At 43.9% G+C, this 57,671-nt stretch carries 50 protein-coding genes, 1 tRNA gene and 1 pseudogene (2 of these 52 cut by a window edge); 19 read left to right on the plus strand and 33 right to left on the minus strand.

The genetic code is table 11. The annotated features are described in order from the left end of the window. Positions 1-2,663, plus strand: the 3' portion of a protein-coding gene (locus tag AC04MM_RS02085) for a DNA polymerase III subunit alpha (protein ID WP_475378655.1). The gene continues 526 nt to the left of window position 1, outside the view; the window shows 2,663 of its 3,189 coding nt (coding positions 527-3,189); its start codon lies off the left edge, out of view; it ends in the stop codon at positions 2,661-2,663. A 30-nt stretch (positions 2,664-2,693) separates the two neighbouring features. Here the strand turns inward: AC04MM_RS02085 and AC04MM_RS02090 are convergent, their stop codons facing one another. From AC04MM_RS02090 to cueR, 6 genes are all read right to left on the minus strand, one after another. Further along, complete coding sequence (locus tag AC04MM_RS02090; RefSeq protein ID WP_475378656.1) at positions 2,694-3,941, minus strand: hypothetical protein; 1,248 nt, start codon at positions 3,939-3,941, stop codon at positions 2,694-2,696. A gap of 69 nt (positions 3,942-4,010) precedes the next feature. Beyond that, positions 4,011-4,436 carry a hypothetical protein gene (locus AC04MM_RS02095; protein ID WP_475378657.1) on the minus strand — a complete coding sequence of 142 codons (426 nt, stop codon included), beginning with the start codon at positions 4,434-4,436 and terminating at the stop codon, positions 4,011-4,013. Between the two features lie 8 nt (positions 4,437-4,444). Next, positions 4,445-5,644 carry a TolC family protein gene (locus AC04MM_RS02100; RefSeq protein WP_475378658.1) on the minus strand — a complete coding sequence of 400 codons (1,200 nt, stop codon included), beginning with the start codon at positions 5,642-5,644 and terminating at the stop codon, positions 4,445-4,447. A 44-nt stretch (positions 5,645-5,688) separates the two neighbouring features. Continuing rightward, positions 5,689-6,081, minus strand: a complete 393-nt coding sequence (locus AC04MM_RS02105) for a hypothetical protein (RefSeq protein ID WP_475378659.1) — start codon at positions 6,079-6,081, stop codon at positions 5,689-5,691. 1 nt (position 6,082) lies between these two features. Further along, the gene (locus AC04MM_RS02110; protein WP_475378660.1) at positions 6,083-9,214 is read right to left on the minus strand and encodes an efflux RND transporter permease subunit; all 3,132 of its coding nucleotides are present in this window, start codon (positions 9,212-9,214) and stop codon (positions 6,083-6,085) included. 165 nt (positions 9,215-9,379) lie between these two features. Next, entirely contained in the window at positions 9,380-9,766 is a 387-nt protein-coding gene (gene cueR, locus AC04MM_RS02115; RefSeq protein ID WP_475378661.1) for a Cu(I)-responsive transcriptional regulator, read from the minus strand. 162 nt (positions 9,767-9,928) lie between these two features. Between cueR and AC04MM_RS02120 the strand changes: the two genes are divergently transcribed. Continuing rightward, positions 9,929-12,241, plus strand: a complete 2,313-nt coding sequence (locus AC04MM_RS02120; RefSeq protein WP_475378662.1) for a copper-transporting P-type ATPase — start codon at positions 9,929-9,931, stop codon at positions 12,239-12,241. Here the strand turns inward: AC04MM_RS02120 and AC04MM_RS02125 are convergent. Next, positions 12,176-12,877 (minus strand): glycerophosphodiester phosphodiesterase, encoded by a 702-nt coding sequence (locus AC04MM_RS02125; RefSeq protein WP_475378663.1) that lies wholly within the window; start codon positions 12,875-12,877, stop codon positions 12,176-12,178. The genes AC04MM_RS02120 and AC04MM_RS02125 overlap by 66 nt on opposite strands. Positions 12,878-12,976: 99 nt before the next feature. On the opposite strand from AC04MM_RS02125, the gene AC04MM_RS02130 reads away from it, so the two are divergent. Continuing rightward, positions 12,977-13,801 (plus strand): HAD-IC family P-type ATPase, encoded by an 825-nt coding sequence (locus AC04MM_RS02130; protein ID WP_475378664.1) that lies wholly within the window; start codon positions 12,977-12,979, stop codon positions 13,799-13,801. Positions 13,802-13,856: 55 nt separating this feature from the next. After that, the gene (locus AC04MM_RS02135; protein ID WP_475378665.1) at positions 13,857-14,213 is read left to right on the plus strand and encodes a sensor histidine kinase; all 357 of its coding nucleotides are present in this window, start codon (positions 13,857-13,859) and stop codon (positions 14,211-14,213) included. A gap of 173 nt (positions 14,214-14,386) precedes the next feature. Here the strand turns inward: AC04MM_RS02135 and AC04MM_RS02140 are convergent. The 4 genes from AC04MM_RS02140 to AC04MM_RS02155 form a co-directional block, all read right to left on the minus strand. After that, a tRNA-Met gene (locus tag AC04MM_RS02140) sits at positions 14,387-14,463 on the minus strand. A gap of 108 nt (positions 14,464-14,571) precedes the next feature. Further along, positions 14,572-15,186, minus strand: a complete 615-nt coding sequence (locus AC04MM_RS02145; protein ID WP_475378666.1) for a glutathione S-transferase N-terminal domain-containing protein — start codon at positions 15,184-15,186, stop codon at positions 14,572-14,574. Between the two features lie 52 nt (positions 15,187-15,238). Continuing rightward, positions 15,239-15,385 (minus strand): hypothetical protein, encoded by a 147-nt coding sequence (locus tag AC04MM_RS02150; RefSeq protein ID WP_475378667.1) that lies wholly within the window; start codon positions 15,383-15,385, stop codon positions 15,239-15,241. A gap of 69 nt (positions 15,386-15,454) precedes the next feature. After that, on the minus strand, positions 15,455-16,369 hold the full coding sequence (locus tag AC04MM_RS02155; protein WP_475378668.1) for a hypothetical protein: 915 nt from the start codon (positions 16,367-16,369) through the stop codon (positions 15,455-15,457). A 78-nt stretch (positions 16,370-16,447) separates the two neighbouring features. Here AC04MM_RS02155 and AC04MM_RS02160 point away from each other — a divergent pair, with 78 nt between their 5' ends. Continuing rightward, the gene (locus AC04MM_RS02160) at positions 16,448-17,257 is read left to right on the plus strand and encodes a GmrSD restriction endonuclease domain-containing protein (protein ID WP_475378669.1); all 810 of its coding nucleotides are present in this window, start codon (positions 16,448-16,450) and stop codon (positions 17,255-17,257) included. Continuing rightward, complete coding sequence (locus AC04MM_RS02165) at positions 17,248-18,519, plus strand: putative Na+/H+ antiporter (RefSeq protein WP_475378670.1); 1,272 nt, start codon at positions 17,248-17,250, stop codon at positions 18,517-18,519. Before AC04MM_RS02160 ends, AC04MM_RS02165 begins: the two co-directional genes overlap by 10 nt. 1 nt (position 18,520) lies before the next feature. On the opposite strand, the gene AC04MM_RS02170 is transcribed toward AC04MM_RS02165, so the two are convergent. Genes AC04MM_RS02170 through AC04MM_RS02180 form a run of 3 tightly spaced genes read right to left on the minus strand, consistent with a single transcriptional unit; the run spans position 18,521 to position 21,496 of the window. Then, positions 18,521-19,945, minus strand: a complete 1,425-nt coding sequence (locus AC04MM_RS02170; protein ID WP_475378671.1) for a sensor histidine kinase — start codon at positions 19,943-19,945, stop codon at positions 18,521-18,523. Beyond that, positions 19,932-20,621: a response regulator gene (locus AC04MM_RS02175; protein ID WP_475378672.1), complete on the minus strand. Its 690-nt coding sequence runs from the start codon at positions 20,619-20,621 to the stop codon at positions 19,932-19,934. The genes AC04MM_RS02170 and AC04MM_RS02175 overlap by 14 nt, the downstream gene beginning before the upstream one ends. A 5-nt stretch (positions 20,622-20,626) precedes the next feature. Continuing rightward, a complete protein-coding gene (locus AC04MM_RS02180) occupies positions 20,627-21,496 on the minus strand; it encodes a DMT family transporter (RefSeq protein ID WP_475378673.1) in 870 nt (289 codons plus the stop codon). Positions 21,497-21,625: 129 nt separating this feature from the next. Here AC04MM_RS02180 and AC04MM_RS02185 point away from each other — a divergent pair, with 129 nt between their 5' ends. The 3 genes and pseudogenes from AC04MM_RS02185 to AC04MM_RS02195 all read left to right on the plus strand — a co-directional run bounded on the left by AC04MM_RS02185 (position 21,626) and on the right by AC04MM_RS02195 (position 23,603). Then, positions 21,626-22,333 (plus strand): FKBP-type peptidyl-prolyl cis-trans isomerase, encoded by a 708-nt coding sequence (locus AC04MM_RS02185; RefSeq protein ID WP_475378674.1) that lies wholly within the window; start codon positions 21,626-21,628, stop codon positions 22,331-22,333. Between the two features lie 65 nt (positions 22,334-22,398). Further along, positions 22,399-23,028, plus strand: a pseudogene (pdxH, locus tag AC04MM_RS02190) (pyridoxamine 5'-phosphate oxidase); the annotation flags it as partial. After that, positions 23,025-23,603 (plus strand): pyroglutamyl-peptidase I, encoded by a 579-nt coding sequence (locus AC04MM_RS02195; protein WP_475378675.1) that lies wholly within the window; start codon positions 23,025-23,027, stop codon positions 23,601-23,603. The pseudogene pdxH and the gene AC04MM_RS02195, both read left to right, overlap by 4 nt. Before the next feature lie 231 nt (positions 23,604-23,834). Here the strand turns inward: AC04MM_RS02195 and apaG are convergent, their stop codons facing one another. Continuing rightward, entirely contained in the window at positions 23,835-24,227 is a 393-nt protein-coding gene (gene apaG / locus AC04MM_RS02200; protein ID WP_475378676.1) for a Co2+/Mg2+ efflux protein ApaG, read from the minus strand. 15 nt (positions 24,228-24,242) lie between these two features. Beyond that, the gene (locus AC04MM_RS02205) at positions 24,243-25,253 is read right to left on the minus strand and encodes an endonuclease/exonuclease/phosphatase family protein (RefSeq protein ID WP_475378677.1); all 1,011 of its coding nucleotides are present in this window, start codon (positions 25,251-25,253) and stop codon (positions 24,243-24,245) included. Between the two features lie 54 nt (positions 25,254-25,307). Here AC04MM_RS02205 and AC04MM_RS02210 point away from each other — a divergent pair, with 54 nt between their 5' ends. Then, complete coding sequence (locus tag AC04MM_RS02210; protein WP_475378678.1) at positions 25,308-26,840, plus strand: leucyl aminopeptidase family protein; 1,533 nt, start codon at positions 25,308-25,310, stop codon at positions 26,838-26,840. 27 nt (positions 26,841-26,867) lie between these two features. On the opposite strand, the gene AC04MM_RS02215 is transcribed toward AC04MM_RS02210, so the two are convergent. After that, positions 26,868-28,268: a hypothetical protein gene (locus AC04MM_RS02215; protein ID WP_475378679.1), complete on the minus strand. Its 1,401-nt coding sequence runs from the start codon at positions 28,266-28,268 to the stop codon at positions 26,868-26,870. Between the two features lies 1 nt (position 28,269). Then, positions 28,270-28,887 (minus strand): DUF502 domain-containing protein, encoded by a 618-nt coding sequence (locus tag AC04MM_RS02220; RefSeq protein WP_475378680.1) that lies wholly within the window; start codon positions 28,885-28,887, stop codon positions 28,270-28,272. A 114-nt stretch (positions 28,888-29,001) separates the two neighbouring features. Between AC04MM_RS02220 and AC04MM_RS02225 the strand changes: the two genes are divergently transcribed. Continuing rightward, complete coding sequence (locus tag AC04MM_RS02225) at positions 29,002-30,936, plus strand: S8 family serine peptidase (RefSeq protein ID WP_475378681.1); 1,935 nt, start codon at positions 29,002-29,004, stop codon at positions 30,934-30,936. A gap of 18 nt (positions 30,937-30,954) precedes the next feature. Here AC04MM_RS02225 and AC04MM_RS02230 read toward each other — a convergent pair whose 3' ends face one another. The 6 genes from AC04MM_RS02230 to AC04MM_RS02255 form a co-directional block, all read right to left on the minus strand. Continuing rightward, a complete protein-coding gene (locus AC04MM_RS02230; RefSeq protein WP_475378682.1) occupies positions 30,955-31,794 on the minus strand; it encodes a transglycosylase SLT domain-containing protein in 840 nt (279 codons plus the stop codon). Between the two features lie 131 nt (positions 31,795-31,925). Further along, positions 31,926-32,633, minus strand: coding sequence for a transglycosylase SLT domain-containing protein (locus tag AC04MM_RS02235; RefSeq protein ID WP_475378683.1), 708 nt, complete (start codon positions 32,631-32,633; stop codon positions 31,926-31,928). A 70-nt stretch (positions 32,634-32,703) separates the two neighbouring features. After that, positions 32,704-34,080, minus strand: coding sequence for a magnesium transporter (gene mgtE / locus AC04MM_RS02240; protein ID WP_475378684.1), 1,377 nt, complete (start codon positions 34,078-34,080; stop codon positions 32,704-32,706). 51 nt (positions 34,081-34,131) lie between these two features. Then, positions 34,132-35,892, minus strand: a complete 1,761-nt coding sequence (locus tag AC04MM_RS02245; protein WP_475378685.1) for an ABC transporter ATP-binding protein — start codon at positions 35,890-35,892, stop codon at positions 34,132-34,134. Further along, complete coding sequence (locus AC04MM_RS02250) at positions 35,889-37,568, minus strand: ATP-binding cassette domain-containing protein (protein WP_475378686.1); 1,680 nt, start codon at positions 37,566-37,568, stop codon at positions 35,889-35,891. The genes AC04MM_RS02245 and AC04MM_RS02250 overlap by 4 nt, the downstream gene beginning before the upstream one ends. Then, entirely contained in the window at positions 37,565-38,146 is a 582-nt protein-coding gene (locus AC04MM_RS02255) for a 2OG-Fe(II) oxygenase (RefSeq protein ID WP_475378687.1), read from the minus strand. Before AC04MM_RS02255 ends, AC04MM_RS02250 begins: the two co-directional genes overlap by 4 nt. Before the next feature lie 22 nt (positions 38,147-38,168). Here AC04MM_RS02255 and AC04MM_RS02260 point away from each other — a divergent pair, with 22 nt between their 5' ends. From AC04MM_RS02260 to AC04MM_RS02270, 3 genes are all read left to right on the plus strand, one after another. Next, the gene (locus tag AC04MM_RS02260) at positions 38,169-39,317 is read left to right on the plus strand and encodes an FAD-dependent oxidoreductase (RefSeq protein WP_475378688.1); all 1,149 of its coding nucleotides are present in this window, start codon (positions 38,169-38,171) and stop codon (positions 39,315-39,317) included. Positions 39,318-39,341: 24 nt separating this feature from the next. Further along, positions 39,342-40,025: a GTP cyclohydrolase I FolE gene (gene folE, locus AC04MM_RS02265; RefSeq protein ID WP_475378689.1), complete on the plus strand. Its 684-nt coding sequence runs from the start codon at positions 39,342-39,344 to the stop codon at positions 40,023-40,025. An 81-nt stretch (positions 40,026-40,106) separates the two neighbouring features. Then, the gene (locus AC04MM_RS02270; protein WP_475378690.1) at positions 40,107-40,589 is read left to right on the plus strand and encodes a VOC family protein; all 483 of its coding nucleotides are present in this window, start codon (positions 40,107-40,109) and stop codon (positions 40,587-40,589) included. Between the two features lie 84 nt (positions 40,590-40,673). Here the strand turns inward: AC04MM_RS02270 and pepN are convergent, their stop codons facing one another. Then, on the minus strand, positions 40,674-43,277 hold the full coding sequence (pepN, locus tag AC04MM_RS02275; protein WP_475378691.1) for an aminopeptidase N: 2,604 nt from the start codon (positions 43,275-43,277) through the stop codon (positions 40,674-40,676). A gap of 75 nt (positions 43,278-43,352) precedes the next feature. On the opposite strand from pepN, the gene AC04MM_RS02280 reads away from it, so the two are divergent. After that, on the plus strand, positions 43,353-44,318 hold the full coding sequence (locus AC04MM_RS02280) for a CorA family divalent cation transporter (protein ID WP_475378692.1): 966 nt from the start codon (positions 43,353-43,355) through the stop codon (positions 44,316-44,318). Here the strand turns inward: AC04MM_RS02280 and AC04MM_RS02285 are convergent, their stop codons facing one another. Then, positions 44,319-45,458 carry an alkaline phosphatase D family protein gene (locus tag AC04MM_RS02285; protein WP_475378693.1) on the minus strand — a complete coding sequence of 380 codons (1,140 nt, stop codon included), beginning with the start codon at positions 45,456-45,458 and terminating at the stop codon, positions 44,319-44,321. Between the two features lie 104 nt (positions 45,459-45,562). On the opposite strand from AC04MM_RS02285, the gene AC04MM_RS02290 reads away from it, so the two are divergent. Then, positions 45,563-45,934, plus strand: a complete 372-nt coding sequence (locus AC04MM_RS02290; RefSeq protein ID WP_475378694.1) for a PilZ domain-containing protein — start codon at positions 45,563-45,565, stop codon at positions 45,932-45,934. A gap of 53 nt (positions 45,935-45,987) precedes the next feature. Here the strand turns inward: AC04MM_RS02290 and rpsT are convergent, their stop codons facing one another. Beyond that, positions 45,988-46,257, minus strand: coding sequence for a 30S ribosomal protein S20 (rpsT, locus tag AC04MM_RS02295; protein ID WP_475379030.1), 270 nt, complete (start codon positions 46,255-46,257; stop codon positions 45,988-45,990). A gap of 19 nt (positions 46,258-46,276) precedes the next feature. Here rpsT and murJ point away from each other — a divergent pair, with 19 nt between their 5' ends. The 3 genes from murJ to AC04MM_RS02310 are packed head-to-tail and all read left to right on the plus strand — an operon-like array spanning position 46,277 to position 48,922. Further along, entirely contained in the window at positions 46,277-47,881 is a 1,605-nt protein-coding gene (murJ, locus tag AC04MM_RS02300) for a murein biosynthesis integral membrane protein MurJ (RefSeq protein WP_475378695.1), read from the plus strand. Between the two features lie 40 nt (positions 47,882-47,921). Continuing rightward, on the plus strand, positions 47,922-48,419 hold the full coding sequence (locus tag AC04MM_RS02305) for a C40 family peptidase (protein ID WP_475378696.1): 498 nt from the start codon (positions 47,922-47,924) through the stop codon (positions 48,417-48,419). A gap of 41 nt (positions 48,420-48,460) precedes the next feature. After that, positions 48,461-48,922, plus strand: a complete 462-nt coding sequence (locus AC04MM_RS02310; protein ID WP_475378697.1) for a thermonuclease family protein — start codon at positions 48,461-48,463, stop codon at positions 48,920-48,922. 48 nt (positions 48,923-48,970) lie between these two features. On the opposite strand, the gene AC04MM_RS02315 is transcribed toward AC04MM_RS02310, so the two are convergent. The 6 genes from AC04MM_RS02315 to AC04MM_RS02340 form a co-directional block, all read right to left on the minus strand. Next, positions 48,971-49,621, minus strand: a complete 651-nt coding sequence (locus AC04MM_RS02315; RefSeq protein WP_475378698.1) for a hypothetical protein — start codon at positions 49,619-49,621, stop codon at positions 48,971-48,973. Positions 49,622-49,652: 31 nt separating this feature from the next. After that, entirely contained in the window at positions 49,653-51,716 is a 2,064-nt protein-coding gene (locus AC04MM_RS02320) for a tetratricopeptide repeat protein (RefSeq protein ID WP_475378699.1), read from the minus strand. A 60-nt stretch (positions 51,717-51,776) separates the two neighbouring features. Next, positions 51,777-52,547 carry an outer membrane beta-barrel domain-containing protein gene (locus AC04MM_RS02325; protein ID WP_475378700.1) on the minus strand — a complete coding sequence of 257 codons (771 nt, stop codon included), beginning with the start codon at positions 52,545-52,547 and terminating at the stop codon, positions 51,777-51,779. A gap of 75 nt (positions 52,548-52,622) precedes the next feature. Next, a complete protein-coding gene (locus AC04MM_RS02330) occupies positions 52,623-54,071 on the minus strand; it encodes an AgmX/PglI C-terminal domain-containing protein (RefSeq protein WP_475378701.1) in 1,449 nt (482 codons plus the stop codon). Positions 54,072-54,079: 8 nt separating this feature from the next. Beyond that, on the minus strand, positions 54,080-54,373 hold the full coding sequence (locus AC04MM_RS02335; protein WP_475378702.1) for a hypothetical protein: 294 nt from the start codon (positions 54,371-54,373) through the stop codon (positions 54,080-54,082). After that, positions 54,373-57,671, minus strand: partial view of a tetratricopeptide repeat protein gene (locus tag AC04MM_RS02340; RefSeq protein WP_475378703.1) — the 3' portion only. It continues 352 nt past the right edge of the window; 3,299 of the gene's 3,651 nt are visible here — the last part of the coding sequence; the start codon falls outside the window, past its right edge; the stop codon is at positions 54,373-54,375. Before AC04MM_RS02340 ends, AC04MM_RS02335 begins: the two co-directional genes overlap by 1 nt.

Here is a 57,671-nt window from a genome sequence, read left to right on the forward strand (position 1 = left end):
ATACCTATGTGGCGGTCTGCCGTTATTTAGATGGTAACGATCACAGGCGTTCTGCCCAGGCACTGACAATCAGTGAACAGTTTGCTTTAAAGCTGGTGGCCACCAATGATGTGCATTACCACGATCCAGAGCGCCGCTTTTTGCAGGATTGCCTGGTCGCCATCCGCGAAGGCAAAACCTTAGATACGGCGGGCTTTAAGTTATTTCGCAATGAAGAACGGTATTTAAAATCAGCTTTTCAGATGAAGGCGCTGTTTTCGGATTTACCCGAGGCCCTGATCAACACCCTGCGGATTGCTGAAAGCTGCACATTTTCATTGGCCGAACTTAAATACACTTACCCCGAAGAAGCCGTACCGGCAGGGCACACTAAAAGTTCGTATTTAGAAGAATTGGTGTTTGCGGGGGCGCAAAAAAAATATAAAGGTTTAATTACCCAGCAGATCGATACACAGATCAGAAAAGAACTAAATTTTTTTAAAAAGCGCGGCGAAGAAGATTATTTTTTGACGATGCACGATATTTTAAAAGAGGCGCGCGAAAAAAAGATCGTCTTTCAGGGGCGGGGTTCGGCGGCCAGTTCAATCGTGTGTTACTCACTGGGGATCACAGCGGTCGAACCGATTTCGGCCAATTTATTATTTGACCGCTTTGCCAACGATGCCAGACCTGATCCGCCGGATATCGACGTTGATTTTGAACACGAACGTCGTGAAGAAGTGATTCAAGGCATATACAGCCGCTATGGCCGTGACCGTGCGGCGATGGTGGCTGCGGTTCACACTTACAAAGCCGTAGGCGCCTACCGCGAAATCTGTAAAGCCATCGGCGTTGATGTCGGCACACTAAAAGCAGATGTGGTTAAATCCAGATTTTCTGAGTTAGCCGGAAAGTACGCTCACAGAGAAGTGCACTTGAAAAAGCTGCTCACCGATATCGCGGATTTTCCCCGCCATATCGGCACGCATTCGGGTGGCTTTGTGATCACCAATGAGCCGTTGGTTGAAACCGTGCCTGTTGAGCCTGCGGCCATGGACGGGCGCACGATCGTGCAGTTTGATAAACATGACTTAGAAACCCTGGGTATGATGAAGATGGATATTTTATCCATCGGTTTTTTAACGGTGATCAGAAAAGCCAGCGATTATATCGGTAAAGACTGGCGAGATATTCCGGTTAACGATAAAAGAACGTACGAACTTATTCAAAAAGCAGAAACCGCCGGGTGTTTTCAGATTGAATCGCGCGCTCAGATGAACTCGCTCCCGCACACTAAGCCGTCAACTCCCTATGAGATGACCATTCAGGTAGCGCTGATCCGGCCGAGCATGTCTAAGGGGGGGATGAGCCGCAGTTATTTAAACGGGCGCAGAGCGGCCAAGCAGGGCCAGCCATTTCGCAGCGGCAATGCTGCGATGGATAAGATTCTCGGGCGCACTCATGGGGTGGCGATGTTTCCGGATCAAATTATGCAAATGGCGATGGATGTCTGTGGATTTACCACAGTTGAGGCCGATAAACTCAGACGCTCACTGGGTAAAGAGCGCAGCGCCAACAGCGTTCATCAAGAGGGTGAAAAACTTTACCATGCGCTGATTAAAAACGGCATTAAAGAAGAATTGGCCAAAAATATTTTAGACCGCACACAGGGGTTTGCAAGCTATGGTTTTCCCGAGGCGCATGCGGCATCTTACGGTGCATTGGCGTTTAAATCAGCTTTTTTAAAAGCGCATTACCCGACCGAGTACTTATGTGCGCTGATTAATTCTCAGCCGATGGGGTTTTACCGGATTGATTTTTTAATCAATGAAGCTAAGCGCAACAGCGGGGTTAATGTGCTGCCGATTCACCCGAACCGCTCTATGTGGGATGCCACTTTAGAAGGGCCAAAAACTATTCGTATGGGATTTCGAAATGTGGCGCAGATTAACCGCGATGATTTTGATCAGATGTTGTCTTCGCGCGCGCAAAAGCCTTTTGATTCTATCGAAGATTTTGTCACCCGCAGCGGCTTTAACAGAAATGTGCTGGATAATTTATCCATTGCCAATGCTTTTTCATGTTTTGGTTTGGATCGTCGGCACTCTTTCTGGAAATCGATTGAGTTTAAGAATTTGCTGGGTAAAAAAAATGATTTAAAGCAGCTTTCGCTCTTTGATGAAGATACAAAATTAGATAATAACGTCAGTACTTTTACGCCGATGACAGCGCTTGAAGCGGCCAACGTAGATTACCGGATGCTTGGCTACAGTTTAGACGGAAGTTTAATGAAACACTTGCGTCTTGAAATTGCGCATTTGCCGGCGCTTAATTCGCAGCTGTTAAAAAAAGTTATGAAAAATAAAATGGTCACGGTTGCAGGTATCTTATTGGTTGACCAGCGGCCACCGCCGGCCAAAGGCTTTGGTTTTATTACTTTAGAAGATGAATTAGGCACCATTGATACCGTACTTAGACCTGATGTTTACGATAAATATAAATCTGTGTTTCGGTCATCACGGTTTTTAATTTTTAGCGGTAAAGTTCAGCGCCTGGACGACGCAACAACATTATTGGTTGAGACGGTTGAAAGTTTTAGCCCGTTGCTGAAAGTCCGCAGCCATGCTCCCACGCCGCGCCTGTTAGACAGGCTTTCGTGGGATGAACAGCCCGGCGGCATATAGATAGAATACACCACCGGGCTTTTAAAAAAATTACTGCATGTTTAAAATCTCTTCGATCACCGTAGATTGCAGCTTTTGGTTGTTTTTACTGCAAGCCACGCTGCTTAATGGCACCCACAAAAAGTCAGGGTTACCCGAAAGCCAGCTGCCGCCGATAATTTCACCGACGTCATTGACTTTAAGATTGTAACGGTAAGTTCTTCGCTCCGAAGGGGCAATTCCGGTCGAAGTGATTTTTTTCTTATCGTAGTGATGCAGGCGCACGATAGTGGTTACACGGTAAGTGCGTGACCCGGTTTTTTTAACTGTCATGTCGTATCCGGAAATAACAGCGTTATCAACCGTAGCATCACGGCGGTAATCCGTGGCCACCGGTTTTTTTAACTGGCCGATATAATAAACCAGTGTTTTATGAAATGAAGCCGGGCGGATATCACTCATGTTATCGCCTTCACCGCGGTAACGAGAACCGAAAAAGGTGTGGGTGACACAGAAATCGCGCTCCATTAATAGAGCTTTTTGATCCAGTACCGAAAAAGTGATGCCCGAGATCGGATCTGTTTTTGGCTTTTGAGGCTCAACATTTAAAATCGCAGCAGCAGCCCAGCCGTTGCAGTGACCTTCCCACACTTCGCCGGTCCAGCCGTGGTGCCTACGTTCATAACCAACAGTGTTGGGATTTACTCCGGTTCGGGCTTTAACATAAGCGTCGTATTTTCTAAGTGATGGGGCGATCGTTTGGCCGCGTTGCGGGTACCAGTAACCGCGCCACGGTAAGACCGAGGCCTGAACACTAAACTGGCCTTCAGAAATGGCCACAGTCGTATCGGTTTGTTCGCTGGCCATCAGCGCCGAAAGATTTGCCTGCGCTGCTTTAACCGTTGAGTCAGATAAGCCCACGCTCATACGCTGACCGATATGGGGTTCTTCCAGCGGGACAGAAAACGGGTTGTATTCAGAAGCTTTCACCCGGTGAGTCGTAAGTTTACCGTCAAGTAAAGATGAATGCACAACAAAGCCATCACTTCCGACAAATAACGTAAGCTCAGGTTTTACTGAACCTGCAGTTACATTATAAATAAGTGTTCCGGCTTTTGGTGTTGTCACGGTTTGATAACACCAGGTTTCTGCATCGGTTAAAGTGGACTCGGTCGCAAGCGGTACGGCTTCGACACTTCCTGGCTTGAACAGATAACAATGGGGCTTTGTTTCCGCTGCCTGTGCAGATAGGGACAGCAGAAAACCAATTAAAACAATAAAACTATGCGTTGACGGCATAAAGGGACCCTCCGGTTAATATCTGGTACTTCTAAGCAGATTTTATGCCGAGGCGACCCACCGGTTTAACTAGTGATGACCTCCATGGTCGTCATCTTTTTTTTCGGGAGCCGGTTTTGCCAGAGCTAAAGGTAAATTATAAATAGCTTCATCGCCTTTAACCGCGCTTCTGACAGCAGAAATATTCAACGTGCCCTTAGTGAGGTCTGATTTTGTTGTGTCACACAGAAAGTGGTCACGTTTGCTTGTGCAGGTAATGTCTTTTCTGCCTCCAGAGACAATAGTTGCAGTGATTTGTGAGTTTTTAACCACAGGAGTTTTGATATTAATGTCTAAAAGGTAAATTTTAATTTTACCATCATTTTGCGGTACAACTTCAGTGTGAAATGCCCCGGGCATTTTTAAGTAACCGCCGTTAGGACCTAATTTATCTTCGCCATGGGCTAAGGTTTTAACAGTAGCTGCTAACAGTAGAATTGGTAATAGTTTTTTCATTGGATTTCCTATTTGTAATTGTTAAGTTGAACTTGAACCAGTTCGAGTTCTTTTTGTAATTCAATTTTTTTCTTTTTAGAATCAAAATATCTCTCGGTGGCACCGACTAAGTCAGGAGAGTTTTTAACCCCGCGTTTATACTCTGCGAGAGTTAAATTATAGTACTTTTCAGCCACCAGCAGTTTTTTGTCGATAATCTGGTAGAGCTCAGTAAGCTCTTGAGCGCGTGATTTAAGTTGTTCAAACTGAGATTTAATATTTAAGATTGCTTGGCTTTTACTGCTTTCTTTTGCAGCCAGATTTGCAACAGCTGATTTTCGTTTGTGATAAGTATCAAAACCCGAAAACAGGGGGATCGTTAATAATAACGACACTTCAGATTCATTGTATTTTACTTGGTCTTCTGTCGGCGTCAGGCGGCCGAAGGCGTAAGCTAAATCAAGTTTTGGCAAAAAATCAGAGCTGGCTGCTGTTTTTTCTGAGTCCGCGATTTGGGCTTCTATTTTTGCTTTACGTATTAACGGGTGATTATCGAAAGATGTCAAATTGGCTTCTTTAGCAAGAGAGCCCGTTGTTGCAAAAGTAAGACCTTCTAAGTCTTTATCTAAAATTTCTTGGTTAAACAGGGCATTAAGTTTTTGATGTACTTCTTCGTGCTCACGGGCAATATTTTTTCTCTGAATCTCTATTTCGCTTTCACGCAATTCAAATTCATAATTATCAACCTGGCTGGTTAAGCCGGCATTAACTTTACGGGCCGCCATTTGTTTTTGGGTCTGGGTAAGTTTATATTCTTCATTTAATATTTTTTCGATCTGGTGAATACGAATCATCGAGGTTAAAACTTCAGTTAATTCTTCTTTAATACTGCGTAGTCGAATATCGTAATTCACCCGGGCCAGTTCCAGGTTATTTGCCTGAATATCTAGGTTCGATCGGTCTTTAAACCCAGAAAACAGATTCGCCGAGCCTTGCAGGTAACCGACTTGGCCTTTTTCATCTTCTTCATCTGTTTTGATTCTTGCCAAGCCGCCCACTGCATTTAATCCCGGTAAAAATGCCGAGTACGTCGATTTTTTTAAACTATCCTGGGCTGTAATCTCATTTTGTAAAGCTTTTAGCTCTTGGTTGGCTGCTATTAAACGGGTTTCCAGTTCGGCACGTGTTTGCGCGCCGGCGACGCTGTTACCGCATATCAAAAAGAGCATTAAAATGGTGTTTGCTTTACACAAATAATACATACAAAAACTTTCTATTTTTCAACTTGAAATTTAAAGGTATCTTTTTTGCCTTTGTAATCAGTCGTAGCAACAACTTCAACTCGGTACGCTGATTTAAAATCAATCGGTGCGGTATATACTCCGTTTTTTACTTCAATTTTTAAGGCTTCAGCTTTTCCTTTTGGTAGTTTTCCGGTTGCAGTGAGTTTAACTTCGGTAGCCGGTAAGTCTTCACCTTCGTGTGAAGCAGGATATAATTTTAATTCACTGCCTGATGTAACAAATTCAAGATTAATTTCTTTACCGGCTTTAACAGTGCCACCATGATTGGCTTTTAATGAGCCGGGTGTTTGGTTATGACCCTCGTGAGCCATGGCATGCATTGATATAGCAAACAGTGATGTGAATAAAATTTTTTTAAACATTTTAAGCTCCTTCGAATAAATTAGTTTCATTGGTTCTTTCAAGACTCTTCTCTGCAGATTTTTTTCCGAAATGAAAAAATACAGTCGGAGTCACAAAAATATCAAGAAGTGTTGAACTGATCAGGCCACTGACGATGACGACAGCTACCGGATGAAGAATTTCTTTACCTGGTTCGCCGCTGGCAAAGACCAGTGGCATCAGGCCAAGAATAGCCGTTAACGCTGTCATAAGTACGGGTACAAGTCTTTCTAATGAGCCACGAATAACCATTTCTTCGGTAAATTTTTCGCCTTCATATTTGAGCAGGTGTAAGTAGTGCGAAATCATCATAATACCGTTACGTGAAGCAATACCGCATAAGGTGACAAAGGCGACAAGGCTTGCGATCGAAATAGTTTTATCTGTTAAGTAAATGCCGACTATGCCGCCGATAAAAGCCATCGGGATGTTCAACATCACCTGTACGGATATAAACGTAGATTTAAAGTGAGCATATAAAACTAAAAATATGCCGGCTACAGCCAGCAATCCTAAGACAATCATCAGTCTTGCGGCTTGCTGCTGGCTTTCAAATTGCCCGCCATAGGTAACAAAATATGTTTCTGGTAATTCTACTTTTTCTTTAATTTTGCTCTGTATTTCTTTAACCAGACTGTCTAAATCACGTCCTGAAGAGTTGGCCTGAACGACGATTCTTCGTTGGGCATTTTCGCGATTTATAATGTTAGGGCCCGTAGACTCATAAACATCAGCTACTTTTTCGACGGTGATTTTTGTTCCATCAGGCATTGTTTTGATGGCCGTGCGTTTGATAAGTTCTAAGTCGGTTCGGGACTTCTCATCAAATCGCATCATAAGGTCTATGCTTTTCTGTCCTTCTAAGATCTGGCCGACCACTTCGCCTTGTAAGGCTTTCTCCATAAGGGCAGATAGTTCGCCGACAACAATACCATATTTAAGGGCTTCGTCACGTAGCAGTTGAATTTTCACTTGCGGGATTAACACCTGCTGTTCAATTTGTAAATCGGTGAGCCCGCTTGTACCTTCAAGGGCTTTATATATCTCAGCTGACTTTGAGCGCAATACGGTGAGATCCGGTCCAAATATTTTAATGGCGATCTGTGCACGAACACCTGAAAGCAAGTGATCCAGTCGATGTGAGATCGGTTGGCCGATGTTAATAAACACATTTTCAATCGTAGCCAGATTTGTTCTGATTTCATCGAGGACGACCTCACGCGGCCGTCCGGATTCTTTAAAATCGACATCAATTTCTGATGAATGAACACCTTCGGCGTGCTCATCTTGTTCTGCGCGGCCCGTACGACGGGAAACAGACTTAACTTCCGGAGTTTTTAAAATTAGTTCTTCTGCTTGAAACCCAAGTTTGTTGGATTCTTCAAGTGAAATACCAGGCTGTGCCATCATAGAAATAGTAGCAGTGCCTTCATTAAACTTAGGTAAAAAATCACGGCCCATAAAAGCGGCTAAGATCAGTGAAGCCAGAAACAGGGTGGCTGTCACGCCAATGACGGTGCGTGGGTGCTTAAGGGCTTTGTGTAATAATTTAGTATCCCAGGCTTTTAAGGTCGTTACCAGTTTTCCTTCTTTGTGCTCTAATAGGCTCTTGTTGTTAAGCAGGTACGAGCATAAAGCCGGAGTAACAGTTAACGAAATAACCATAGATGCTAACAATGAAACAATGTAAGCAACTCCTAATGGAATGAATAACTTTCCTTCGATTCCGCTCATCGTAAAGAGCGGGATAAACACAAGGCAGACGATAATGGTTGCAATAACAATAGAGTTTCTGACTTCGCTTGACGCCAGATAGATAACTTTTAATGTATTCTGCGGTGAACTAGATTGTTTATTTTCACGAAGCCTGCGAAATACGTTTTCAACATCTACGATCGCATCGTCGACGAGCTCACCGATAGCAATAGCTAAACCACCTAAGGTCATGGTGTTTACTGATAAACCGAAAAAATGAAACACAATGGCCGTAAGCACGAAACTTAACGGAATAGCGGTCATCGTAATAACCGTTGTTCTTAAGTTCATTAAAAATAAAAACAGTACGATTAAGACCAGGATAATCCCGTCGCGAAGGGCTTCTTTTACGTTGGCAATTGAAGACTCTATGAAGTGAGCCTGTTTAAAAAGATTGCCGTTTAATTCTATGGTAGCGGGTAAAGAGGTTTTTAATTCTTCCAGGGCTTTTTCGACTTCATGAGTTAAGTCGATGGTGCTGGCACCGGGCTGTTTTTGCACGCTGATAATAACACCACTTTTGGCGTTTATGCTGGCTTCACCACGCATCGTTTGTGGCGCTTCGCGCACTTCGGCCACATCGCGTACAACCACGGGCCGGCCCAAGTGAAAACCTACCACTGAATCAAGAATTTCTTCTTTGTTGCGGATAGCTCCGATCACACGAATCAGCGACTCATTTTTTTCGATATTTATAAATCCGCCGGTTGAATTGAGACTGACTTTAGAAAGGTTGCTTTCGATGTCTTCAATTGAAAGCTGCATTTTTTGTATTTTTTCGGCAGATAACAGGATCTGATATTGCCTCACGCCGCCACCAATCGAGATAACCTGGGCGATACCCGGAATACTTAACAACCGCGGACGAATCGTCCAGTCGGCGAGGGTGCGCAGATCCATGGGTTTCATATCTGGATCGTTCGATGTTAAGCCAATAAGTTGAATTTCCCCCATGATTGAAGAGATCGGGCCCATAATCGGGGTAATGTTTTTGGGAAGCTTTTCCTGTGCTAAAGAAAGTTTTTCCTGAACTAATTGGCGATTTCTGAAAATGTCGGTACCCCAGGCAAATTCAATGTAGACGATACTTAAGCCAACGCCTGAGTTTGAGCGTACTCTTTCTACGCCGGGTAGCCCATTTAAAGCCGTTTCTAACGGAAAAGTAACAAGAGTTTCAACCTCTTCAGGAGCTAGTCCTGTGGCCTCGGTCATCACTGTTACAGTGGGTCTGTTAAGATCCGGAAACACATCTACAGGGAGATGACTGGCTAGCCAGCCGCCATAAGATACAACAAGTGCGGCAAATGCGATAACTAAAAGTCGGTGAGAAAGCGAAAACTTAATAATACGATCTAACATGGCTGCAATACCTTCATTTAAATATACTATGATTGGTAAATGCAAAATGTGACAAATGATTAAAGATTTTTTGAATTTTCTGGGGCATGTTTGCCTTATAGCCAGTTATTAAGCTTTATAATTAATCATTTTATCTTTTTCGGGAACAACAGTGGCTTTTACGGGTTATTGTGAAAGTTCATCCAAAATCGGGCAATCAGGCCGATTGTCACCATGGCAGCATTTAGCAAGATGCCGTAATGTTTTTGCCATAGATTCTAGTTCTGCAATTTTAGTTTCTAATTCTTTCAGGTGGGTTAGAGCCAGGGACTTAACCACGGCGCTTGTTCTTGATTTGTTTTTCCACAGACTGACTAATTTTTTAATCTCTTTCATCGAAAAGCCCAGGCCACGTGCGCGTTTGACGAAAATTAAAATATTAATATCGGTTTCAGAATAGATTCTGTACCCAGACTCGCTTCGTGATGGTTTGGCAATCAGGCCAATTGATTCGTAGTGACGAATTAATTTAGAGTTTATGCCTGACGCTTTTGCGGCTTCGCCAATATTCATATAGACCTCACTGGTTTTTTACTAAAAGTGAATAATATTGATACATTAGCAAACATTACAATTAATTAGAACCTTTTTCTTGACCTTCCAATTATTGGAAGGTTTAGAGTCGAATTAAGGACTTATAATTGCAAGCAAGCCCAGTAAGGCTAAAAGGAATATATGGAACACAAACATAATCACGGTCACCATCACGGTCATTCTGAACCACATACAGGAAGCAGCGGCGGATGCTGCAGTGTTTCTAGCGATGGACGGTATTCGCATAAGCATGAACAGATTGCGCCAAAAGTTGTAACTGATGCAGATGCTGAACAGTATTACACATGCCCAATGCATCCAGAGATCAGGCAAAAAGGCCCTGGAAATTGTCCCATTTGTGGTATGGCCTTAGAACCCGAAGAGATATCGCTGACTGAAGTTGAAAACCCGGAACTTGCAGATTTTACGAAGCGATTAATTGTGAGCGCTATTCTGGGAATTCCTTTATTGCTCCTGGCAATGTCTGATTTAATTCCAGGGCAGCCTGTGCAGACGAATCTGCCTCATTGGTTATATGCGGGTATTCAGCTATTACTTGCGACCCCAGTCGTGCTGTGGGCGGGATTTCCTTTTTTTGAACGCGGGTGGGATTCGATTAAATCCAGAAATTTAAATATGTTTACATTGATTGCGATCGGAACTGGCGTTGCGTATGCGTTTAGTCTGGTAGTTACTTTATTTCCGGGATTGGTTCCGCACAGTTTATTGAGCCATGGCGGTCAGGTGCCACTTTATTTCGAAGCAGCAGCCATTATCACCGCTTTAGTTCTGCTTGGCCAGGTTTTAGAACTTAGAGCGCGCAGCCAGACAGGTAATGCTATTCGGGCACTCCTGGGCTTGGCGGCTAAAACGGCAAGACGAGTCAGCGCCGACGGTAAAGAAGAAGATGTCGGAATTGAAAATATACAACCAGGTGATTTATTACGTGTTCGCCCGGGTGAGAAAGTGCCGGTTGATGGAGTTGTTGTTGAAGGACGAAGTGTTATTGATGAATCAATGATTTCTGGAGAACCAATTCCAGTCGAGAAAGAAGTTGGTCATAATGTAACTGGAGCGACTGTGAATTCAACGGGCTCATTCGTGATGAAGGCGACTAAAGTAGGCTCTGATACATTGCTTTCGCAAATTGTAAAAATGGTTTCGCAGGCACAGCGCAGCCGCGCTCCGATTCAAAAACTTGCGGATACGGTTTCATCGTACTTCGTGCCCGCGGTCGTTTTGATTGCGATCATTACCGCAGTGGTTTGGTATTTAATAGGTCCTGAACCAAAGCTTACCCACTCGTTAATTAATTTTGTGGCGGTTCTAATTATTGCCTGTCCGTGTGCACTGGGGCTGGCAACACCAATGTCAATCATGGTGGGCACAGGTAAAGGCGCAACACATGGTGTACTTATTAAAAATGCAGAGGCTCTGGAGAGACTGGAAAAAATCACAACTCTGGTTGTTGATAAAACAGGAACTTTAACAATAGGCAAACCAAAGCTTTTTGAAGTTAGATCATTGCAAGGATTTAATGAAAATGAAGTTCTTGCAATTGCAGCTTCAATCGAAAAATCAAGTGAGCATCCTCTGGCCGAAGCTATCGTTTCAGGTGCAGAAGAGCGTGGGGTTGAACTCATGACTGTTGCTCAGTTTGACTCTGTAACCGGAATGGGTGTCAAAGGCACTGTCGGTGGCCGTAATATTTTAGTGGGAAATAAACGTTTACTGGAAGAAAATCGTGTAGCTGTAGATGAGCTCTCTCAGATGGCCAAAGATCTGCAGGTTAAAGGAAGCGGGGTTATGCTTGTGGCTATCGATGGCAAGCCAGCCGGAGTTATCGCCGTTAAAGATCCAATAAAAGAATCTTCAAAACCGGCAATTCAGTATTTTCATAATAAAGGCATCGAAGTTGTGATGTTGACAGGAGATAATCTGAATACTGCAAGCGTTGTTGCCCAGGAACTTGGTATTGATAAAGTAGAAGCGGATGTGTTGCCTCACCAAAAAGGTGAAATCATTCGTAAATTACAAAGCAGTGGCAAGCGTGTGGCTATGGCCGGTGACGGCATTAACGATGCTCCGGCATTGGCGCAGGCAGATATCGGTATCGCTATGGGAACCGGAACTGATGTGGCCATTGAAAGTGCCGGAGTCACGCTGGTTAAAGGTGACTTATCCGGAATTGTCAGAGCGCATAAGTTGAGTCAAGCGACAATGAAAAACATCAGACAGAATTTACTGTTTGCATTTGGTTATAACACACTAGGTGTACCGGTAGCTGCAGGTGTACTTTATCCTGCATTTGGGTTATTGCTAAGCCCGATGATTGCAAGTCTTGCGATGAGTTTAAGTTCTGTTTCAGTTATTGCAAATTCACTGAGATTAAGACATATCAATATTGATGACAATGCTCCACTCGACCGCCGTAAACGGTACATCGGTCCCTAGGTAATCAACACCTAGGGCTTTCATCTTTTCAAAAGTTTTTTTATCGTTCGCATTCCATGCGGTGACGGTTAGTCCAGCAGTGTGACATTTTTTTACCAAATCTGCATCAATCCAGTTTACACTGAGCGAGAGGCCATCGGCACCGGCGGCTTTGACTATTTCTACCGGGTTAACCGGTAAACCAAACAGCAGGCAGGCGGTTTTAATCTGTGGGTTTAGGTTTTTAAATTCTAAGAGCCAATTGTGATTAAAAGAAATCACCGTCACTTTATCTTTTGTAATATGTTTTTGAATTTCCTGGCCTAAGTTTTTAAAATCGCCGGCAGATTTAATTTCAATCTGCAGTTCAAATGCGCTGTCTTTAAAAAGAGAAAGCACATCGGTAAGTTTTGGCAGCGGATCGCCTTCTTTAGTGCGTACTAAAGAGAGCTCGCTCCAGGTTTTTTTAGCCAGTTCGCCGGACGACGTGGTCGTGCGTTCTAAGGTGTCATCGTGATGCACAACCCAAACACCATCAGCGCTTTGGTGAATATCAAATTCGACCGCAGTTACTTTGGATTCAAGTAATGCCATAAAAGACCGCAATGTGTTTTCGGGGGCGCGATCACGCGCTCCACGGTGCCCCATGAGTTTCATGTTATCAAGTATGCAAGTTCCAATTGTTCGGGTCAATGCGAAGTAAAAACTGATTGGCGCAGATAGTTTGCTGGCATGACTTTGGCTTGTTAATCAGGAATGAAGACGGGGTTATCTGAAAGCGAAGCTGCATTTCGTCTTAAGCAGTTCGGATTTAATGAAATTGAACAAGCCCAAAAGCGGTCATTTGTTCTTCTATTCTTAGAACAGTTTAAAAGCCCACTTGTTATTTTGCTTATTTTTGCCAGTGTTCTGTCTTTCGTTTTAGGTGAAGGTTTAGAATCCTTAGCAATCGTTGCCATTATTTTTGTGAATGCCGCAGTCGGCTTTATCCAGGAGTATCGGGCTGAAAATTCCATCGCGGCGCTCAAACAGATTACGGCACCAAAGGCAGTAGTGATACGCAACGGACAGCGGCGGGTAATTCCCTCGCGCGAAGTTGTTAAAGAGGATCTGGTGTTTCTGGAAGCCGGCGATTTAATAGCGGCTGATGGAAAAATTCTTGAGGCTGCAGAACTTCGCATTAATGAATCGCTGCTTACCGGTGAAAGTCTGCCGGTGGAAAAATCGCAAGATTCTGCAGTTAACAAAGTTTTTACGGGAACAACGGTGGTGCATGGTACAGGCCTTATCGAAGTGACAGAAACCGGAATGAAGACCGAACTTGGCCGCATCGCTCATCTTATTGCAACTGCTGAAGACAGTTTAACTCCGCTGCAGCTGCAGATTAAGCAGCTCGGAAGAATGCTGTTATATATTTGTCTGGTCGTCGTAGGCATCGTCATGTTAACCGGGCTATGGCAGGGCCGAAGTTGGGTTGATTTAGTGGTGTTTGCGGTTTCATTAGCGGTCGCGGCCGTGCCAGAGGGAATGCCCGCCATTGTGACTATGGCCCTGGCTTTGGGAGCAGGTCAATGTTGTTAACGCCGTTTTAGAGACGTTAAAGGAAGATTTTAAAAAAACAAACACCGAAGTTAAAGTGAATAATAAAGAAGATGTCGTGGGTCATTGGGATGCGCATCGACTCGAACAAGTCTTTGTAAATTTGCTGACTAACGCAAAAAAATACGCTCCGAAATCACCTATAGATATTAACATTTATAAACGTGATGGCAGAGCTGTGATAGAGGTGCAAGACTACGGGCCGGGTATCAGTAAAGAAGACCAAACAAGAATATTTGACCGCTTTGAAAGAGTGACCGAAAAAAGTTCAATCTCTGGCCTTGGCCTTGGGCTTTACATCGTGAGACAGATTGTTGATACCCATGCCGGTCGAATTTCGGTAGAGAGTGAACCCGGCTCAGGCAGTAAATTTTCGATTGAGCTGCCGCTATAATTTTTAGAATAAGGCTTATATCAAGGGGCCAGCACGTAATAAAAGTAAAAAACCCGCTTTTAGGCGGGTTTAATATTTCTCCAAGAGGCTCATTTCCCGAGAAACTTACTTCAGTCGCAACCGAAGTACTATTTTTTAAAAAATCAAATATTCGTCTTTGACGAAAGAAAAATTGGTAGTGAGAGGCGGACTTGAACCGCCGACCTACGGATTATGATTCCGTTGCTCTAACCAGCTGAGCTACCCCACCACCGTCAAAGATATTAAAAACGTGAACACTTGTTTTAAAGTTTCAGGGTCACTTAGTCAAAACTAATTTGCGGACCTGGCACGAAAGCGGGTCGGGCGCCGGAAATTCCTATTTTTTAGGCTCAGTTTGAACAAACAATGGTTTTAAGCGTACTTGATCATACCATTTTTTCAGGTTCGGTGTTTCAGCCAGCCAGTTTTCTGTGGCAAATCGGTAGTCTGCATAGCCAATCATCGAAACGATGCTGACTTCACCGATATAGAACTTATCTGTACCAAGCTTTGAAACCATGGATTCAAAGTACTTAAAACTTAACTGCATTTTCTCTTTTTGTTTGTGGTCAAACTCGGCACTCTGCAGGGCCACCGGGCGCAGGGATTCATAACGTCTTAAAACCGCAGCGTCCATACAGCCATCAGCGATCGCCTCGAACTTCTTCTGTAAAAAGTAAGCGTTTTCGTCTTGTGGGTAGATAGAGCCACTTACCGACTTAGCATCTAGGTATTCGCAGATCACCGGCGAATCCACCACCGCTTCGCCATTATCCAAAACCAGGGTAGGGATCTTGGCTAACGGGTTAGCTTTTTTAAACGCATCGGTTGGCTGAAAACTGCCAGAGGCCATTAGGTCGATAATTTCGATTTTATCAAAAAGGCCACAAATCAATGCAGTTGCCAGAACTTTGCGGGTGAACGGAGAAATATGTGAGTAGTAAAGTTTCATGATCGGTAAGCTATCACGCCAGGAACCCTGGCGGAAGCACTACCTACGCCAACTACCAGCCAGCAGGGGCTTTGCGTTTGCGTTTTTTAAGGTTAAACGGCTTAGCCATTTGAGGCGCCGAGTGATTTGCAGAAGAAGTATTTACTGTATTTTGAACTTCAGATTTAGTGTTTGAATTTTTCGTGGTGTTAACTTCCATTTTGCCTCCTTTCTTGTGTGTATTTCGACACACACTGAGTATACCAAGGGGCGCGGTTATAACCTAGGTCTAAGTGGAATAGCTCTGTGCTCCCAGACGTTTTGTGAATTGAAGCAAAGCGTCGCAATCGCCAGAGGCGAATAAAGCGGTGTTCAGATTACGCAGAGCATTCAACTCTTCATTTGACCCCGAACAGGTCGCTATGACTCGGTCCCAGATGCCTTTTGCCTCAGCAGCAAAGTGAATGTCGGTAATCGCTTTCAGTGTCTTAAACAAATGTAATGGGTGCGAGTTCATATCCGAAATCAGGTAAGAAAAATCTCCCGCAAATGGGGGAACCTTTGAAAGTTCGGGCCAACATCGGGCGGTGTAGGCGTTTGCTACAAATTTATAAAACCCCAGCTGACTGATAAAGTGTTCGGGCTGAGAGAAATAGTGCTCGGCATGGATGCAGTCGTGCAGCCAGAAGCTTAACGGGTCACGTTTTCCGAATTTTTGCTCCGGCCAGTTTTGGTAGTCGTTGGCAAAGGTGATAATCCGGCGTCCTTCGCACTGGATCTGCAAGAGTTCTGAAGGGCTAGGTTCGTAATCCAGGACTGTGATCGGATATTTTTTGGTAAAAATAAAATACATCGCCTTTTGTAAAACCTCAGGCAGTGGCTTTATTTTTACCGTTCGTAAAAACTCAGCAAATGTTATTTCGCGGGCGATTTTTTTCGGCCATGCGATGTTAAGTTCTTGCGTTAACTCATAAGGTAAAAAATGGCGAGTATTGGCAGAAAGATTTTGATGCAGATTAGTGCTGATTCCGCCAAACCAATCATCGGGCCTGCGCAACATACACAGAAGCGCTGCCCAAAGCATAACCTCGGATGTCTTATCCCAGTGCATTTTGGCTAATGCCGTATCAATGATCCTAAACGAATCTTGATATTGTGAGTAAAAAGACGGCGCGCAGAATAGGGGTTTGAATGAATCTCTCATTTTTCTAGTTGTCTTCTTTGTTTTAATTTTATGAAATGTAGCCAAGTTGAATTCAAACTTCAAGGAAGGGGTTGAAGGATGATGATGAGGGATCTATTTTTATCAGGGCTGTTATTTTTTGCCGTGCAAACACACGCCAAAGCTCTGCATACATCCGTAGCCAATTCATCGGCCTACGAAGAGCTGACACAAGCCTCTTCAGAAACTTTTAAATATAATCATTATTTCGTATTTTCCGCTGCGGTAGTTTCAATGCCAGAGAAGGTTAATTTGGCGGCATTCCGCCGTGTATCGGCCAATTTTCCGCAACCGGCGCGTGACTATGATCGCGACGATCAGTTCGGTGAATGGATCAAGCCGATTAAAACCTCATGCATGAACACGCGTGCACTTGTTTTACAGCGCGATTCTAAAGTGGCCGTTAAGCTAAACGATAACTGCACGGTGATCAGCGGTGACTGGTACGATCCGTACACCAATCAGAATTACAACGATGCCGATGATATTCAGATCGATCACGTGGTGGCATTAAAAAATGCTTACATGACCGGTGCCCATTCCTGGACAAATGCGAAACGCTGTTTATATGCAAACTTTTTAGGAAATGATTTTCACCTTTTAGCGGTAAATGGTCCTGAAAATATGCGTAAATCGGATAAATCTCCGCTTGAATGGACACCGCCTAATCGCGCTTTTGTCTGTGAGTATTTGCGTTACTGGTTACAGATCAAATTTGTGTGGCAATTAAATTTAACTCCGCGCGAAGTAAATGCGATTGAAAATGAAATTAAAGCCAACCAATGTTCTACTGACGATATGACGGTGTCTGCCCAGGAAATTAATGAGCAGCGCCAGTATATGGAAGTGAACAAGAATTTATGTCAATAGAAGTGCTATCTACGGTGTTTCTGGCTGCGGCATTAGTCCACAGCTTTGCAACACCGGTCTTTGCCAAATTAAGCAAACGTTATCCCGAAGGTTCAAGCCAAGAAGCCTTTTTTCATTTGTTAGCCGAAGTCGAAGTCGTGTTCGGTTTCTGGGCCGGGATTTTTCTTGTGTTCTGGGCAATACTTGAGGGCCCGGCAAAAGTGATTGCCTACCAACAATCATTAAATATGACAGAACCGTTGTTTGTGTTCTGTATTATGATTTTGGCATCAACCCGGCCAGTAGTTACAGTGGCGCGTAAGTTTTTACTCTCGATCGTTCACTTACTAGGTAAAATAGTTCCAGCCAACGAAAAAGTGATACAGGTGTTCGTGTTGTTAAGTTTTGGCCCGTTACTTGGGTCATTAATCACTGAGCCTGCGGCGATCACTATTATCGCGCTACTTTTGTACCGCATGCTGGATAAAGCCGACGAAAAACTGTTGTACGCGACACTGGCGCTGTTATTTGTAAACGTATCTATAGGTGGCGGTCTCACACATTTTGCCGCACCTCCGATTTTAATTGTGGCCCAAAAATTTGGCTGGGGTTTAAAAGATGTGTTCATCAACCTCGGTGAAGCGGTGATCTGTGCAGTTTTTACCAATGCCTTTTTATTCTGTTTGATCTTCAAAAAGAAAATCGTGGCCCAGATCAGTCGCCTGGAAGAAGAACATTATCCGATGCCGTGGTGGGTAGTTATTTCGCATCTTCTTTTAATGGTGTTAGTGGTGATGAGTTCGCATTATCAAATTGTATTTATGAGCTTATTTATGGCTTTTATCGGGCTTACGACAGTGACCAAGAAATACCAGGACGGTTTAAAATTTAAAGAAGCATTTTTAGTCGGCTTTTTCTTGGCGGGTTTAATTGTTTTCGGATCAATGCAAAAATGGTGGTTAACGCCGATTTTACAGGTGATCACCGATAAAACTTTATTCTTTGCCGCTACCGGGTTAACGGCGATCACGGATAATGCCGCCTTAACTTACTTGGGTTCGCAGGTCGAGACTTTATCTGAGGCCTCTAAGTGGGCGTTAGTGTCAGGTGCAATTACCGGTGGTGGTCTAACGATTTTAGCCAATGCACCAAATCCTGCGGGTTTTTCGATTTTAGCATCGCGTTTTCCGAATGCGAGTTTAAATGCCGGTAAACTTTTGCTGGCCTCCCTGATCCCAACCACGGTTGCGATTTTCTTTTTTATGATTCTGGGCAATTTCTAGATTATTTATTCGGGAACTTTAATTCAATTAGGGTTCCCGGAGTGGTCTTATCAATAAATTGAATTTCGCTTTTATGAAGCAGTGCAATTTTCTGCGCAATCGCAAGGCCTAAACCAAAGCCCTTGGTTTTACTTGAAGTATCAGCACGGCTAAAGCGGTTAAAAACCTGTGGTTTTAACTCGTCTGGGATCCCCTGGCCGAAATCTTCGATTGCAAGTCTGTTGTATGAGGGGTGCCATTCGAGTTTAACCAAAATTTGCTGACCCTCGGTTGAGTACTTAATTGCGTTTTCAATTAAGTTGGTTGCAAGATTAGAAAGTAAGTCGGCATCACCTAAAATCGGGGCCCGCAGCTCTTGGTTTAACAGATCAAAAGAAATCTGGATATTTTTGGTTTTTGCCAGGCGCTGTAGGCGTGCGATCACATCCAGTAAGGTTTCGTCTAAATAAATTTCTTCGGATTGCATGGCGCTTTCGCCGGCGTCAATGCGCGCAAGTAACAGCATGTCTTTTACAATCCGGGATAAATTATCTACCTCTTGCAGTAAACTTTTGTACACCAGCTGCTGCTGATCATCTTTGCTTGTGCGGGCGTTGGTTTCAATTTCGCCTTTTAAAATTGTGAGCGGCGTAAGTAACTGATGTGAGGCATCGGCAACGAAACGCTCCTGCGAAGTAAAGGCGCGCTCAATCCGCGCCAGCATGGCATTTAAGGTCTCGGCCAGTTTTCGGATTTCATCACGCGAAGTCGGTAGCGGGATACGCTCATGTAAATCTTCGGGGCGTAAGCGGTTGGTAAAGGATATCATTTCCTGCACCGGCTTAAGCGCCCGCGAAGCAAAGAATAAACCGGCAAAAATGGCGATCAATAACACCGCCGGAAAGCCAAACGTGATGATGTTTTTCATCTGGCGGGTCTGGGTTTCGTTATACACCCGCGGGGCTGCGATCTGTAAAAACAGGCGCGGGTTAGTTTCGCTATCGAGCGGAAAAGTGATCACACGGTAAGTAGAAGCCTCCGCGTTGGGGATCAGATCCGTATCGGCGATTGTGGTGTAGGCTGAATCAGCGCCACGTAAAATTTTTTTAACCTCGCTCTGAAATGGCGGAAGAAATAACCCAAATTCGCCGCTACGGCTTAAGATCTCGCCTGAGATATGGCGCACTAGAATAAGTGCTGTTCCCGACGGAAACGGAAAGATCTTACCTTCTTCCATGTATAACTGCGGTAACGTTAAATCAAAAGTCGGGTTAAATTCGATCGTCTGGGAGATGTCGACTGAGTAGTTGTAAAGAGCGATATCAAAGTCTTCTAAGAGTGATTCGTCCAGTTCGTAGTAAGCAAACAGCGAGAATAAAATCGTGGTTGTCCCGTAAATTAAAACAAAAAGTGCGGTTAAGCGAACACGTAAGCTAAGTCTTTTCATGGCTGTCTTTTAAGACGTAACCTACGCCGACCACGGTCTGGATCAGTTTTTTTGAAAATCCGGCATCGATTTTTTTTCGTAACAGATTGATGTAGACATCAATCACGTTGCTTTCAGAATCAAACGATATATCCCACACATGCTCGGCAATCGAAACACGGCCAAGCGGGCGTTCAGGGTTACGCATAAAGTACTCGAGCAGCGAAAATTCCTTGGCGGTCAGTGTGATTTCTTTGCCCTCGCGGGTGACGCGGCGGTGGATCAGGTCAACTTCTAGATCAGAGTATTTTAAAACCGAAGTTACACTTGAACCTGAAGAGTTGCGGCGAAGCAGGGCGCGCACGCGGGCCAATAATTCATCAAACGCAAACGGTTTGGTTAAATAGTCGTCGGCGCCGGCATCTAGCCCGTGCACTTTGTCTTTAGTTGTTGAAAGAGCCGTTAACATCAGAATCGGGCCCTGAAAACCATCGCGTCTGATATGACGGGCGGTATCCATTCCGTTTTGATCGGGAAGCATCACATCCAAGATAATCAGGTCGTATTCTGAACTTGCGATATAGCTTTCGCCGGCCGAGCCGGTTTCGGCGATATCGACTGAGTAGCCGACTTCGTTAAGCCCACGTTTTAGAAACTGGGCGGTTTTAGCTTGGTCTTCAATAACTAAAATGCGCATAGCGCTTACATATTTGCGCGTTTGTTAATTGTTGGCCAGAATAAAATAAGTACGGAAATACCTGTCAAAATAAAGGCGTAGATTGCATTACTTCCCAGGTGTTCGTTAAATAAAAAATAGGCAAATAAGCTGGCTAGAATCGGCTCGATCAGTTTGCCACAGGTCATTAAGCCCAGGTTCATGTGTTTAACCAGGTAAGTAAAACTCATATGGCCTAAAAAAGTCGGAAACGCGATCAAACCGATAACTGCCCACCACGAAACATCAGAAAAGCCGGTCAGCGGTGAGTTAGTGGACAGTACGGCGATGGCAAACATCGCCGCGCAGCTGCCATAGAGTACGACCGAAAAATCGCTGTTATGCATATGTAAACGGGCCTTTTTGCCGGAGAGCATATATAAAGCGTAAAACAGGGCGGAAACCAGGGCTGAAACATTGCCGATATGGTTTTCCGGGGTAAGTTTTAAGTTCTGTGCGACCAGCATAAAGATACCGATCAGTGCCAGCATATAGGAGAAGATCACCCGTGGTTTGATGTATTCTTTAAAGAACACCTGTCCGCCTAAGGTGGCCCACACCGGGTTGGTGGCAAAGAGGATCATGGTATTTGAGACCAGGGTGTGTTTGGAGGCAAACTTGTAGGTCCATAGGTGTAAGAAGAAAAACAGTCCGGAAAACAAAGCCCAGACAAAATTTCGGTCAAAATTAATCTTTTTTAATTTCTTAGTTACCACAAGATAGAGCAAAAGCAGGAGGGTTGCCCCGGTTAAACGGTAAAAACCCAAAGTGGCTGCAGGCATTTGATTAAGTTTTGCCCAATTTGGTGACGTTGAAAGTGAAACTAAGGCTAAAAAATAAAGGCTTATGTGCAGCATGTTAAATCTTTGAAATGTTTAGGAATTCGATCATGCTTTTTAGTGTAAACGAATTTTATTTTTTAACAAGAATTCTGCTAACACAGATTCAACTAAGAAATACAAAAACAACATTAACAGGAGACACCTATGAACAAAATCATGTTAGTAACTGCGGTTGCAGTTATTGGACTTGTTGGCTGTAACAAGCCAGATCTAAAATCTGACAAAGGTCAGGCGAGCTACGCTATCGGTCAACAGATCGGTCGTAACTTAAAAGCGCAAAACATCGAAATCGATGCAAAAACTTTAGCGGCATCTTTAACTGACGCTATGGCTGGCAAGTCTGAATTAAAAGAAGACGAGATCCAAAAAGCCATGATGAAGTTACAAGAAATGGCTATGAAAAAACAAACTGAAGAAGCAGATAAAAACAAAGCTAAATCAGCTGAGTTTTTAGAAAAAAACAAAACTGCTGAAGGTGTTAAAGTTACAGCTTCTGGTCTTCAATACATCGTTGTGTCTGAAGGTACTGGCGCTATGCCAACTAAAACTGACACTGTTAAATGTCACTACAAAGGTACTTTAATCACTGGCGAACAATTTGATTCTTCTTACGACCGTGGTCAACCAGCTGAATTTCCAGTTGGCGGTGTAATCCCAGGTTGGACAGAAGCATTACAAATGATGAAAGTTGGTTCTAAATACAAACTTTTCATTCCACCTGAGTTAGCTTACGGTGCTTCTGGTCGTCCAGGCATCCCACCAAATTCAGCTTTAGTATTCGAAGTTGAATTATTAGATATCGTTAAAGCAGCAGCTGCTCCAGCAGCTCCAGCTAAAAAAGGTAAAAAGTAGTCGCGAGATTACCATCCTGGCTGGCTTTTTGACGGCATCGTGCCGTCAGATCTACTGGAGAATCTGAGGTTCTTATGAGTTTTGATTTTAAAAAAGATCCTTTTTTGAATTTTCAAAGTTTATTTAAGGCGGCTCAGATCAAGGGGATACCTGAACACCAGGCGATGTCGATCGCCACGGTGAACGATAAGAATGAACCCACTGTACGAATCGTGTACTTTAAAGGAATGATTCGCGGTGGGTTTTCTTTTTATACCAATTATCTTGGCCGTAAAGGTCATGATCTTGAAAAGAATCCAAACATCTGTGCCAATTTCTACTGGCCGCATATAGATGAACAAATCCGAATTTCTGGAATCGTCGAAAAATTAACAGACAGTGAATCTGATCAATACTTTGCAACGCGACCGCGTTTAAGCCAATTAGGGGCGTGGGCGTCCCTGCAGTCAGAAGAATTGCAAAGCTTTGATCAGTTTCATAGCCGTATGGCCGAGATTGAAAAACAATTCGCAGGTCAAAAAGTACCGCGCCCGCCGCATTGGGGTGGCTATAGAATACTTCCGCGTGAGATCGAATTCTGGTTTGGTAAGACCGGCCGCTTGCATGAACGCTATGTTTATACGGCGACCAATGGCTTTGATAAGATCAACGATCCGCAAGATTATAAGTGGAAGACCTCTTTGAGATTTCCATGATTTTAGTTTCGGGTTTTAAACCATTCTTAAATGAAAAAATTAACCCCAGCGAGCTTTTGGTCGAGAAACTTAAAGTAAAATATCAAGACCTGATAACCGTGATTTTGCCGGTTGAATTCGAGCGCGCCTATCTGGAGTTGCAGAAACAGATTGATACTGTTCATCCGAAGTTTGTCATTATGTTCGGGCAGGCGGGCGGGAGACCGAATGTGTGTTTAGAAAAAATTGCGCTCAACTGGAATCAAACCAAAGCTTCTGACGAAAAAGGGTTTAACCCCGGAGTGGGTCGGATCGGTGATGGTGAGCTTGCGGTGATGTCGAATTTTCCGGTAGATGAATTAGCCGAGTTTCTAGCTGAGCGTAAGCTGCGTGTTGAAACTTCGTTTTCGGCAGGAGCCTTTGTCTGCAATAATTTGTACTTTAAAGTCTTAAAACATAATGCTTTGATTCCGGCGATCTTTGTCCATGTGCCATTTTTACCCGAGCAGGGTGAAGCTCATCATCCGAAAATGGATTTTGAACTGATGTTTACAACGGCCTGTGAGATTATCAACTTCGTGCGTACGCGGCTTTGATCGGCCGCTGCGCTAGAAGTCGCCTTCCTGGGGCGGCCTTGCTGACGGCATCGTGCCTTCAGACTTGATATTTTTTTTGCTCTTGATTTGGGTTTACAATTTTTTTTGAAGAGTTGTCATAAGCGGGTTTTGGCATTTAACGATTAGGTTGGGTGAAAGGTGTAAACCGAAATCAAGAGGGAAAAGCTAAGCGTGTAAATTTATGTGTAGCTAAAAATGCCTGACTTATTTTTAGTGTACGGCCTGAGGCGCGACTAAATAGAACTCGGGGATTTCAACGTTGAAGGGTTCGCCTTCATCCGACATAAACTGATAAGTGCCTTTCATGCTACCTGAACTTGTTGTCAGGGGGCAGGCACTTTCATATTCAAAAGTTTGATTGGGCATAATGCGCGGCTGTAAGCCTACAACACCCGGGCCACGCACATCTTCTTGGTGGCCTAAGCCATCTGTGATTGTCCAGTGACGCGATACGAGTTGTGCCGGCGAGTTTCCGATATTTTTGATTGTGACCTTGTAGGCAAATAAATGTAAGCGCTTGTCCGGCTGTGACTCATTTGGCACATAGACACTTAAAGCACTCACTTGAAAATTCGCATGCAGCGGTTGTTTCTTCAGGCTCACAAGATAATGCTGACACTAAATTTTTATGTTATCAAGAGCAAATACGATAGGGTAATGATCCGATGGCAGTGCCATTTTTTGTTCGAGAGTTTCCGGTTTTTTAATCGGGCTTCCGTACTCATCTTTAAAGTCACTTACTGCAACGCTTTGCAGATTTAATAGATGCTTAAATTTTTCGTCGATAAAGCAGTAATCGATTTGTCGTCCTTCCGAGCGAAGTCCGGAGCGTACCTGGTAAAAAGTGTAGCGATTGTCACTATTTACATTTGCGATCTCAAAAATATCTTTAAGCTGAGTTGTCTGATGGAGAGGCAGAAATTCCGGATCGGTATTTACGCTGCTGGCTGTGCCATTGAAGTCGCCAGCAAAAATAATTGGCGTCTCAGGAAACTGATTATTAAGCTCAGAATAAATTTCGAGGCAGGTTTTCAGCTCTGCGCCACGGCGTTCAGTGCCATTTGGATCAATGCGTTCGGGGTCCAGCGGCGATTTTAAATGTGTCAGTAAAACAATCAAAAACGGCTTTTCAAGTTCGCGTGTGAAGAGTCTCAGTTCGGCGCAATCGCGTGAAAATTTATGGCTGGTGATTTTTAACGGGTAGTTTTCGTTTTTAGACTTTACCTCATGCGGGTAAAGAAAATTCAAATCCCGGTTTTTATGGGTCAGAAGATCAAAATAAAAACTCTGGTTTTTTCTGATTAAAAAACCTACATCGATATTGCGGTCCGAGTTACCCTCGATCAGAATCGGTGAATACTCGCTGTTTAAAAATAGGGTGTTAAAGTTCTTCAGTGATTCCAGGCCGCCGACTTCACACAGCATAACGATATCCGAATTGGTGTCCTGAATGGTGCGCGCCAGGTGTTTTAATTTAAAAAGAGGCTTGTTCTCATAGATCGACGTCGACAGTTTTTGCCACTGGATTTCTTCCATCTTCTCGAAGTTTTTAGGCAAAGGCTGGTCAAACAGCAAAAACAGGTTTTCAGCGTTGAGCAGGCAGAATTTAAGGTTTACGGAATCAAACATCTCGTATTGATTTTAACAGACGAGCGAGTAAAGTGAAGGTCTATCGGAGAAAATATGAAAAAAACTGCTTCAAAAACCAAAAAATCGTTTAGCTCAATTCTAGAGCCGCACATTAACTTTCAAATTGTGACTAACTTTAACAAGTTGTCAGAGTGTGATGCGATTATCTATTACTTTGGCGCCAAAGAAGCGAAGAATAAAGTCAAAAACCTGGAAGCTCTGGTTGAAACCCACGCCCTTGATTTTCAGATCGAAGAATTAAAAAAATCTGACAAAAAAAACATCCATTTTATCGGCCGAAACGGTCCGGTTTGGATCATCTTTGAAGCTGCAGGTATGGCTTCTGACCATGACGGCCTGTTAAATGAATCGGCTTACGCGTTTGCGCGCGACCAGTTCGGCGCAGTTCTGGGGCAGATCAAAGCGTTAAAATTAAAGAGCGTATCAGTCTATTTTCAGGGCGCTGATAATACGGTGACTGAAGGTGCGGTCGTTGGTCTTGAGTTAGCCAGCTATAGCTTTTTAACCCATTTCAAAAATGCGGCTGAAAAAACCGAGGCTTTAAAGGTTCAGCTAAATATTAAAAACGAAAGCCTGCAAGCAGCCCTTAAAAAAGTGGTGGCGGTGCAGATTGCGCGCCATTTAACTAATCTACCGCCGAATGTTATCAATCCGGCAACTGTTGAGCAGCTGGCTTATGATCTGCCATTTTCAAAAAACACAGAAATCATCGTCTGGGATGAGAAAAAATGTGAAGCCGAAGGTATGGGGTTACTTTGTGCGACCGGAGCGGGTTCGCCAACAGCCCCGCGCATGATCCGTTTTAAATACCGCCCGAAAGCTAAAGCGAAAAACAAAAAACCGATCGCTTTTGTTGGTAAAGGGATCACCTTTGATACCGGAGGGCTTGATATCAAACCTTCAGGCGCCATGCGCTTAATGAAAAAAGATATGGGCGGAGCCGCATCAGTTCTGGCATTGGCTTTCTGGGCTGACAGCGCCGGCTATGACAGACCTTGTGATTTTTATTTAGCGTTAGCCGAAAACTCTGTAGATGGATTTTCTATGCGTCCGGGTGATGTGTACAAATCACGCGCCGGCTTTTTGGTAGAAATTGATAACACCGATGCCGAAGGCCGTTTAGTGTTATCAGATGTGATGGATGTTGCCGCAAAACAAACGGGCCATGACGAGCCAGAGTACCTGGTTGATATCGCAACTCTTACCGGAGCGATTAAAGTAGCTCTTGGCGGTGAAACTGCAGGTTTGTTTTCAAATGACGATAAAATGGCGCAAGGTTTTATGACAGCAGGCCAGCGTTCCGGTGAACCGAACTGGCGTATGCCGTTAAATCAAAGGCTCTGGGGTGATTTAAGTTCGCAGTTTGCGGATTTTAAAAACTCGGGCGGCGGTTTTGGTGGTGCCATCACAGCGGCTTTATTTTTACAGAAGTTTACTAATGGTAAAAAATGGGCGCATCTTGATGTGTACTCGTGGACTGATAAAGCAACCGGCGCCTTACATGCCGGTGCAGCTACCGGACAGCCGGTGCAGTCAGTTGTCGAGTGGCTTGAGTCGTTATCATAGTTGTTTTTTTGAATCTAAAAAAGCGCGCTATTTGCGCGCTTCGTGTTTGACCTGCTCCATATAGATTGACTGGACCGATTCGGGAACCAGTTTTTTCCAGCGGTTATCTTTCTTTTTAACCAGCTTTAAGATGTCATCTGAATGCACGAATTCCTGAATTTCATCACAGCCCGCGATATCCTGGATAAATTTATTTTCTACAAAGTGTGTATACAGGTTTTTGATATTCGGTTTCGGAAAGAAACTTTTTACCTGTAAACACATCATTTCGGTTTTGTGCGGGTAGATGTAAAGACGGGTTTTTTCGTCTACAAGTTTTCCCATGCCCTCTAAAATTCCGCCCGGCAAATCAAAGTAAAACTTCTCATCTAAAAGCTTTTCTAAGTTAGTAGCGCCGATCACGATTCCCAGTGGACGGTCTGACATTAAACGTAAGTGCTCTTTAAGTTTGTAAAACAAAGAAAAACTGCTTACCAGAACCGGCTTTTTAAGTGACGAAATCATTTTTACTTTAGTCAGGGCTTCGTCGACTGAAATTTTGGTATTTTTAATACGGTTATTCATCGTGAATTCAAAAATATTTACGATGTCACTGGCTTTCGTGCCGAATTCTTTAGAAAAGTGTTTCGTGCCTTTTTCCATAACATCAAGGTGGGTGTTGGTCACCGGGTTAAAAAAAGCACGTTGTACTAAAATATCCTTACCCCACAAAGCGTCCGAGGCGTTTTGCACTTTGCCCTCGGCATTGATAAAGATGGCTTCGCTGAAGCCCTGTTCTACCATCTGCAGGTTAACCGCTACTTCGTCAAATTTTTTAAACGCTTCGCCGCTGAAATGGATCGCATCACAGGCAATGGAGCCGGTTTTGATTTTATCAAATAAACTTTCAATAAATTCCTGCGGGTGCGCGGTTTTATAAAAAGACGAGTGCAGTAAGTTTACCCCTAAAACCGACAGCGTTTCCTGCTGTTGTAATCTGTGGCGGTCGAGCAGTCGCATATGTAAAACGACTTCTGAGGGCTGGGCACCCGGTTTGTGCTGGAACTTTAATCCCATCCAGCCGTGCGAGTTTTTTTTGCCTTCAGAGCTGGTAGCAACTGTATCAGCGAAAGCAAAAAATGCAGTGTTTTTTCCGCGTACCGAGCCTAAGCGCTCAACTAACTTATCGTATTCGCGGTCCAGCATTTTGCGCACGCGGGATTCGCACACGTATCTGCCGGATTTTTCTTTGCCGTAAATGATATCACTGAAAGTCATATCGTAAGCTGAGATTGTTAAGGCGATGGTCTGCGAGGCTTTGCCGGCCTGAAAAAACTGGCGCGCCACTTCCTGGCCGGCACCGATTTCGGCAAATGACCCGTAACGTGAATTATCCAAATTAATATCTAATGCTTTTTCAGTGATCGATTGTGTTCTTGGTGTGCTCACGTTATTGATTTTCCTGTTTTGTTGGAGGTTCGGTGTCGGTCTTAATCCAGCCGGTAAGAGCCAAGCTCATCGCTTTTTCGATTGGCATATCGACAGCTTCAACATCTGCTTTATTGACTAAAACCGTGTAGCCGCCAAGACCGTAACTCATCGGGATGTAAACGGCGATCCGGTCAGTCGGTAAAATCATTTTAAGTCCAAGGTCGTTAAACGATTCACGGGTTACAAGCCCCAGCACCGAGTGCGATCTGGTAAAATGCACCAGCACTACTTTCTGCATGGTTTGTTGTTCCTGGCCTTTGGCAAACAGGTGCATTAAATCGCGAAGCGGTGAGTAAACGATTTTGATCAACGGCACTTCCCGCAATTTTTCCTGAACGCGGCGAAAGAACGTAGCGGTGACAAAGTTATCAACTAAAAAACCTAAAAATAAAATCAGACCGATTGTGGCCATGAAGCCAAATCCCGGAATGTAGGTGCCGTCCGGTAAAATCTGGCGCAAATAATTTCCCAATAAATTTTCGATAAGGGCGATGCCTGAGGTGATCACATAGATCGACAAAGCTATAGGTAAAAACGCAACTAAACCACTAATAAATAATTTCTGCAATCGAGACATCTTACATCTATTTTATAAACAGTTCTCTAAATTGGACAATCACTTTGTTGTCTTAAAGTGAGACTTACGGGTGTTGGCCTTTAGAATAGGTGGCAACCAGACGATAATCTAAGTATGTCATTTAACTTTCTGGCACGTAGGCTTTTACTTGCTCTCGCATTCATTTTCTCTTCGCAGGTCGTTGGGGCTTCAGGTGTGGCCGTGTCCGGCGAGTACATTGTAAAATTTAAACCGCAAATAAACGCAGTTCGTTCGGCTGGTAAAGGTGGCGTAGCCGGTATGGCTGTGGCCAATAAACTTGCCGTTGATAGAGGCGTGCGTATTATGGCGGCCTTAAAGGGCGTAGCCGTGCAACGTAAGTTTGAAGCTGCTGGCATGATGCATATCAGTGATGTGACGTCGACTAACTTAAAAGCTCTGCAGGCCAATCCTGATGTGGAGTTTGTTGAGCCAAATTATATTCTAAGTTTAGATCCAAGTTATAAACAAAATGAAGGCGATGATTCGTTCACCCAGATGGGTGTAGCGGCAAGTTCAACTGACCGCTATTCCCAGTCGGGTGCGCCGGTACAGGTGAGTGAGTCGTGGGGGTTACAAAAATTACCGGCGTCGGCAACAAAAACTATTGTGGCCGTTATCGACACCGGCCTTGATATTAATCACGCTGTATTTAAAGATTCAGGCGCCATTTATCAGAACATGGCCGAAGTATTCGGTTCTGCCGGAGTTGATGACGACGGTAACGGTTATGTCGATGATATCAACGGCTGGAACTTTGTCGATAATTCACCGTACATGTACGACGATGCCGATCACGGAACACATGTGGCAGGTATTGTGTTAGGTGCCGGCCAGGATATTTTTGAAGAAGAAGTGCGCGAATCCAAAATCCGCATTATGCCGCTTAAATTTTTGGACGGAAACGGCTCAGGCACGACAGCAAGTGCGATCAATGCCATGTATTACGCCATCGCCAACGGGGCAAAAGTTATTAACAACTCTTGGGGTGGTCCTTCTTATTCGCGCTCGTTACATGATGCTTACGCCTATGCGTACACACAAAACGTAGTCATTGTCACCGCAGCCGGAAATTCGGGTTATAACTTAAATCAATACCCGATGTATCCGGCGGCGTTAGATACGCCCAATAATATCTCTGTCGGTTCTTCAACCGGCAGTGACCGCCGATCAGGTTTTTCAAATTACTCATCATCGTTAGTGCATGTGTTTGCACCGGGATCGTCTATCATGAGTACTGTTCCTGGAAGCCATTGTTCTAACCCGGCAAATATCAACTATTGCATTAATTCACTCAGTGGTACTTCGATGGCGGCTCCTTTTGTTGCCGGCCTTGCAGCCTTGGCCCTGCGTGAAGCTCCGCAGTTATCTGCGTATCAGATTCGCGGTGTAATTATGTCGGCAATTGATGTGTCGCCGTACTTAAATGGTTATTCGCAGACTGGCGGGCGCGTAAATGCACTTAAAGTCACGCAAATTGCACAGGCGCAGGTTTCTGCACAGGCCTGGTCGCCAAGTTATTCTCCGGTTTATAAATCTGAATTTTCATCAGCCGCTCCTGAATCAGGTGGTAAAGCCGGTGGCTGTGGTATGGTTAAAACGTTAGCTGAGGAATTGCAACAAGGACCACCTCCGGGCGGCAATGTTGGTCAGACGTTAGCGATTGTTTTTATGATCTGGTTACCGTTGGCTGTAGCCTATCGCTTGCGCCGCAGACATTTACAGCCGGCTAAGTCAATGCGCCAATACGAGCGTTTCAACGTGGCTAAAGAGGTCATGATCCAGATCGGCGACCAGGTCGTGAATGCGGCTTCGCAAACATTAGCGGTCGGCGGTTTGTCATTTAAATCCGAACAGCAGTTTGCTAAAGGTCAGAAAATCAAATTAAAAATTTCTGATGTGGTTGATGAGATCGAAGGCGAAATTGTCTGGTCAAGTGAACTTAACTCTTTCGGGGTGAAGTTTTTAAACATCACCGATAGTCTGAAATCACAAGTGCAGGGGCTTACGCAGGGTCTGGTGCCTACGTAAGCTTTACTTACAACAAATCTATAACTGACAAAACGGTAAGGCGTTAGTCCATTTTACAATGGATTGATACGATGTTTTTTTGCCGGCGCGTAACACCGACCAGTAGCGGGCTCCGCCTCTCCATCCGGCGCCGTATTTACTGGCGATCCGTCTGTCTTTTTTCATCCAGTGATTTAAAATACGGATGCCGCAGCTTAAATTTCTGGTCGGGCTGTGCATTTCAGCTGTTGATTTAAAGCCGCAGCGATAGCTATGCGAACTTTCAATCGAAATCTGCAGTAAGCCGCGGCTTATAATGTATTTACCGTTTTTGTCTCTGAATCCTTCGGTGTAAGCTTCTTTGGGATCAAAATTACTTTCAAATTTGGCCATCGAAGAAATAAAAAATGCCCAGAACTGTTTTCGTTTTGATTCGCTTAAATTCGCATAATTAGGACAGAAGATTTTTGCATCAGATGGATTAGCCGTAAGCAAGTCTGGCCCTAATTCAGGAAGTTGATCGTAGACATGTTCGCTCCATGAACGGTGATTAACTGATTTTTTCTCCCAGAGAGGGATCACTTCCCGCACAAAATCAGCGCTGTCATGATCATCAGGATCGATATTTTTATCTTCAGCTTTTTTCGCTGCCTGATCATCTTCTGCGGGCGCATCTTCCGTCGGTGCAGGAGTTTTTGCACTCCAGGTTCTTTGTTGTGGTGGATGATTTTGCTGACTTACATATTCAATATAATAAGGTCGCATAGCCATTGCATAAATATTCTCATGGCAAAAAATTGCTGCTGTAAATATCAGTGGTGTGAGCGCTTTTAAGTAATTTTTATCTTGTTTCGCCGCAATTTGTGGTTCCGGTAACATTTAAATCCCCCTAGTTGATTTAAAAAACTGTGTATCATTCCCTCAATACATACTGTTTAACTAAGCATGGACAATGCCAAAATGCCCCTATGCAGGGGGGCTGCATAAGGGCATCGTTTTAAGGATTGGTGTTATTTACAAAATGGAATTGCGTTTGTCGCTTTGACGATGTTTTTGTAGGAATTACTTTTGCCTGCGCGTAATACGGCCCAGTAGCGTGCGCCGCCTTTCCATTTAGATCCGACTTTGCTTGCAATGCGTGAATCAGTTTTCATCCATTTATTTAAAATTCTGATACCGCAACTTAAGTTTTTGGTCGGGTGGTGAATCTCTTGTGCGGTGGTAAACCCGCAGTAATAACCTTTACTGCTTTCAAAAGAAATTTGTAAGAGCCCACGGCTGATCACACGTTTACCGGTGTTGTCGGTGAAACTTTCTTTATAAGCGGTTTTGGGATCGAGCGCACTTTCATATCTGGCAATGGCTAGCGTAAACAAGGCCCAGAATTGTTTTTTGCGCGATTCATTCAAGGCGTTGTATTTCGGACAGAAGGTTTTATAGTCGACGGGTTGCACTGTTAACAGGTTAGTTCCCAGAATCGGAAGTTCGCCATAGATATGCTGCACCCACTGTTTGATTTCTGTGGCCTTGTTTTTGGCGACCGAGTCTGTGGCATACACGTCTTCGAGAAATTCGTTTAAGATCGCTTCATCCTCAGGAGTCATGTCGTTGGCCGCTGCGGGCTGAGTTAAAAAAATGGCTGTGGTGATGATGATGGCTGTTACAGCTGATAAGAAATTTTTGTTTTGCGTTGTCGCAAGGTGTGACTTACTTCGCATTGAACTCTCCTTAGTTTAGTGCTGTATCAATCCCTTGATACATGCCTTCAACGAAGCAGAATTAATGCCATTACAGCAGAATGCCTTTTAGAATTAAACTTGCTGCAGTAAAATAAATAATAACCCCGGTAACATCTACGATCGTCGCAACTGCCGGAGCAGAGGCTGACGCAGGGTCGAGTTTGAATTTTCGTAGCATAAACGGCAACATCGATCCCGAGATCGTGCCCCATAACACTACGCCGATAATTGATGCACCGACGGTGTAGGCAATATGTTTGTAGTGCGGACCGTACATTTGTTCTGCCCATGGCCATAGATACACGCGCAGTAACGCAATAGCCCCTAAGATTAATCCTAAACACAATCCTGTGCTTAGCTCGCGGATCAACACACGCCACCAGTCTTTTAAGCGGACTTCGCCTAAGGCCATCGCACGGATCACCAGGGTCGAAGCCTGTGAACCCGTATTACCACCTGAAGAAATAATTAACGGTAAAAACATTGATAATACAACGGCACGCTGAATTTCGTGTTCGTAATAACCAAGAGCCGTGGCGGTGAACATTTCACCGACCAAGAGAACAACCAGCCAGCCGGCGCGTTTTTTTAACATCTCGCCAAAACCGATTTGTAAATACGGTGCCTCTAAGCTTTCCATACCAGCGATCTTGTGAATATCTTCGGTGGCTTCTTCTTGCACCGCTTCGGCCACGTCATCGAAAGTAACGATACCGACCATTTTTTCATCGGTATCAACAACGGGCAAGGCCATTAAGTTATTTTTACTGAAGATCTGACCGATTTGCTCCTGGTCCATATCAACCGGTACGCGGATAATATCTGTATGCATGATTTCATCGACTTTTTTGTTCGGAGCCGATGCGAATAATTCTCGAAATGAGACAACGCCTAAAAGTTTCTGATCGGTCGTTAAGACATAAGCATAGTAAATCGTTTCAACCTGGGTTTTGGCCTGTAAACGGATGTAGCTGATCGCTTCATCAACGTTCATGGTCGGGCGTAAGCGAATAAAGCGCGAGGACATGATCCCCCCGGCGTTATCTTCCGCGTAAGCCAGTAACACGCCGACTTCACGTTTGGTCTGCGGGTCAAGCAGGCTTAACCACTCTTCGCGGTGTTCGGCATCTTCTTCCTGGATTAAATCGGCCACGTCATCGGGAGCAAGTAAGCGCACCCAAGAGCGTTTTTCCAGTGTCGAACATTCTTTGATAAGAGGATATTGATCCTGTGCCGTAAGAGACAAGAACAGCTCTTCTGCATCTGTGCGGGATAGGCGAAAAAACGCCTCGTGTGACTGGGCCGGTGGAAGCTGTGACCAATGCGTACGAAGATACTCAACACTGTTTTCATCAACAGCGTTTTGATCGCCTTCGTTTTCTGCTAATTCCGCTTCGGGAGTTAGTGGTTTTTCTTCTTCCGACATAGGTCGCCCAATCCAAGTTGTTTTTTTCGTGTCTTCGACACGACCAAGTCATTATCGCGTTGCTTCGAATGCGCGTAAAACTTCCGGCGTTGAACCTAACATTTTTACCTGTCCGTTTTCAAGCCATAAAATTCTATCGCAATCCAAAACTGTCTGCAGTCTATGTGCTATTCGGATTTGTGTTTTATCGGCTAAAGTCTTTTTCAGAGCTAATTCGATTAATTTTTCTGATTGGGGATCGATGTTGGCTGTGGCCTCATCGAAAATGAAAATCTCGGCATTTTGCAGAAGTCCGCGGGCTAGACTTAGGAGTTGTTTTTCACCCTGTGAAAGGTTTTGTCCTTTCTCTTCCAGCATAAAATTTAATTGAAACTGTAATCCGACGAGTTTGAGCGTTTCGGTTAAGCGTTCGTTTGAAAACTGGTTAAACAGGTCTAAATTGTCTTTGATGGTGCCTTTAATGAAAAACTGATCCTGCGAAATCAGCGAAAACTGCCCACGGTGTTCTTCGATATCTGTTTTATAGGCATTATCAATCAGGATCACCCCCTGATTGAACGGGTACAGGCGTAACAGAGCTGCAATCAAAGTTGATTTTCCGGCGCCGGTGCGGCCAATGATGCCCAGCTTTTCCGAGGGCTGAAGTTTGAAAGAAACATTTGATAGCGTTGGCTGGCTTTGGCCAGGATAAGTCAGCGACAGATTCTCGACACTTAACTTAAATTCTGCGGGGACTTTGACGGCGGAAGTCTCAGGCTGAGATTTTGCCTTTACCTTTTTCGGGTGATGGGTTTCAAAGTCCGCATGCGCAGGAAGCAGAGCCCCTTCTTCGATCGGATTTCTGATAAACTCATCCATACGTTCAACGCCGACTAAGGCCTCTTCAAACTGTGAATACCACTCGAAAAACATCTGCAGGGTGTTGGTGGCTAAGATAGTAAACCCTAAGATCACCGCCACCTGGCCGGCACCGAGTTTACCTTCTTGCACCAGATACATTCCCAACAGACCGTTAGCTAAAAACAGTAAGGTCGAAATAATATTTAACTCGGTCGAAAAGCGCATAATGCTTTTAATGATGTTAAATTTGCTCGCGATATACAGATCATCTAATTTTAAAAATCGGCTGATAAAGGTTTTAACTTTGGCATTCTGGCGAATAGATAGACTGCCTTGCACAGTTTCGGAAAAATGTGCAACTGACGGGCCGCGCAGGATGGAAACTTCGCGGCGATGGCCGCGCAGTCGCAATTGGTTACGTTTTAAGATCAGGTAAAATCCAAGCCCTGCCAACGCCAGATTGATCACAAAATAAGGGTGCGTCAGTAAAATCAAAAGCGAAATACCGATCAGGTCAAAAATAATCGATAAAAACTCGGCCAGTGGCCCTCCGAATAAACGAAAGACATTGCCGTAGTCACTCGAAAAACGGGTGGTGATCTTACCGACCGGGGTATGGTCAAAATAGGATAGCGGGTAGCGCGATACTCGGTAAGTCGTCTCATCGTAAATGCGCGAAACCGCCAGGGCTGAAAGGCGCGAAAAGACCGTGCGGTACAAAACCGTGAAGACCGATGAAACTGCAAGCACGAATAACAGAGTTGTTGTCAGATTAACCAAATCTTCGCGCACTATAACTGGATGTGAATCATAAAACTTTGCAATCAGTTGAGCATTCGATAAAAAGATTAAACGTCCGACAAATCCCAGTAAGACCACCGCGATAATGCGCACTAAAAAAGGGCGGTACGCCTGAAGAAGCGTATCAAAGATTGATTTTGAAAAAGCTTTCTTGGTTTTGCCGGCGGTCACTGCACATCTCCGGCGATAAATTTCTGGTACTTCGTGTGCGTAATAAATTCGGCATAGGCACCATCAAACTTGATCTCGCCCTGTTCAAGGTAAATGACGCGGTCACAGTGTTTTAAAAATTCATAACGTTGGGTGATCACCAGAAAGCTATGCCCGTCTTTACGTAGCGTAAAAAGCGCTTGGATTAATTTTTTCTCGGTACCGACATCAACGGCGCTGAACGGGTCGTCTAGTAAAAAAATCGGCTGCGGGTTATAAAAAAGCCGCGCTAAATTCAAACGCTGTTTCTGACCGCCGGAAATATTTAACCCCCGTTCGCCGATCACGGTTTTAAGTCCGTCCGCAATACGGTCACCGGTCATATCAAACTGTGCCTGGGTCAGGGCCTTGTGCGCCCGCACTGAAGTTTCTTGCTGCTGTCGTTCGTCTTCGTGATATTCGAGTACGATATTTTCATTTAATGTCGCACTTAAAATAAACGGCTCTTGCGGAAGATAATTATGCGCCAGCTTATCTAATCGTTTCGCCGTAAATGGGGTTTCTTTCATGATGGATTTTAACAGCACCGATTTACCAGAGCCGATTGGGCCGATAAGGGCCACGACTTCGTGCTTTTTAATCGACAGGTTTATATTTTTTAAAACGGGTTTATCCTGAATGATTAAATTCAATTGATTCACAACCAGGGTTTCATCATCTTTAAGCGGGATATTTGGGTTATCAATATGATAAGTGGCATTTTTTAAACTGAAAAATTCTCCGGTGCGGCGGATCGAGGTCCAGGCATCAAACATCATGGTGAAAAACCACGGTAGCTGGCGCAGCGGTTTAGCCAAAAACACGCCCATTACCCACATCACCGCAATCAGATCAATATGTCCGATAAGTTCGTTATGCAGGTAAGCGATAAAAAACAGTACAGCTAAATTTAGCCAGAAGGTCACGCTCGATGAAATCGAGTTCATGATCTGACCATTAGTCACCATCGCAATACGGTTATTGGTTTCTTCGACGCGTTTTTTTATGATCTTAGATTCAAAGCCCTGAACCCAGTTTAATGATTTTAAACTTTTAATGTTCTGGATCCACTCGTTAACCAGACCCATGCGCTGGCCGGCTAAAACTTTAAACTGATAGAAAAAACCAGACTGCCTGCGGGCCAGCAGCAGATTGATCACCACGATGGCAAGGATCAGTATCAGAGTTAAACTGTACGGAATGTGATACACCAGATTCAGAAAGATCGGCGCTAAGATCAGCGGAAAAGCTGTCGTCAGGGCGTAGGGGATTGTTTGCTCGAGCCACATTGTACAGCTTGGAATATCAGTGGTGTAAAGTGCGACCATCTCGCCGACGGTTTTATGACTGGTGGTTAACGGCTTTAAACGTAAGATATGGTGATAGAGTTTTTCGGCCAGTTCTTTTTGCGTGATTAAGGCTTCGCGCTGGCCTAAAAAGTTAGTCAGCTGCAGGAAGATAAATGAAACCAGCGCCAGCAGGGTACAGATCAACAGGGGTGAAGCTGTTAGTTGCGTCATAAAATCACGCTGATAATAAGGCACCGCTAAACCGGCCAAGGTGGCTAAAAAGGCCAGCACCATAATCCCGATTCGCACCGCCAGTCGGTCAAATAAGATAAAATAAACTACATCTTTTTGTGAGTTCAGATTTTTCATACGCGAAACCATCCGGCGATGGATCTGCGTGAACTCGCGCTTGGTTCAACTTCGTGCGGAATATCACTGCGAAAGACGATCATCTGGCCAAAGTTCGGCAGCAGTTCAAAAATTTTCTGTTCACCGTTAAAGCCAATCAGCTTTCCGCCTAAGTGTTCATTCCAGTCGTGGTTAAGGTAGATCACAAACGAAAAAAAACGCCTATTATGATCAGCGGTCTGGTCGATGTGTTTTTTATAAAAATGGCCTTTGGGATATAAAGCAAAATGGCATTCAAGATGAGTCAGGCCGATGCGGAAATAATTTTTTAACTGCATAAGCAGTTGTTCAAGGTTTTCAAGCAGCAGCTTTTCGGTGGGGCTTTGACTCTTTTCTAACCAGTAGGTGTAGTCGTTGCGAATGGTCTTGGCCTGATCAGTGCTCTGTGTGATGGTGGCTGATTTTAATAAGCCCTGTTGTTCAACGTCTTTTAAACGCGCAAGCAAATCGCTGCAGATATCGGGGGGGAGAGAAATTGTCCCCCAGCCTGCTTCATCAACTTTTTGCATTAATTGCTCAAGATCGTTTGTGCGGAACATTTTTTCACGCTAGCATAACTTTATGTCGAAGCCTAGTCGTTTGAAATGTCGCTCTGGAATTAACCGTCGTCAGTTTCTCACCACAGCATTGTGGGGATCGGCGGGGCTTTCATTATTGCCGCTTTTATCGTCTTGTTCGACATTGGATGAATATCTCATCGAAGACCAGTTTGATTTTGAGAATGAAGTCGTCATTATCGGCGGCGGTATTGCCGGCCTTTATGCTGCCTACGAACTTAAAAAAAATAAAATTCCATTTAAAATTTTCGAAGCGTCATCGCGTTTGGGCGGAAAAATCCAAACCATCGACAAAACAGAGTGGGGCGCTTTTGAATTCCGTAAAAATGACACGATCCTTACCGGCTTAACCAAAGAGCTCAATTTACAGCGTATGGATCTGGATGCCAAAACATGGACGCTAAAGCGCGGTGCTTCCGCCCTGGTTGAAGAACTGTCAGAGATTGTGCAGGGACTGATCCCGGAAAAGCAGATCCGTTTGCAGCATCAGCTGGTATCGGTGCGTAAACTGGGATCCCGTTATCAATTGATTTTTCAGACCGGTCAGCGTGAGAGAATGTACTTTGCGCGCAAAGTGATTCTGGCGCTGCCGCAGTCAGGTTTGATGAAACTGCGCCAGATCCAGGAGATCAAAGAGATTAAGCCGATCTTAAATCAATTGGCCCAAGCCCGGAACTGGGCCAATATCCGCGTGGTGGTGCCGGCTAAGCAGATCAGCGCTAACTTTAAAAAAGGGCTGCGCGTAAATACAGATCTGGTCGAACAGGTGTTTTATAAAATGACATCACAACAGACAGCCCAGATCGCTGCTCAACGCCGCGGCGAACAGGTGTTATTTACCTTTCGCATGGCTTTGGATCATCCGCTGCGTCCGATTCAGCATTTAGAAGGCTATATGCAAAAGGTAACTTCTGCAGATTTTGCGTTAAATGCCGATAACACCAAAGACTGGGGAATGGATGCCCTGGATTCACGTTCGTTGCAGGAAATTGATGTGCGTTCGATTGCCGTTCCTTCGGGTAAATTACGTATCGTCTGCGAGTCGTTTGTACCGGTGACAGAAATGCCGATGTCTTTGGCAAATAAGTCATCAATCGAGAACCTATTGCATCTGGTGGATCAAGAAGTGCAGTTTTTTAAATTGGATATATAGCCAAGATAGACTATATCTAGCTCCATGGCGGCAAAGAAAAAAACTGTTAAATCAGCAAAATCCAGAAAACAATCTCATGCTCATAAGGTCTTAGAAAACGTATTGGCTTCTCCAACGGTTGAAACCAATATGACCACGGATCAAAAAATCGAAGAAATTAAATTCCATTTTTCGCAGATCATGAATGTGCTTGGTCTTGATCTTAATGACGACAGTCTGCAGGATACGCCAAAACGCCTGGCAAAAATGTACGTTAATGAAATCTTTGCCGGCCTGCATGTTGAAAACTTTCCTTCGATGACCGTGATCGAAAATAAAATGAAGTATGATCAGATGGTGTGTGTACAAAACATCGAAGTGATGTCGATGTGTGAACACCATTTTCAGCCGATTGATGGTTTTGCCACGGTGGCTTATATCCCGAAAAAGAAAGTGATCGGTTTATCAAAAATTAACCGGATTGTTGAATTTTTCTCGCGTCGCCCGCAGGTACAAGAGCGTCTGACCAAACAGATTGCTGACTGCTTACAGTATATCTTAGAAACTGAAGACATCGCAGTGCATATCAATGCAAGACATTACTGCGTGATTGCCCGCGGTATCCGTGATTCGCACAGCTCGACTACGACCGCTGATTTACGCGGTGAATTTAAAGTCAGCGGCGATACGCGCTCTGAGTTTCTGAAGCAGTGCCGTAACCAAATTTAATTCAATAACGACTGGCATAAGTCGATCTGCGTCTCTCAAATTTTGTGCTCGAATAATCGTGTACATAAAAAGGAGAACGTAATGGCAAAAAAAATCCCAGAAGGTTACAATTCTGTAACCCCTTACTTGGTAGTTAATGATGCCCCCACAGCGATTGAGTTTTATAAACGCGCTTTCGGTGCTGAAGAATTGTTTCGTCTGGACGGCCCGGACGGCAAAGTAATGCATGCTGAAATTAAAATCGGAAATTCAGTTTTAATGCTGACCTCAGAAATGGAGTCAGAAAAACCGGGCATGAAATGGCAGGGGCCGATGGCCTTAAAAGGCACGCCGGTCTCATTTATGCTTTATGTTGAAGATGTTGATGCTGCCGCCAAAAAAGCCAGTGAAGCGGGGATGCAAACACTGATGCCGGTTGAAAACCAGTTTTACGGCGACCGCAGCGGAACTTTTAAAGATCCGTTTGGCCATATCTGGACACTGGCAACGCACATCGAAGATGTGCCGATGGAATTAATGAAACAAAAAATGAACGAAATGTACTCCAAGGGCGCTAAACCTTAGCGGAAATTTTGTTTTTTACCCACACCTCATTGCTTGGGGTGTGGGTTTTTGAGCTGCGCACAAAGATGCGAAGCTCGCCCAGGACTATAAAGTTTTTTCTAATAATTCGCGCGCGTTCTTCGATAAGCCATCAGTTGCAAGAATTCTCTGAATTTCAGTTTGTGCTAAAGCCTTAAGTTCTGCCGGTAATTTTTTGGTAAAAGCAAAAGCCTGAGCCATTCGGGCTGCGACCTGCGGGTTTAACTTATCAATTCGGATCAGTTCATCGGCAAACCATTTATACGTCTCAAACTTGTCAGTGTGGAAATTTAAATAATTGCCGCCGAAAGCCCCATGCAGGCTGTAGATGTTATTCGGGTTAGTCGCATCATAGCCTTTAGCAACTGTTGCGGCCTGAATACGTTCAAACGTTAACGGCGAAGAGCTTGATGCCTGCACCGATAACCATTTATTAAAGACCACGCTGTCGGTGTGCCAAGCAGCATGAAAGTCTTTAAGCGCTGATTCGGTGGCCGCCGTCTGTACTTCGCATAAAATACTTAAAGCTGAAATTTTATCGGTCATGTTTTTGGCCTTGTTGTACTGGGTTTCGGCCAGCGTAATCCATTCTGATTTTTCAGTCGCAATACCAAAACCTAAGACTTTATTTTTTAAAGCGCGGTCGCCAATCGTGTTTTTATCGTTATGTTTATTATAGGTTGCCATCAGGTCGCTGTGAAAGGTGTTGGCAAAAGCTTTTCTGATCGCCAGTTTGGCCTGAAAGAACGCCTGCGGGTCTAGTAGTGCTTGCTCTTGCGCCAACTGTGAATCGGATGGCATTGATAAGATCAGGGCTTTAAACTGCGGATCAATTGCCTGGTCGTTTAATACGTATCCCAAGGCATTAATGATCTCAGCCTGAGGGACCAGATCTTTTTTAGCCTGAAAGTCAGCGATTAAACGCTGAGTTTCATCGAACAACATTTTGCTGCACGATTCGCGGCGGTTAAAGGCATCGGTATCAAATTTAATTAAATGTAAAAGGTCTGCATTGGAACGGCTCCATCTTAATTTAACCGGTGCAGAGAATTCACGGTTCAGTGAAACTACCGGACGTGTTGTTAAGCCGTTGAAGGTCCACGTCTGTGATTTTTCTTTCAGGTGCAGCACTTGGTTGTGCGCCGATATTTCTTTGCCTTCAGCATCGATTAAGCCAAACGCCAGCGGGATATGAAAAGGCAATTTGGTTTTGCCGTCCTGTTTTTCAGCTACGGTTAATTCGCAATCCTGACTTAACGTTAAAGTTAAAGTGCCGCTAGCCGGGTCATATTTTTCGTTAACGCTCACGTGCGGGGTGCCGGCCTGCGAGTACCACAGTTTAAACTGCGTAAAATCAGCCTTGTTCGGCGCTGCGATCGCATCGGCAAAATCAATGATCGTAACCGCTTGGCCATCGTGACGTTTAAAGTATTCATCCATCCCTTTTCTGAAGCCGTCACGGCCAACAATTGTCTGCATCATGCGGATGACTTCGGCGCCTTTTTCGTAAATGGTTGCGGTGTAGAAGTTATCAACGGCTAAACATGATTCAGGGCGCACCGGGTGCGCATTAGGGCCGGCATCTTCAGAAAACTGGCGGGTGCGAAGTGAATCAACGTCTTTAATTCTTTGCACCGGGCGTGAGTTCATATCTGCCGAAAATTCCTGGTCGCGGAAAACAGTTAAGCCTTCTTTTAGCGATAGTTCAAACCAGTTACGGCAAGTGACACGGTTACCGGTCCAGTTATGGAAGTATTCATGGCCGACAACTGATTCAATTAATTCAAAGTCTGTATCGGTTGCTGATTTTTCGTCAGCTAAGACTAAACGTGAATTAAACACGTTTAAGCCTTTGTTCTCCATGGCGCCCATATTAAAATCATCGATTGAGACGATCATGTACTGGTTTAAGTCGTACTCTAAGCCCCAGCGCTCTTCATCCCATTGCATCGATTTTTGTAATGACACCATGGCATGTTTGCAGCGCTCTTGTTTTCCGTGTGGGGCATACACTTCCAGTTTAACGGTTTTGCCGGATTTGGTTTTAAACGTGTCAGTGATCACGCCCATATCGCCGGCAACCAGCGCAAATAGATAACTAGGTTTTTTAAATGGGTCTTTCCACATCGCATGGTGACGGCCGTTACCCAGTGATTTTTTGCTGATACAATCGCCGTTCGATAAAAGGTGCGGGTATTTTTTTTCGTCAGCTTCGATTTCAACCGTGTAGCTGGTCATCACATCCGGACGGTCAAGAAAGTAAGTGATTTTTCTAAAACTTTCGGCTTCGCACTGGGTGCAGAAAATACCGCCGGATAAGTATAAGCCTTCGCAGGATTTATTGGCTTCAGGATTAATTTCAACTTCTGATTGCAGCAAAAACTCAGCCGGTACATCTTTGATGGTGAGAGTTTCGCCTTCAATCTGAAAACGCGAAGCCGGCAGTTTTTCGCCGTTGATCGCCAGACTTAAAAGTTTAACGTGTTCGCCACCGGCCAGAACCAGGTCTTTGGCTTGACTGACGCGCACGAAATTAATCTTAGCGGTCACGATGGTTTTGGTTTCATGTAAATTAAAATAAAGATGAGTATCTTTGATGGTAAATTCCGGGGCTTTGTAGTCGGTTAGATAAATACGGGTCGGCGAGTTAGAGTGCTGATCTTGTTTCATAAATGTTACCTCTTGCGTGTCTAGAATACGCCCAGTAAAGTAACCCTATCGTAGGATTTTCTCAAGAGTGGAGCTATGGCTATAGGGCAAATTTTATTTTCGAATAGACATTTTCAATGGACCGACGTCGCCTCGCCAGGGGGCGAGCAGTTTCACGCGCTGGCAAGCGATTTAGACCTGCCTCAGGCTATCATCGAAAATTGTTTAAACCCGGATTACCTTCCGCACGTTGAAAACTATGGGTCGACTCGCTTTGTTATTATGCGGCTGCCAGAGCCGAATTCCAATGTTAAGGCCGATTCTGTGCAGGAGTTGACTACTAAAGTGGCGCTTTTTATCACCGCTGACAAGGTCTATACGGTTCACCGTATTGCCCATTTAGCGTGTCTATCTCGCATTGCGACCACCTTAAATGAAGTTCAGCGTATGGGGCAGGCTGAAAGCATGGGGTTAAATAATCTCTTAGGGCTGCTCTTTGAAGAAATGGCCGATGGTTTTGAGCAGCCGTTAAATCAGCTGGAAGCCAGCATGGAAAAATTTGAAGAAAACATCTTCAACCACAAACGTTCTAAAGCGCTGTTGCAAGAAGGTTACTACATTAAACGCAAAGCTTCGGCGTACCGTAAAGTTTTAAAGTACTCGATCGATATTTTAACTAAACTCGCGGCCAAACAAGAACTGTGGCAGGATAGCCGCGATAAATTAGAGCGCAATTTGTTCTACGCAGATGACGTGTTTGAAAACACGCAGGGTTTATTGAGTTTACATTTATCAATTGCTTCACAGCGCACCAACGAAGCATCGTTTCGCACCAATGAAATTATGCGTGTCTTAACGGTTTTAACTATTTTTTTCTTGCCGTTAAATTTTATTGCCGGCGTTTTTGGAATGAACTTTGCCCATATCCCCGGACTGCAAACTGAGTGGGGATTCTGGGTTTCTATCGGCATTATGGTTTGTATATCAATTGCCCTCTTTGGTTATATCGCCGTTAAAGGCTGGTTAGGCCCAGTAGATACGAATATAAATTACCGTAAGTAATTAGAACTTAATATCCTGTTCAAGCTGTGTTTTGTTGTCGATGTCGACGATTTTTGCCGATAGGGTGCGTTTGCTCCAGTCGATCAAAAGCGTGCCGAAGTTGGTTTTTAAAAAGCTCGGTGCGGTGTATGATTTGTCGATTTCCGGAGTTGAATTGCGTGACGGTTTATTCAGTGAGCTCGCAGTCACTTCATAGATTGTACCCAGGCCCTTGACCTCTTCTTTGGCAATCGAAGCCAGGTGGCGGTCGCCTGACAGAATCACCGTGTTTTTTGCTTTACGTTTTTTTAGTAAGTTAAAAAATCTCTCACGCTCTTTTGGAAAGTTACCCCATTTTTCAAAGTAGTGATCATTCGGGATCAGCTGAATCGATGATACGATTAAACGCAAGTTGGCAGGTTTTGCCAGTTCCTGATCTAACCATTTCCATTGTTCATCAGATAGGATGCGCGCTTTCGGGTCTTCGCTGGGTAAAAAAATCTTTGGCGGTTGTTCGGTGTTGGTCTCCGGATTGTAGTTCGGGTTTTTGACCAGTGGTGAGCGATCCCAGCGGGTATCCAGCAGAATGATCTGCACTTTGCGTTTATTACTGCCGATCATACGGCTGTGGTAAATGCCCTGCTGATCCTTCGGCATCGTAAATTTTAAATAGCTCCAGTAATTTAAAAACACTCTGCGGGCTTCATCTTTTTCCGGGTTGTCGCCGCCGCCGTCGTTTTGCCCGTAGTCATGGTCATCCCACATCGCTAAAAACGGGATCGCTTCACGCAATTCTTTATATTCGGCAATCTGGTTCATTTTGATGTACTGGTCGACGATCGGTTTATCATCTTTTTTCGAAGCATAAACATTGTCGCCCATCATAATAAATAACTGAGGGTTAGCCTGTTTGATGGTTTTCCAGATCGGTTGCGGTTGGTTCTGATCCGAACATGAACCAAGACCGATTAAAGTAAGTTCTTTACTGGTGTCCAGACTGCGGTAAGGAATATTTAACAGTGCCTCTTTTGAGCTATCCACCATCGGGCGGTTTTTAGCTTTGTTGTTGTTAGTGCTGTTGCTGTTAAGGATGGAAGTGCCAGCACAGCCGGCGATTAAAGTTGATGTGATTAGCGCTGAAATCAAAGTGTGTTTTTTCATGCGTCAATCATATCGAAATTAGCCTAAAAGGGAATTCGCTTAAAGCGCCAACGCTGGGCCAAGGTCTAGTTTGGATTTGTTCTTAGGCAGCCGATAAAGAAGCTATGGAAATACATAACGAAGGCCCAAAAAGAAAATATCCCCGAACCCATTTTAAAAAGCCGGTGGCATTTACCTGTAAAGGGTATTCAGAAGTCACGAGCGGAGTTGAGATCGGTGAAGGCGGTATTTCACTTCAGACTGAAATGACCCTGGATCTAAACAGTGCGATTGTTGTGAATTTCTATATCCCGAACGGGGGATTCTTTTGCTTAAGAGCGATCGTGCGTAACACCGTCGACGGGCAGGCTACAAAACCAGGTCACACCGTTTACGGCTTAAGCTTTACCGATGTGAGTTTGTCGTTAAAACGACAAATCCGAGCCTATGTAGCTCGGACCAGTCATGAACAAGAAAAGTTCAAAGTTTTAATCTAAACCCTTAAGGTTCAAATAGCTATGGGGATTAGCCAGCCAGGGGCTTAAGCTAATTACTTGCCCGCAGCTTTTTGAACTTGAGAAGTTAAGCGACCAACTTTACGAGAAGCTGTAGCTTTAGTGAAAACACCTTTTTGAGCTGCTTTCATGATTTTAGAAACATATGCAGATAATAAAGTTTGCGCAGCTTTTACGTCTTTATTTTTTAAAGCTGATGCTAATGCTTTTTCAGCTGTACGAACTACAGATTTACGAGCTGTATTGATAGCGTTTTTCTTAACGGCTTGACGAGCTCTTTTAGCTGCTGACTTATGTTGTGCCAAGGTATAACCTCCAAGTAATATGTCTGACATTTCAGAACGAACACAAATAGCTAACACACCAGATCAGTCGAAGCAAGCAGGTATTCTAAAAAATGCTCTTAAAATGGCCTTCGGGACCATGACTAGCCGGGCATTAGGGTTAGTTCGTGAAAGTCTGCTGGCGGCGCTATTTGATAAGCAAATTACCGATGCCTGGGCGGCAGCGTTTCGTATTCCTAATATGTTTCGCCGCTTGTTAGGTGAAGGTTCGTTATCGGTCAGTTTTATCCCAATTTTTGTTGAGGCTCACCATGAGGGTCGCGAAAGAGCCCAAAATCTGGTCAATTCCTTCTACACGCTGCTGCTCTTAGTGCTTTCGGTCATCACCGTAGCTGGCGTTGTCTACCCGGATCCTTTGTTAAACCTGGTGTTAGACCCTGACTATATCGCCAATACCGAAAAGTTCCTGATCACCAAACAGATGGCGCAGATCATGTTCGGGTTTGTGTTTTTTATTTCAAGTTTTGCGTTTTTTATGGGGATATTAAATGCGCTGGGTGAATTTTTCTGGCCGGCGCTGGCGCCGACGTTCTGGAATATTGCCATGGTGGTTTCCACGTTGTGGCCACAGTCCTGGTTATCTGAAGCGGCCAGAAAAAACGGGTCGCAACTGGCGTGGGGTGTATTGATCGGCGGTATTTTGCAGGCCGCAGTTCTTATCCCGGCGCTTCGTAAAGCGGGATTTTTACCTAAGCTTTCTTTTGATTTTAAAAACCGCGATGTGCTTAAAGTGTTTCGCAATATGGGGCCGGGGTTAATTGGGCTTGGTTTGTTGCAGTTTACAACCATCGTGAACCTGCGTTTTGCTTCCAGTTTACAAGAGGGAACAATTTCTTATATCAACTATGTTGATCGTTTGATCGAATTGCCATTGTCATTAATTTCAGTGAGTCTCGGTACGGCATTGCTTCCGGTGTTATCAAAGTTCTGGGTGCAGAATAAAAAGCAGGAAATGGCTGAGCAGACCAGACATTATTTGGAATTAAATTTATTCGTTTCAATCGCTGCGGCCTGCGGCTTATTTGTATTGGCTGAACCGATCATGGATTTATTATTTGGTCGCGGACGTTTTACCGCCGGTGATGTGCAGACGGCGAGTCTGATTTTAAAAACCTATTGCTGGATTATGGTGTTTTCAAGCGGGGTGCGTGTGTTAACACCGGCTTACTATGCGATTAAAAACACCTGGTTTCCGGCTATGTTATCTGCTGGTTGTTTAGTGATTCACATTTTTCTGGCGCCGGTATTGATGGCTAAGTGGGGCGTGCAGGGGTTAATGGTTTCTACGATAACCTCAGCGGCTGTGAATTTAACCATGTTATTATTTTTCTACCGCTTTTTAATCTTTGATTTTCCGTACTTAAAATTTCTGGCAAGCCTGGTTAAATTTGCCTTTGTCGGTGTAGCGGTTATTTTTGTGGCGCAGGTGTATTTTATATTCAAGCCGCATATGCCGAGCTATCTGGCGCTGGCACTGACCATCGCGCTGGTTATTGCCGGATTTTTTGCCGTGGCGATGCAAATTTTTCCTGCGGAATTCGGGCGTCTGGCTAAAAAAGTCATGGGCCGTATCAGCCGTAAGTAATTCATGGACACCTTAAAAGGCCAGTGTTAGGTCATTGGCTATGAAGCATTTTGCGATCGTCTTATTATTTTCACTATCAGTTAAGGCCCGCGTAACAGTGGCCTTTATCGAAATGCGTAATTGGCACGGGCAAGTCATTCAGCTTGAACCGGGTGGACGTTTTGCCCACTCAGCGATTTCATATAAAGGACTTTGGCTGCAGGCACATCCGGTTCGTGGTGTTGAGTTGGTGTCGATCGAACAAATCCGTAAAATGGGTGAGATCAAAGAATTTGTTGATGTGCCAAATCTTGAAGAACTTGATGACGATAAAGTAAGTTCTCTTTTAGGTAAGCCATTTGATCATGGTTATATCTGGGACGACGAGAAAATCTATTGCTCTGAATTAATCGCTAAACTTCTGGATTTGCCGACGAAGCCAATGGTGTTTTCTGATTCCTGGCCTAAGTCATACCAGGATTTAAATGGTCTGCCGGGTCTTTCTCCGGACGGTGTTTACCAACAGCTCAAGCAGCAAAAGGCGCAGTCTGAGCAATAGATTTTTCTTTGCAAATAACGGCTGCATGCTATGCTTTAACTATGAAACTAAGTATTGCAGCCTTGATTGTTTTTTTCTCGTTAACTTCTTATTCTGACCAGTGCACCCATACGGCGACCGCATTTAACTGTGTTAAATACCTTAAAAATTACGATGCCGACACGATCACGTTTCACATCCCGAATGTGCACCCGCTGATCGGGGAGAAGATCAGTGTGCGGGTTAAGCATATCGACTCGCCCGAGATCAAAGGAAAACAGCCGTGCGAAAAAGATGTGGCCCGCACGTCAAAGCGTTTAATCGAGAACATGCTAAAAAATGCCAAGCGTATTGATCTGGTAAATATCGAGCGCGATAAATATTTTCGTATCTTGGCCGATGTGAAAGTAGACGGTAAAGACATTGCCGAGACTTTGATTAAGAATAATTTAGCCTATGCCTACGAAGGGGCGACCAAAGAAAAAATCAACTGGTGTAAGCGCGGCGTTGCTTCACAAAAATAAAAAAAGCCGCGGCAGACGCGGCTTTTATAGTTGGGTACGGCCTACCGATTACTTGTTTTCTTTTAAGCCTTGGTAGGTTTCGGAAATTTTTTCCTGCTTATCGACTTCAGCTGACCACTTTTTGGCTTCGCCTTCGTAAGATTTCTTTTTGCTGTTCCAGGCTACTTCCTGAGAAGCTAAACCGCGTAAAGCTTCGATGGCCTTGCTTTCCTGCGCACGTAATTCTGATTCACGGCTTTTCCATGATTTTTTCTCGTCAGCCACCATTTCCATCTGTTTTTTGTAGTCAGCAATCAGCTGCTCGCGTTTTTTCTGGTTGTCAGTGATTTTAGTCGTTAATGCTAAAAGCTCTTTTAACTGCTTTTCTTCTTCAGCACGTTTTTGCTCTTCGGCTGCGATTAAAGCCAGTAGTTCTTTTTCTTGCAGAACCACTTTTTTAAGAGCTTCGTTGTTGTTTAAAATTTCAGTATTTACTGTATCTTTTTGTTTTTGTGCCTGACCTTTGGCTTTACCGATTTCGGTCATATTGCCGTTGATAATGCTTAGGTTTTTTTCGTAATCAACTTTGTTGGCCTTAGCGGTTTCAACATTGATTTTGATTTTATCAAGACCTTGCTGGGCCGTGTACGGATCAGCCAATGTCTGTAAAGAGGCCAGGGTAATTAAAGCTGCGATCAATTTGTTTTTATTCTGTTTCATAAGTTATTCCTTTATTAAAAAATTAAATTAATTAGCCGTCGCTGTCTTTGCCGGCATCTGTTGAAGCATTTTCAGAGCTCGGGGTGCGCTCTTCATCCTGTGGACAGACGTTTTTTAATGATGAGCGGTAATGGCCGATCTCGTCATCCCAGACTTCACCTTTAAATTTCCAGGCATAGTTATCCTTATCGTCCGGTGTTAAAGAAGCTGGCGCTTTATCGCCTGGTTTAACTTCGCCACCGGCCATTTGGTAACGGATATGTTCACCGGCACCAGAATAAATTTCATAACTTAATACTTCCTGCTGGTCGATCAAACGGTCAAGCGAAGCAACCAGTTCGCCAAAGCGTACTTGTAAGTTTTTGCCGGCTTTTTCACGCAGAACGTTTTCTTCTTTAACCAAACGGTTTAAAGCAGCTTCACGCATTTTTTTGATACCGTTTCTTGCGCGTGAATAGATTAAGTGCTCAACGCCGCGGGAAAGATACTTTTTCTCTAATTTACGAAGACTATCGCCTTTTTTACCGTCACGTTGCGCCTGGGTAAATTCGTTCTTTGCTTTTAACATTTCTAAGCGGGCTTCACGCTCTTTACGGATCAGATCAATCGTCACTTTATTAAAGCGTGAGTTTTCATCTTCGTAAGCGTTAATTTGTGCCTGAATATTCATGTAAGTCGGGTGGCGGCCAAGTTCGACAACGAACGAACGCGGTACACCGTCAAAGATTTCCTGTTTCGGATTTTTTAAGAATGCCTTTACCAGGTCGTAGTAAGCCATACCTTGTGAGTTTGACTTTTGGTAGGATTCTAAGTCCTGCTGGATCTGTTTATAACGTTTATTTAAATCTTCTAGGACGTGCACACCGTCACCGTACTGGCAAAGATTTAAATAGCCCACCGTGCGCACTACGTACGTCTCCGGGGCATAGGCTTTCGAGAAAAATTCAGTATGCAGGGTAAACATGTTACCGGCAGCACCGATGTTGTCGTTGGCTAAGATCTGTGTCCAGGCCTGTTCAACCATACTTTGTAACCATTGGCCCGAAGTTTTGTCTACTAACAGGTAATATTTGTAAGCAGATTTATATTCGCCTTTCTGGAAATATAAACGTGCCAGGGTTAAAGCCGTTAAGTTTCTGATTGTATCTTTTTTCTTTTCTTCAACTAGTGGCCATAAGACTTCAAGTTCAGTGATGCCTTCGTCAAGCTGGCCACGGCGGTAATTTAAAATCGCCTTAAGCAAGGTTCCTTCTTTGTATTCAGGGGCGTCGGTCGGAATCATTAACAAGGCATTTTCAAATTCTTTTAAATCACCTTTTTCAGAAAAGTATTTGGCTTTTTTAAGTAAATACTGCGGATGATTTACCGTATCTACGTCCAAAGATTTCGCTACCGGATCAATTAATTCAATATCAGAGACCTGTAGGTATTGCATATTTTTTACCAATGATTCAACGGCCATTTTTTTAATCATTGGATCTTTGGCTTCTTTGGCGACCTGTAACATTTTTTCGCGGAACTCAGAGTAAAGCTTTAAGCCTAAAGCTGTTTCGGCGTAATGGTAAGTGGCCTGCTGCGTGTACGCCGGCACTTCCATTAATTCGACAAACAGTGGCATCGCTAAATCGTAGCGTTTGTTGTACTCCATAAAAATTAAGGCCTGAATCATTTTGTATTCTTCGGGCTTAATTTCTACCAGGTTTTTAACATCAGACTCTGGCTCGTTTAACAAGGGTTCGGGTCCTAAATCCAGCGGCTTAACAACCGGGATCTGGGCGATATGGTCAGGTTTTACAACGGCTTTAGCCTGCTCAAGAATCGGCAGCGGCTGAAATTTCGGAATCACAACTAAATCCGGTGATTTTCCGGCTTTGGCTTTGATTTCAACAAAGGTTTTGGCTGAAGGCATCTGAATGCTGACGTCTTTAGGCTGAAACGTTTTTTCCGTTGGTAAGTTTACGCGGTTAAGTGTTGTGATCTTAGGGCCGGCAGGTTGAGCTGCTTTTTTCGGGGCCGCTTTTTGTGCGTGAGCAGTCACTAACGCCAGTGTTGCTACGGTAAAAGTACAGGCAAGAATGATTCTGTTTTTAGCCATGAAACTTCATATTTACTTCATCCTTTTTAAGTGAAAATAGAGCCATTTTTAAAATCCCTTTTAGTTCGTAAATAGCGTGATACCAAAAGTCAGAGTGGTGTCATTAGCTGACTTTGTTTCTTCGCCGGTCGTGGTATTAAAGTTTGATTGATAAGGTACTACTTTTTGTGAGTAGAACGTGTTTTTTAAATCCAGACGGAAAGCCACGTTTTTACTGACGAAAAGCTGCTGCATAAAACCTAGCTCAACATGCGGTGCTGATTTTTCATTTAGCTGTTCAGCGGCACCTTGGGAAGGTGTTGATACCTGGTTGTACGTCGTCATACCCACACCGGCTGTAAAGCCCATGTCGAAGTATAAAATGGCCTTATTCATAAAAGCCATTTTAGCGTAGAACGGGGTATAGGTAACTGAAGCCGATAGCGAACTTTTAACCAGGTTATAGTTAGGTGAAACGGCCACGTTAACTGAATTTAACTTTTCTACGGTTTCGTTCTTTTTGGCATCGTGGTTAAAAAAGCTTAACTCAAGACCAAAATCTTCTGTGAAGTAATAACCAAGCATAGCCCCTGTTGGTTTAGCTTCTGCAAACGGGTCATTGATTAAAGTACCCCATACCACTGAACCATAAAATTTTTCGGCTTTAGAGTAGGTACGGTTTTGAATAACACCGTAGTCTTCATCTTTGGCAGACCAGTATTTGTCTTCTAGTTTTTTAAGATCGACTTTGTCAGAGCTTCTGACAGTTCCGGAAGCGGATTGGGCAAATGTGTGTTGTGCGGTAAGTAACATCATTGTTGCGGTAGCTAGTAGTAAGTTTGTCTTCTTCATTTCCTCTTTATCTTTTACTTAGGCCTTCTGTCCTAAACTTAGTAATTATTTTTAAACCCTTTTTAAATTTATATTTTAGTTTGTGCTCTTAAATAAGAACGGGTAGGTCACAACGACTTTCGTTCCGCCTTTTGGTTCTGGAAACTTCCATTTAGCGATTTTATTTAAGATACAGCCTTCAACCGGAACACTTTTTAATGTTGTTTGGTTGATCGCCTGCGTTTCAACCTGGCCAGTACCAGAGATTGTGAATTTTACCGCGACTTTACCGTATAAATCAGGATTAGCTGATAATTGACGTTCATAGCAGTAAAGGATCTGACCTAGTTGTGATTTGATATATTGTGCGATCACTTCGCGGTCCAGACCACCAACAACTTCAGATTCTTCTTCGATTAAACCAACGCCGCCGTTACCGGTTTTACCAGCGCTCAAACCTGTACCCAGGCCGCCGGCACCTTTACCTGCACCGACACCACCGGTCGATACGCCTTTACCACCGCCGTTTGCAGTAGCTTCACCACTCCAGTTACGGCCTGATGAATCAAATTTACCAACGGCAGCTAAGGCACGTCCTGCGGCTGCTTCGCCGGCTTTTACACCAGAAGTGGTGACCAACACCTGCGCCGTACGCGCTTCAGTAGCAGAAACTTTACCCATCAACTGTGAAATACGCACACCAACGGCCCCTTTTAACAGGGCAGAAACCTTACCGCCGCCAGGAGAGGCGTTATTCTGGGCCTGTGCCGGAGCTGTTTTATTTTTGACCGGAGATACCTGGCCTGCTGATTTTTCTTTAGGTTTTTTCATTTCCATTTTCATCACCAGGGTAGAGCTTGATTTTGGAACCGTAAGTTCTTCAACGATCTCTTTACCAGGTGTGAAAATACCAATGGCCACGAATAAGAACATCGCAGAAAGGGTGGCGATAAGCATTTTTTTACTTTCTTTATCCACCATACCGGCTGTCGGCATTTTTTCGATGTCTGATAATTCGTTTAACGTGACTAACTTGGATTTAAAGGTAAAACCATCGATCTCGTGATGTTCCCACACGTCTTTACCGGTGAACGGTAAAGTGTGCATAACGCCGCCGATCGAGTAGGTTAGCGTATGACTTACGTCTTTAACCTGGGTTTTTAGGACCTTGTTGTTTTTAGAGACGATAAGAAGTTTCTTTTGCGTAGGCTTTGAAGTTACTTGGGGGTTCACATTTTCAAGACTACGTAATACATACTCTTCTTTGTTAACAACGTTAAATATTAATTTTGATTCTCCGAACTCTAACGAAGAATTATCCGAAATTTTAAAATCCGGAGATGTGTTCTTCATGTCGAAGCTGATAAAGTGCCAGCCATCCGGTCTCTTTTCAACCACAGCATCGAATGGTGTACTCATACGGTCAATAGAGCCAAAGTCAGATTTGCGTGAAGCACCAAAGGTGAGCATAGACTTTTTAGCGTCTACTTTCCATACCTTTGTGCGACCATCATGTGTCGTTTGTGTAATTTTTAAAATACCCATGCCACCCTCTATTCAATATACAATGAAGTTTCGCGAATTTTTTTATCCATATCTTTCTGGATATCGTGTAAAGGCATAAATTTAATACCTTTCTTTTGCACGAGATAAGCACCGTCAGGGTTTCTGATCGTGCCTTTAAGGTTCATTTCACCGAAATTAACCTCTTGTACATCGCGAGTTTTCGTTTTTTTAGTACCTTTTGCAGATACGACAAAGGGAGCAAAAGTAATGATCAGTCCCAATGTCAACGAAGCCAGTAAGTTTAAGCTCATCTTCATATTTCCTTTTTTAATCCAAGCCATTATTCACCACCAACGTTCATTGAGATCTGACTGTTTTTATTCGTTTTTAAAAACTCAATTTTCTTTTTAAGCCAGTCTTTTTGGTCCGGAGATTGAGTAATGCCGGCAGCTTTAATATAAGCTTGGATGGCTTCATCTTTCTTCGAAGAAAACTCTTCAAAAATACGGGCTTGCTCTAGTAACATATCGACATTTTTAGGCTGGGCATTCACAAGTCTTTGGGCCAGGCTTGCAGCTTCTGCCGTTTCTCCTTTTTGTAAAATCGATTCCACAAATAATACCGCTACATTGAAATTATACAGGTCTTCAGTCGAGAGTTGTGAAAATTCAGTCGAGGCAGTGATAAAATCTCTATCTGAGAACGACTTTAAAGCGTTCATAACAGTGATTTCGCGAGACGATTTTTTGATGTCAAAAGCCTTTTCAAAATTCGGTAAAGCACTGTTAATTCCTTCGACAGAATAAAGAACTTTACCTTTCTGGAAATGAAAGAAAGCGACCTGCGGTTCTAATGTCTCGGCCTTTTCAACCATCCATAGAGCCTTGTCGGATTCATCGTTGCTATCAGCAATTACGCTTAAATAGTATAAGCCGATCGCACGTTGCTCTTTGGTCTCGGTAAGTTTTAAAGCCAGTTTTTCTGCATCAGCAAATTTTTTAGCCTGGATACAGCCACCCACAGACGAAGCTGAAACTTTTTCTTTGTCACATTTTTTGTCCGAAGCCGGCAAACGCGAATACTCTTTGTAATCAGTCAGTGACGACGGTAAGTAGTGTGAAAGTTTCTGGTGTGACGGAAACAATAAACGCGGCTCTACCGTTTTTTCGATGCTATAGTCAGCCCAGTTGATCAGTTCAGAGTTCGTCGCCGATAATTTTGAGACCTGACGTAACTTCGCCAGATTATCCTTACGCTTTTCCTGGAACGGGCCGGCCATTTTTACCAGTTCGCCTTTTAAAGCGTCGCGCTCAGCCGGAGTTAAACTTTGAGGTACCGGCATTGTTGTTAACGCCTCGATGAAATGGGCGTATAAACGGTCGATACCCTGTAAAGCTTCTGACTGGATTTTATCAGATTTAGACATCTTGATCGTAGATGAATAAGCCGTGAATGCCTTATCGAATTTTTCGGTTTTCATAGCTAAGACCATCGCAAACTTTGATTCGCGGGCTTTAACACTTTGTGCGATAAACTCTGATTCTAACACGGCTGCCTGGATCAGGCGGGCTTCGGCACGGGCATCAGCGTCTACCGGACGGGAATTGATCTTCATCGCCAAAGAAAATGCATCTGTGTATTTTTTGGCTTCTAATAAGCCTCTGGCTTTAGAAATTAACACCTGCGTTGCATATGGCTCGATATTGTCACGTAAGATCTGGTTTTCGATAGACTCAAGTTCGGCATGATTTTTCTTGTCGCCGAATGCACGCATCATTTTTGTTAACAGCTCGATCTTTTTGGTTTTATCAGCTTTTTCAAACAGGGCTTTGTAACAGCCACGTGCTTCCGGTAACTGCGAATTTACGCGCAATAGATCGCATGATGTTTCTAAATGCGCGAAACCTTTATTTTGTTCTAAACGGGCAAGTTCGCGGAAGGTTGAAATCGCCTTTTTAAGGTGGCCGGCTTCAACAAATGATTTTGCCGCGTCTTTGACGGCGTCCAATGATTTTTTATCCGCCGGGTAGGTTTGGGCATATTCTAATGATAATTCTGCACCCATCACATCTAATCCGTTAGCATAGGCTAACGATACACACTGCCATAGGGAATCCTGGCCTAATTTTGAATTTTTGTGGTTTAATGCAAATTCTTTTAAAAGTTTGATTTTAGCTTCAACTTTTAAACTTTCAGAATCGACCTGAACCTGTGCAAAATTGGCCTCTTCGTTGATCTGGTTTAAATATTTTTTACGTTTTTCATCGCTAGTCGCTTTACCGACCTGTGACGAAAACGCCATGATTTTTTTAAAATCTTTTTTAACGTTATAGATATCAAGTACGATATCTTCAGCTTTATTCTTTAACTGGGCGTTTTTAGACTTAGTCGTAAACGGCGTTAAAATTTCTAAAGATTTGTCATACTCTTTTTGTTGGTACGCGATAAAACCCAGTTTAAACTGTAAACTTTCAAAGTGTTCACCGTTTGGAAAGTCTTTAACATAACGCTGGGCCAGCTCTTTTTGCTGCGCCGTTAACTGTTCAAGTAAAACTTCGTCTTTGCTGTTTTTTTCTAATTGTTTTTCGATACTGAATAAAGCGCCATATAAAGCATCGTGGGCACGGGTCTTATCCAGACCTTTGTGGTTAGATACCGTTAAATAGTTGCTCTGAGCCAGTTCGTATTTTTCCAGCTGGAACAATAACTCGGCGTACGCGTAGCGCGATGTTGAATCCGGGGACTGGGTATCTTCCTGCGATAACAGGATCTCAAATGACTGTTCGGTTAACTGCGAAAATTCGACGTGTTTTTTGTTTTTCAGCCAGATTTCCCACCATTTTTTAGAAATTTCCAGGCTGATTTTGCGAAATTCATCTTTACAAGGTTTTTGCGCCTCGGCGGCTAAAGAGCTGCAGTGGGTACCGAATTTTTTTAAGTGAGAAATAACCTGCGGGCGGTTTTTAAGTGTTTCTTCGGCATCGATCAGTTTGGTGTAAACTTTTGAAGATTGCTCGCTAGACGGGAATTCGCTGATATACTCATTGGCAAAAATTGCAATCTCTTTATAACGGGAGTGCGATTCAAATAGCGTCGCCAGGTTCACGACCACTTCGCCCAATTCGTTATCGGTGCAAATTTTCTTGAAAAAACTGTAAAGCTCAGCTGCCGGCGTAGTTTCACCGACGAATAAGGTTAAATCACGTAAAGCCTCTTTACGCAGGTTGTACTTTTTTTCATCCTGAGAATCAGCCGGGTTGATTTTTACAACCTGAACCAACTGTAACACGCCCTCATCTGTGCGTTTTAAGTTATATAAAGACCACGCCGATTTATATAAACCGTACGGGTAGGCCTTTGATTTCGGGTATTTTTCGATAGCTTTGAATTTATCCAGAGACGTCGAAAAATTCTGTTGGTTATAATATAATTCACCAACCTCTAACAGGGCGTCAGGGATCAATGCCGACTTCGGAAACTGGCTGGTAAGTTTGTTATATAATTCCTGGGCGCGCGACATCTGTTTGGTCTGCGAGTGCGCCATGGCATTGTTGAACAGGACTTCATCTAACTGCTTGTAGTTAGGAAACTGCTTTTCAATGCGGTTGTAGATTTCAATGGCCAGTTTTAATGACTCGA

This window comes from Bdellovibrio sp. SBM16, assembly GCF_056175625.1.

What these genes read in the sequence shown, in the direction of transcription:
- AC04MM_RS02320 (WP_475378699.1), bottom strand. Translation starts at nt 51,716, where the DNA reads ATGGCTAAAAACAGAATCATTCTTGCCTGTACTTTTACCGTAGCAACA.
- AC04MM_RS02095 (WP_475378657.1), bottom strand. Translation starts at nt 4,436, where the DNA reads ATGAAAAAACTATTACCAATTCTACTGTTAGCAGCTACTGTTAAAACC.
- AC04MM_RS02175 (WP_475378672.1), bottom strand. Translation starts at nt 20,621, where the DNA reads ATGCGCATTTTAGTTATTGAAGACCAAGCTAAAACCGCCCAGTTTCTA.
- folE (WP_475378689.1), top strand. Translation starts at nt 39,342, where the DNA reads ATGGCGGCAAAGAAAAAAACTGTTAAATCAGCAAAATCCAGAAAACAA.
- AC04MM_RS02335 (WP_475378702.1), bottom strand. Translation starts at nt 54,373, where the DNA reads ATGGCTTGGATTAAAAAAGGAAATATGAAGATGAGCTTAAACTTACTG.
- AC04MM_RS02150 (WP_475378667.1), bottom strand. Translation starts at nt 15,385, where the DNA reads ATGGAAGTTAACACCACGAAAAATTCAAACACTAAATCTGAAGTTCAA.
- murJ (WP_475378695.1), top strand. Translation starts at nt 46,277, where the DNA reads ATGTCTGACATTTCAGAACGAACACAAATAGCTAACACACCAGATCAG.
- AC04MM_RS02210 (WP_475378678.1), top strand. Translation starts at nt 25,308, where the DNA reads ATGAAAAAAACTGCTTCAAAAACCAAAAAATCGTTTAGCTCAATTCTA.
- AC04MM_RS02130 (WP_475378664.1), top strand. Translation starts at nt 12,977, where the DNA reads ATGAAGACGGGGTTATCTGAAAGCGAAGCTGCATTTCGTCTTAAGCAG.
- AC04MM_RS02255 (WP_475378687.1), bottom strand. Translation starts at nt 38,146, where the DNA reads ATGTTCCGCACAAACGATCTTGAGCAATTAATGCAAAAAGTTGATGAA.
- pepN (WP_475378691.1), bottom strand. Translation starts at nt 43,277, where the DNA reads ATGAAACAAGATCAGCACTCTAACTCGCCGACCCGTATTTATCTAACC.
- AC04MM_RS02315 (WP_475378698.1), bottom strand. Translation starts at nt 49,621, where the DNA reads ATGAAACAGAATAAAAACAAATTGATCGCAGCTTTAATTACCCTGGCC.
- AC04MM_RS02145 (WP_475378666.1), bottom strand. Translation starts at nt 15,186, where the DNA reads ATGAAACTTTACTACTCACATATTTCTCCGTTCACCCGCAAAGTTCTG.
- AC04MM_RS02100 (WP_475378658.1), bottom strand. Translation starts at nt 5,644, where the DNA reads ATGCTCTTTTTGATATGCGGTAACAGCGTCGCCGGCGCGCAAACACGT.
- AC04MM_RS02195 (WP_475378675.1), top strand. Translation starts at nt 23,025, where the DNA reads ATGATTTTAGTTTCGGGTTTTAAACCATTCTTAAATGAAAAAATTAAC.
- AC04MM_RS02280 (WP_475378692.1), top strand. Translation starts at nt 43,353, where the DNA reads ATGGCTATAGGGCAAATTTTATTTTCGAATAGACATTTTCAATGGACC.
- AC04MM_RS02205 (WP_475378677.1), bottom strand. Translation starts at nt 25,253, where the DNA reads ATGTTTGATTCCGTAAACCTTAAATTCTGCCTGCTCAACGCTGAAAAC.
- AC04MM_RS02260 (WP_475378688.1), top strand. Translation starts at nt 38,169, where the DNA reads ATGTCGAAGCCTAGTCGTTTGAAATGTCGCTCTGGAATTAACCGTCGT.
- AC04MM_RS02325 (WP_475378700.1), bottom strand. Translation starts at nt 52,547, where the DNA reads ATGAAGAAGACAAACTTACTACTAGCTACCGCAACAATGATGTTACTT.
- cueR (WP_475378661.1), bottom strand. Translation starts at nt 9,766, where the DNA reads ATGAATATTGGCGAAGCCGCAAAAGCGTCAGGCATAAACTCTAAATTA.
- AC04MM_RS02230 (WP_475378682.1), bottom strand. Translation starts at nt 31,794, where the DNA reads ATGTTACCGGAACCACAAATTGCGGCGAAACAAGATAAAAATTACTTA.
- AC04MM_RS02290 (WP_475378694.1), top strand. Translation starts at nt 45,563, where the DNA reads ATGGAAATACATAACGAAGGCCCAAAAAGAAAATATCCCCGAACCCAT.
- AC04MM_RS02160 (WP_475378669.1), top strand. Translation starts at nt 16,448, where the DNA reads ATGATGATGAGGGATCTATTTTTATCAGGGCTGTTATTTTTTGCCGTG.
- AC04MM_RS02155 (WP_475378668.1), bottom strand. Translation starts at nt 16,369, where the DNA reads ATGAGAGATTCATTCAAACCCCTATTCTGCGCGCCGTCTTTTTACTCA.
- AC04MM_RS02170 (WP_475378671.1), bottom strand. Translation starts at nt 19,945, where the DNA reads ATGAAAAGACTTAGCTTACGTGTTCGCTTAACCGCACTTTTTGTTTTA.
- AC04MM_RS02285 (WP_475378693.1), bottom strand. Translation starts at nt 45,458, where the DNA reads ATGAAAAAACACACTTTGATTTCAGCGCTAATCACATCAACTTTAATC.
- AC04MM_RS02165 (WP_475378670.1), top strand. Translation starts at nt 17,248, where the DNA reads ATGTCAATAGAAGTGCTATCTACGGTGTTTCTGGCTGCGGCATTAGTC.
- AC04MM_RS02270 (WP_475378690.1), top strand. Translation starts at nt 40,107, where the DNA reads ATGGCAAAAAAAATCCCAGAAGGTTACAATTCTGTAACCCCTTACTTG.
- AC04MM_RS02120 (WP_475378662.1), top strand. Translation starts at nt 9,929, where the DNA reads ATGGAACACAAACATAATCACGGTCACCATCACGGTCATTCTGAACCA.
- mgtE (WP_475378684.1), bottom strand. Translation starts at nt 34,080, where the DNA reads ATGTCGGAAGAAGAAAAACCACTAACTCCCGAAGCGGAATTAGCAGAA.
- AC04MM_RS02310 (WP_475378697.1), top strand. Translation starts at nt 48,461, where the DNA reads ATGAAACTAAGTATTGCAGCCTTGATTGTTTTTTTCTCGTTAACTTCT.
- AC04MM_RS02220 (WP_475378680.1), bottom strand. Translation starts at nt 28,887, where the DNA reads ATGTCTCGATTGCAGAAATTATTTATTAGTGGTTTAGTTGCGTTTTTA.
- AC04MM_RS02105 (WP_475378659.1), bottom strand. Translation starts at nt 6,081, where the DNA reads ATGTTTAAAAAAATTTTATTCACATCACTGTTTGCTATATCAATGCAT.
- AC04MM_RS02180 (WP_475378673.1), bottom strand. Translation starts at nt 21,496, where the DNA reads ATGCTGCACATAAGCCTTTATTTTTTAGCCTTAGTTTCACTTTCAACG.
- AC04MM_RS02185 (WP_475378674.1), top strand. Translation starts at nt 21,626, where the DNA reads ATGAACAAAATCATGTTAGTAACTGCGGTTGCAGTTATTGGACTTGTT.
- AC04MM_RS02330 (WP_475378701.1), bottom strand. Translation starts at nt 54,071, where the DNA reads ATGGGTATTTTAAAAATTACACAAACGACACATGATGGTCGCACAAAG.
- AC04MM_RS02235 (WP_475378683.1), bottom strand. Translation starts at nt 32,633, where the DNA reads ATGCGAAGTAAGTCACACCTTGCGACAACGCAAAACAAAAATTTCTTA.
- AC04MM_RS02250 (WP_475378686.1), bottom strand. Translation starts at nt 37,568, where the DNA reads ATGAAAAATCTGAACTCACAAAAAGATGTAGTTTATTTTATCTTATTT.
- AC04MM_RS02125 (WP_475378663.1), bottom strand. Translation starts at nt 12,877, where the DNA reads ATGAAACTCATGGGGCACCGTGGAGCGCGTGATCGCGCCCCCGAAAAC.
- AC04MM_RS02090 (WP_475378656.1), bottom strand. Translation starts at nt 3,941, where the DNA reads ATGCCGTCAACGCATAGTTTTATTGTTTTAATTGGTTTTCTGCTGTCC.
- AC04MM_RS02305 (WP_475378696.1), top strand. Translation starts at nt 47,922, where the DNA reads ATGAAGCATTTTGCGATCGTCTTATTATTTTCACTATCAGTTAAGGCC.
- AC04MM_RS02225 (WP_475378681.1), top strand. Translation starts at nt 29,002, where the DNA reads ATGTCATTTAACTTTCTGGCACGTAGGCTTTTACTTGCTCTCGCATTC.
- AC04MM_RS02110 (WP_475378660.1), bottom strand. Translation starts at nt 9,214, where the DNA reads ATGTTAGATCGTATTATTAAGTTTTCGCTTTCTCACCGACTTTTAGTT.